This is a genomic window from Enterococcus sp. E5-162, assembly GCF_035725965.1.
GTDB classification, from domain to species: domain Bacteria; phylum Bacillota; class Bacilli; order Lactobacillales; family Enterococcaceae; genus Enterococcus_B; species Enterococcus_B lactis.
On record NZ_JAPRFV010000001.1, the window covers coordinates 230,685 to 288,355 of the forward strand.

A 57,671-nucleotide genomic window follows, 5' to 3' on the forward strand; every position below is an offset into this window, starting at 1 on the left:
GTATGAGTAATATTTGGATTTAATACAGCTAATATATTCAATGCCTGTACAACGTCCGGGCAATTGTGACAAGTCAAGCTAACATAACTGTCAAAATGCAGCTTTTGTTTGATTTGTTTGATTTTGAGACTCAAAGACTCACTGATTTTTGGTGCCCGTCCACTAATTTGTAACAGTGCTAGTAAAAAAGAAGCAAATTCATGACCGAGGGGGATACCAGCAAAAATAATTCCACTTTCTTTGCCAAGAGGGCTGATAGAAAAACTAGGTGTCCGCATCAACTCTTTTTTTCCCAAGAGATTTTAGGAGACATTTCTGATATTTCCTTCGTAAATTCTGCTAATTTTTGACTATTTTCACTAGTATCCAAACTAACAGAAAAAACAATAGGAGATTCAATCAGTGCTAAATATTGTTCGAGGTTTTGTTTAGTTTCTTTATCTAACATGTCGACCACCTAAATTTTTCCAACAAGATCAAAACTTGGTTTCAATGTTTCGCCACTTTCTTTCCATTTTGCCGGACAAACTTCACCTGGGTGGGTACGTACATATTGAGCAGCCCGTATCTTATCAATCAGTGCACTAGCATCACGGCCAATTCCATCTGCATTGATTTCCATAGCTTGAACGATGCCGTCTGGATCAATAATAAATGTTCCTCGTTGAGCTAATCCTTGTTCTTCATCCAACACATCAAAAATACGAGAAATCCGATGCGAAGGATCGCCAATCATCGTGTATTCGATTTTACCGATAGCATCTGATGTATCATGCCATGCTTTGTGAGTAAAATGGGTATCTGTAGAGCAAGAAAAGACTTCAACACCCAAAGATTTCAAGGTGCTGTATTGTTCTTGTAAGTCTTCTAGTTCAGTGGGGCAAACAAAAGTGAAATCTGCTGGGTAGAAACATAGGATGCTCCAATTCCCCATAAGGTCTTTCTCGCTAATTTCTAAAAATTCTCCTTGATGATAAGCTTGAGCGTTAAATTCTTCGATTTTTTCCCAATCAATGACATAGTAAAACCTCCAATAATAATTATTTATTTATAATGATTGTAATTTAGTTGGAGTTAGAAAGTCAATGAATATTTTGTTATTTAATAAAGATTACTCAAAAACGCTGGTTAATTATAAAATGGAAGAGGCATAAGAAAATACAACTACTTGAAATACTCAGGATAACGTTGAGTGACAGTTTCTTGTTCTTTCAGCATCATGTGCAAGTGCAATCCCGTTTGAAAACGAGCTTCTTCTGGTTTTTTATCGACTAATGCTCTGAATAAATCTTCATGTTGTTCCATGATCGTTTCCCATGGAAGCCCTTGTATAGTCACTCTTAACCAACGAAAACGTTCTAAATGGGTATTGTGGTCATCTAACCAGTTCCAAACTTCTTTTCTGCCGGCAATTTCGAAACAAGCTTCATGAAATAAATTATCTGCACGAAAAAACGCACGTTCATCCTTTATTTGGGCTGCTTTTTCTTGTTCTTTTAAAATCGTTTCTAACACTATTCGTGTTTGATGGTCCAATTTGGAACAGCATTCAATCATGATTTGCTGTTCTAATTGTTCTCGAACAAATCGAGCATTTTCTGCAGAATAGAGATTGATTCTTGAAACATACGTACCACTTTGAGGAACTGTGTACACGAGTTCTTGCTGACGTAGTTGAATCAATGCTTCGCGAATGGGGGTCCGGCCGATAGAAAGATGTTCCTCCAGCGCTTTTTCAGATATTTTTCTTCCAGGTTCTAGGTCCGCATAGATGATTTGTTTACGAATCGCTTGGTAAGCTTGAGATTGCAAGCTACTTTTCATTTTTATACCTCCAAAATCATTTCTATGAACGTAGTATAACAGAAGAGATCTGAAAAACAATCTGATATGTCACTTTAACTCGTAGATTTGTACAAATAGTAAAATTTTGATTGACATAGCGGTTTTTATTGCATAAAATTCATTTGAAGACAAAAACTGATATGTTAGTTTAGGAGGGGAAAAATGATTGATTTAAACAACTGGGAGAACTTTATTCCTGAATTATCTCAAAAAGAAGTAGAAATACCTCATTTTGACCGTGCATCATTAAGAGAAACTGGACAAAGAAATCCTGTCTGGATCCATTTTGGTGGCGGAAATCTTTATCGAGGATTTCATGCAGAAATCGCTCAATGTTTAGCGGATCAAGGCGAATTGCCCACTGGTGTCATTGTTTGTGAAACATTCGATGAAGAAATAATTGAAAAGGCTTACCGAGTTTTTGATGATTTGATTCTTGAAGTGGTCATGCCAAGCAGTGGAAAATTTATCAAACGTGTATTAGCTGCGACAGCTGACAGTCTGTATTGTCATCCAGATTGTTCGGAACACTTTGCTAAGATGATTGGTCACTTTGAAAATCCGAGTTTACAATTAGTTACTTTTGCTATTACTGAAAAAGGTTATCGATTGAAAGATACAAGTAATAAATATATAGGACCGATTGCAGTTGATATAAAAAATGGTCCGAAAAAGCCATCACATACGATGAATATTCTTGCTGCACTACTTTATAGACGGTTTTTATCGGGAGCTTGGCCGATTGCACTTGTCTCTACAGATAATTTTTCACAAAACGGCAGTCAATTACGTACTTCGTTGCTAACGATTGCAAAAGAATGGCAAAAGGAAGGTTATGTACCAGAAACATTTATCCAATACTTATCGAATGAAGAAATCGTTGCGTTTCCATGGACAATGATTGATCGTATCACTCCGAATCCTTCCATATCAGTTAGCAGAATGTTGGCAGAAGAAGGTTTTTTAAATATATCGATCTTGCAAACCGCAAAGGGAACCAATATTGCGCCATTCGTCAATACAGAAGATATCCATTATTTAATCATGGAAGATCATTTTCCAAACGGACGTCCGAGATTCGAAAAAGCTGGAGTGTTCTTGACTGATCGTGCAACGGTAGATAAAGCAGATACGATGAAAGTGACGACTTGTCTTAATCCTTTGCATACGGCTTTAGCTATTATGGGTTGTTTACTGGGTTATAGGAGTATAGCTGAAGAGATGAAAGATCCAGATTTGTCACTGTTAGTTTCTGAAATCGGGTACAATGAAGGTCTTCCAGTCGTAGAATCGCCTGGAATCATTGATCCAAAGACCTTTCTTGAAGAAGTAGTCACTGTGCGATTTTCTAATCCAAATATTCCTGACATGCCTCAGCGAATCGCCACGGATACCTCTCAAAAGGTGGCGATTCGTTACGGTGAGACGATTAAAAAATATATGGAAATAGAAAATAAGGACCCGCAGACTCTTGTGTTCATCCCATTGATTCTCGCTGCTTGGCTTCGATACCTTATTGGCCTTGATGATCAAGGAAAACCATTCACACCGAGTCCAGATCCTTTGCTGGTGGAACTTCAGCACAGGCTTTCTGATATTCAATTGGGTACGCAAGATACCTCACATATCCAAGAGAAAATTGTTCCTATTTTGTCAAATAAAGAAATTTTTGGTGTAGATCTTTATCAAGCTGAGATTGGCAGAAAAATAGAAGGAATGTTCATCAAAATGTTGGCAGGACCCAATGCCGTACGAAAAACATTACAGAATTACTTACAAGAACATGGAGGAACTTTATAATGGAAATGACTTTTAGATGGTACGGTTCACAAGAGGAAAAGATTGCTTTAGATGAAATCAGACAAATACCTGCAGTCAAAGGTATTGTAGGCACATTGATGGACATACCAGTAGGAGAAGTGTGGCCTAGGGAACGGATCAAAGAATTAAAAGAAGAAATTGAGTCTCGTGGATTGACACTAAAGGTTATCGAAAGCGTCAATGTGCATGATGCCATTAAAATTGGTTTACCATCCCGTGAGCAGTATATCGAAAACTATAAGCAGACGATTCGAAACTTGGCAGAATATGGAATAGAAGTCATCTGCTATAATTTTATGCCTGTATTTGATTGGGTCAAATCTGATCTTGATTACCGCTTAGAAGATGGCTCATCTACGTTAGCTTTTATATCCGCTGATATTCCAGCTGATCCAAAAGAAATCGTCGAACGCATCGAACAGTCCAGCAATGAATTCGAGTTGCCGGGGTGGGAACCTGAACGCTTAGCTCATATCAAATCTTTGCTTGAAGCGTATGCATCAATAGACGAAGAAAAACTTCGAGAAAATTTTGCTTATTTTCTTCAATCAATCATCCCGACATGTGAAGAGGTAGGGGTCAAAATGGCTGTACACCCAGATGACCCGCCGTACTCGATTTTTGGATTACCTCGAATCGTAAAGAATCGAGAAGACCTAGATTGGTTGTGCCGAGTAGTAGACAGTCCTTCTAACGGAATCACTCTTTGTACAGGAAGTATTGCAGAAGATCCAGAAAATGATGTGTATGAAATTTTAGCAGAATTTTGCCAAAGAGACCGGATCCCATTTGCTCACGTTCGAAATATCAAGTTTTTAGATAATCGAGATTTCTATGAGGCACCGCATAAATCAGAATACGGTTCGTTAGACATGTACCGTATACTAAAAACAATGTATGACAACGGATTTGACGGATACATCCGCCCTGATCATGGCAGAATGATTTGGAATGAGACAGGAAGACCAGGATATGGCTTATATGATCGAGCATTAGGTGCGGTATATCTAAATGGATTATGGGAAGCAATTGAAAAAGGAAACGAACGTAAAGAAAACCAGTAAATAATTTATAATTTTATTATGTAAAAGAAAAAGATATTCAAATTTTTGTGACATAAATCCGTATGCTTTTCAACAGTATACGGATTTATGTCACTTCTTTGGTCTAGGAACTAGAGGTTATCTTGATTTTCTTTTTCCGATTGGTTCATAAGAGCCTCTTCTTTTAATTCAAAAATATATTCTGAAATCCTCATAATCACTTTTTTCCAATCTTCTGGTGTGATGATTCCCTTTAAAATATATATTTTTTTGATGTGGGAAGGCAACTGTTTCAAAGGGCAGTCACTGATAACGATGTTACAGTTCTCCATAAAATCGTTTTGTATTTTGATCGATTCATTTGAAAAAATTTGTTCTATCTTAACAATCAAATCTTTACTGATATAAAAATCACGCGTATAGTTCACACCAATCACGATCAGCGGTTGTTTTTTGTAACGATCATATAAATGTACTAGATCTTCGACCATCCATAGCACATTTTCTTTTTCTAAAATATCTGGCAGCATATGTTGATTTTGTTCTCTGAAATCCATGTAAAATCGTTCAATAGCTGTTTGGATTTCTTTCAATACGTTATGCTCTTGATAAAGCATAAAAGTAGGAAGGGGCGTATTTGGTTGATTGAAGTTAAGAAATCCATTATAAAGTTTATTTCGTGCGAACGCCAACGAGTAAAGAATCTTTTCTTTTTCAGGCATAAGCAAATCAAATACAGCACAAAAGGATTCCACCATTTTTCTTGAATAAAGAACATGAGGAACATTTGCTTTTCTTAAAAGTTCGTATTGCTCCAAACTTGTTTTTTCTGATTCGATTTTCGTGATAGAGAGCCGAGCTAAAATATTCACTAGGATGCGTTGTTCGCGACAAATTGGCAGATTGGGACGCAAAATATCGACAGAGGGATCAATAAAAAAGTCAATATATTCATACTCCTCAAACTCTCTTTGTACACCTTTTACAGAAGTAGCCGGAAAATTCTCTTTACATATTTTCAACAGCAAATATAATTTATCCATCATACCGCTATTCAGTCGGTCAAGTACCTCTTTTTTAAAAAAAGTATTCATCATAAAAGCAACTACCTGTGGTTCTTCATCATAAAAATCTGTAGCAGTACTTGAAAAGATATTCCAATAAATATCTAATGCTGCATATTGGATTTGTACTTCTTTTCCAGAAAAGGACTTTCTTCCATTATTAGAAAAGGAGACAGACAAACCATACAATGCTAAAAATGCATTGATTTTTTTCATTTTCGTATACAGATAAGAGGCACTATAGTTCGTTTGCTGACTTAAACTGATAATCGAATTTGTCTGACAACTGAACAAAGAAGTCAAGATCTCATAACTGACCGATTCGTTGCAGTACCTTCCAAATAGACGATAGTAGCAATAAGCCGGATCAATTCCTTCAAAATTCAACTTCAAAAAAGGTTTTTGTTTATCAATATGCAATTCTGTTAGATTTAGACGCTCAAAATCTTGTTCTAATTCTTTGATGTATAATAGAAAATTTGATTCAGACATATGGAAATGATCTGCTAAATATTGTGTAGTAATAAAGAAACGATGTTCAGACAGGAAAAGAAAAATATCTAATTTTGTATTGCTTTTTTTCTTTAAAAGATACGTTTTTATCGCTTCTTGGGTTTGCATGAAGGGCGCTCCTTTTTACTTAAATTGTTAAAACTAGAAAATATTACTGTTTTTTTCATGAATCTAGACAAAAAGACAGTAAACATATAGGTACAATCTCTACTATCTTATTTCTTGCATACAAAAAAATCAAGGAGTGAGAGAGTTATGAGATATCCAACCATCTTAATCTCAACATTTACAGCCTTAAGCTTATCGCTTACTATAAATCAGACAGTGCATACAGAGGAGATAGGAACAGCAAATTGGGCAGAAACCAAATGGGCCAATGTTAATCGAATTACTTTCCAAGATGAATTTTCTTCCTTCAATTCAGGTGTCACAAAATTGAAAAAAGGACAAACAGCGACCATCAAAGCAACAGTTGATTATTCGGGAGACTTAGCACCGATACGACAATCAGCTGTTACATTTGAGAATGTTGACCCTGCTTTATTGATCAGTTACGACGAGAATACTTTGTCTATCCAACACAAGCAAGCAACATTTACTTTCACCGTCACATTAAATCAGGACTTGCTAAAACCAGCACTGTTTACTGTCAAAGTAGCAGATGGCTTACCGAACGATCTTCATTATTTGACGCCGTATAGTCAACGGCAGACAGTTGAGCAAGATTCAGCAACCGACTCAGGAGGAGGAGATCTTGTTGGGGAACCAACGGATAAACCAGAAAATGAAAACAAGCCTGATATACCGCCTACAGAAAATCCAGACGGAGAACAGCAACCGGAAATAGAATCTGGTGAAGAGCCTGATACAGAAATGAAGCCGGAGCCAGACAATGAATCAAAACCTGAAACAACTCCCGAAGAAAAACCAGGCACAGATAATGAAACCGAGAATCCAGAGAAACCAGATGTGACTCCAGAACCAGATACAGACTCTGGAAACGAAACAATACCGGAAACAATACCAGGCACAGATAACGAAACCGAGAATCCAGAGAAACCAGATGTGACTCCAGAACCAGATACAGACTCTAGCAACGAAGCAAGACCAGAAGAAAAACCAGACACGGATAATGAAACCGAGAATCCAGAAACACCAAATAGGGTTCCTGAAGAAAAGCCAGATGTGGTCCCAGAAATGCCAGAAAAAACACCTGAAACAAATATAACAGCAAAAGAGATAAGCACCCAAAAGGATGAAAAGAAAGAGAGTCAAAAAATAGATACAACCATTCAACAAATAAATAAAGAGAAGCAGAATACACACACACAACGATTTGATAGCCCTCACCCAGCTGAGACTTTAAAAAGTAGCAAAGATACAATCCTTGCTAGTCCTGATACGAAAAATAAACAGCTGCCAAAATCCGGAGAAGCACAAAATAAAGTCATACTGTGGAGCGGAATCATTCTATTAAGCATAACAATGATGTTTTCTGTAAAAAGATTTAAACAAAATAGATGACACTGACATTTGAAGAATGTCGGAGAACACATTTTTACAAACGAAAAAGTAATATTAATAAAACGACCCTGAATAACAGATTCTAAATCTGATATTTAGGGTCGTTCTAATTTTTATCTTTCTTCATTTTTAATTTAAAGGAGATCTGTTTCTCTTGGTGAATGATTCGGAATCTTTTTCACTTTCAGCACATCTAAAAAGAAGGTGAAAATCGGGATGCCGACAATCAATCCCCAAACGCCAAAGAATCGTTCACTAACAAGCAAGACCACGAATGTATAAAAAATCGGCAAGTCTGTTTTGCTAGACATTAATTTTGGGTTCAGTACATAAGATTCGATCAGATGCACAACCAAAATCGTCATCAGGATATAAACAACATCTCTGATTCCTCCTTGTGAATAAGCAATGAAAGATAGAGGAATACAAGAAATAATAACGCCTGCTACTGGGATCAGACTTAGAATGAATATCATAATTGCTAAGCTCAGCAGTTGGTGAAAGCCAAATGCGGCCAAGGCAATAGTTGTGAGCAGGGTGTTTAAAAGAGCAATAATAAATTGAGCTTCTAATACTAAACCAAATGTATTGACAAACTTATCGGCGAAATAATATAGATCTTGAAAGAACCAAGAAAACTCACTTTTTAGAAATAACCGTGAGAAAAAAATCGTTTTTTGCTTTTCAATCATAAAAAAGAAACTTAAGATGAACGACATAGCGAACGCCACTGCCAGTTTTCCTATATCTTGTAAATAGCCAAGCGCAATTGACGCGCCATTTTGAAGCTGTTCAAAGAAATCGTTCCGCTCGATATAATTGTGGATGTATTGTAAAACTGGATCTGCATCTTTTGGTTGATGCTCGTAAAAATCAATAACAGATTGGATCATATCGAATGTTTGATGAATAAGCATCGGGATATACTTTGTGAATGCCAGATAGATAAGATAAACGATCAATGTATAAATCATGATGGCTAAAATACCTGTAGGGATTCGGACAAATCGCTGAATGATTTGAACAAGGTGGATCATCAAGTAAGTAAAGATAAATGTGAGTAAAATGGTTGTAATCATACTTCTTACTAAGAAAAGTACAAAAATGACAGATAATAAAACAGTGAGGCGGCGTATTTTTTCATTCGCCAAAAAACGCTGATAAACGGACAATTTGACAACCTCCAAATAACAAAAATAAACACGTTATTCATTATATGATGGAATACGAAAATAAGAAAGGGAAAGAGCAAAAAGAAAAACCGCTAAATGACGTTATCTTATGAGTTGGTTTTCCTCATAAAATCGTTCATCTAGCAGTTTCAGCCCTTTTTCTGGTCTTGATGAAAATTATCTAGCATTTTTCGGGTCAGATGTTGCAGTGTATCCAATTCTTCCTGTTCAAGCGGAAGATAAGACTTGATCTTTTGTGGAATACCTTCTGCTTGTTTTTGCAACGCAACTCCTTGAGAAGTGAGCGTAACATTTACGATTCTTTCGTCATCCGTTTCACGCTGACGCTTGATATAATTTTTTTCTGCTAACTTCTTCAGTAAGGGGGTTAGCGTACCAGAATCCAGACACAAATCATTTCCTAGCTCTTTCACTGTAGTCTTTTTCTTTTCCCATAAAACTAGCATCACAAGATACTGGGTATAGGTAAGATCCAGCGGTTTGAGAAGGGGAGTGTAGTGCCTGATGATCTCCTTAGAGGCGGCATATAAAGGAAAACATACTTGATTAGCTAAATATAGATCTTCCATTTTTCCACCTCCGCTGTTTCACTATAGTGTATCATAGCGGATTTACACAAAAAAGTCTATTCACTAACAGCTTTCAGAGTAACTTCGATATTTCCAGCTGTCGCTTTTGAATAAGGGCACACTTTATGTGCAGCTTCTAATAATTCTTGGGTTTCTTCTAGAGAAAGGCCTTCGATAGATCCTTCAATCTCTACGCCTAAGACAAAGCTCATTTCACTTTCGGAATAAAGAGAAACTTGTGCGCTGACAGTAGAAGCGCCAGAAATATTTTTTTGTTGTTTAATCAACTCCAATGCACTGTTGAAACAGGCACTGAAACCAGCTGCAAACAATTGTTCAGGATTTGTTGCGTTTTCAACACGTTTACCAGGAGCTGCAATATTTAATTCGAATGTGTGATCAGGATTATGGACTTCTCCAGAACGTCCGCCTGTGTTGATCATTTTTGTAGAATACATTTTTTTCATAAGATTACCACCTTTTATTATATTTGATGCAATTAGATTGTACACAATTTAATTATAAAAAGCAAAGAAATTGATTATTCAAGAAAAAAGAGAAAGCACATGGAACAAACTTGCTTCCTCTAATAAGAATATTTACAAAAAAATATCAGTGACAAGAACTAATCCCATCATAAACTTTACATATATTTTTCAAAAAGTTGTTTTCTTTCTTCAAAACTTACTTCACGATGAACCTGATGAAGCATCCATAAATAACCAAAAGGATCCCTGAACATCGAATTGGTCACACCAAAGTCCATCATTTCTGTCATTTCTTGGATCTCTACACAGCCATTTCGTAATGCTTTATTATGTGTGTCCTTAATGTCAGAGACGATGATATTGAACCAGATCGTATTTGGATGTTCAGCAGTAGGGGCAGTCAGACCAAGGGGCGGATTGTCATCCAGCATATGGAACCGCGTGCCATACAAGGAAAAATGACTTCATTATTGCCTCTAGGATACTCTGTTGCCTCAATCAGTTCTATTTCATCAAAGATCGTTTGATAAAGTTTTAGAGCTTTCAAACTATCATTTAATACAAAATCGATTTCTGTTCCTTTATGCATAAAATTCTCCTCTCTTTTTCAATCGAACATTTACTTACTTCTTCTATTATTATACCAGTTAAAGAAAACGCATTCAAAATAATAGGGTTGATTACTTACCAACTCATTCGATTGGATGATAAGTAAATCCGCGTCCCATTACTTCTGCTACGCTGTTGACAATGACAAAGGCGCTTGGATCAATTTCTTCTATCAGAGGTTTCATTCGAGAGAATTCATGATCGGTCACAACGATCAATAACACTTCTTTTGACTTTCGGTTATAGCCGCCTTTTGCCTCCAGCAAGGTAAGCCCGCGTCCAATTTCAGCACTTAAGCGAAGGCGAATGTCTTCCAAAGAATGTTCGCTCATAACCATGACGGATTTCTTCCGATTGATCCCTGTTTCGATATAGGTCATGACGATTGAAGTGATTGCAATAGATAAGATAGCGTAAAGAAATTCTTCTATTCCAAAAACAAACAGATTGAGAGAAACGACGAAAGCATCTGTAAGAAACAGGCCGATCGAAGTGTTCAAGTGGAAATATTTTTTAAAAATGAGGGGAGGGATCGTCGTGCCACCACTGGAAGAGTTATTTTTATATAAGATGGCCACTCCTAAAGCAAAAATCGCACTTCCAAAAATGACAGATAACAACCGATCTGAAGTAATCATCATCTCTGGTACTACCGCGATGATCAAAGGAAAAACTAAGCTTCCAAAAAGCACTTTGAAAAAAGGTTTTTTACCTAAAAACAGAAGAGCTAGCACTAACATAGCGATATTCAATACTAAAATGACTATAGCACGGTCAAAACCGAAAGCAGCTTCCAGTAATATTCCTAGTCCGCTGACACCACCAGCAGCGATATGATGAGGCCCTAAAAACATATTTATAGCGACTCCTAATATAAAGAGGGCAAAAATAATTTTGGCATATGTCCATATAAATTGTCTTGTTTCTTTCATTTATCCACTTCCTTTAGTTGATTAATAGTATTCTTATCTTATTATAACTTATTTTTCACTATAAGTTAACTTCGTTTAAGAAAAAAATTAGGCTTGGCTAATTTAGGAAACTCATCTTATCTGAAATCACTCGATCAAGCAAAAACTCTTAAAAAACTTTTTCGATTAGGAGGATCGAATATAGAGAGCAGAGAAACAGATAAACTAAGATAATTATAGAACTCGAAATAGGTAGAAAATAGATTCAAAAACTTTTAAAAGTTTTTGGATCTATCTGTTGAATTCGCTTAAAAAGTAATAGAAAAGTGCCAAAAAAACTGTTACCGATAACATTTTTGAAAGCGTTGTCTTTTCTATCTCTATCACTTATAGTGAGGACGTAATATTAAATCGCAAGGAGGAAATCAATGGACACAGCTGCAATTTATCATCGACCGGAAAGTGAATATGCATTTCTATATACGAATACAAAATTCCGTATCCGGCTTCGTACTCGGAAGAATGATATCAAAAAAGTATATGTGTTAAGCGGAGATCCGTATACCATAACAACTGAAAAATGGTATCAAAAAGAACGACCAATGAAAAAGTGTTTAAGTACAAATGTTCATGATTATTGGGAAGTTGAATTGACAAGTGAAACAAGACGATTACAATATGCGTTCCATGTTATTGGAGAAGACAGCACGGATTGTTTCTATGGTGATCAAGGTGTTTTTCCTTATCGAAAAAATGTGATTGCTGAACCAAATTTTTATTTTCGAATGCCTTATTTCCATCAAATTGATCGCTTCGTTGTACCAGAATGGGTGAAAGAAACAGTATGGTATCAAATTTTTCCTGAAAGATTTGCAAATGGGGATAAAGCAAATGATCCCGATCATACTTTGGCTTGGGGAAGCAAAGATCCAGATCGTGAAGATTTCTTTGGCGGGGATTTACAAGGTGTGATGGATCATCTGGATTATTTGACAGACCTGGGTATCAACGGAATATACTTTTGTCCCATATTTAAAGCTACATCCAATCACAAGTACGACACGATCGACTATTATGAAGTCGATCCCGCGTTTGGAGATAAAAAACTTTTAAAAAATTTAATTGATGAAGCACATAAAAGAGGGATACGTATCATGTTTGATGCTGTATTCAATCATATGGGAATCCATTCGCCCCAATGGCAAGATGTACTCGAAAACGGAGAAAAATCAATCTATAAAGACTGGTTCCATATCCGCTTTTTCCCAGTAGATTCCTATCAGATGACTGATGTGCCAGAAACTGCTGAAAATATCCCATATGATACTTTTGCATTTACTCCATTCATGCCCAAACTAAATACAGCAAATCCAGAGGTTCAAAAATATTTATTAGATATTGCCACCTATTGGATAAAAGAATTCGATATTGATGGATGGCGACTAGATGTTGCTAATGAAGTGGATCATCATTTTTGGAAAAAATTTAGAGAAGAAGTTACAGCCATCAAACCTGATATCTATATCCTGGGAGAGATCTGGCATTCCTCACAGGCCTGGCTGCAAGGGGATGAATTCCACGCAGTAATGAATTACGCATTTACAGATTCAATTAAAGATTATTTTGCAAAAAAGAAAATTACAGCTTCGCAAATGGTCAGTGGAATGAATCATCAGCAAATGCTTTACAGAGATCAGGTGAACGAAGGGACATTTAACTTATTAGATTCTCATGATACTGCAAGGATCTTAACTCTTTGTAATGAGAACAAGGAATTGATGAAATCTGTGATGACTTTTATGTTTCTTCAAAAAGGATCTCCATGTATCTATTATGGGACAGAAGTAGGGATGACTGGTGGAGAAGACCCGGATTGTCGAAAATGTATGGTCTGGGAAAAAGAAAAACAAGATCTAGAACTGTTTGGTTTTATAAAAGAACTCGTTTCTCTTAGGAAACAGTTGTCTAAGATTCTTTCTGAAGGGGCTACCCAATGGTTAATAGTAAATGATCGTGAAGATAAGCTCTATTTTGTACGTGAACTAGAGGGGCAGATTATCCATATTTACTTCAATCAGTCAGCAGAACCTTGGATAGTAGAACAGGAAAATGAGGTTATTCTTAGTCAAAATTGTCAGTTATTAGAAGATGGGAAAGCAGAGATACAGCAATACGGATTTTTGATTATGTGTTGAAAACTGTTACCGGTAACAGCAAGAAAGCGTTTGCAAATAAAGATTTGTGCCCATTATAATAGTGGTGTAACAGCACGTTGAATACACAGGAGGAAATGAAGATGAAAAAAAGAAGCGCGAAAAAGTTAGGTTTAGGGTTAGTCTCTTTAGGAATCTTAGGCGGATTAGCGGCTTGTGGCAATGGTAATTCTTCAGCAGAAGGGGAAGCGGAAGAAGGGAAAACGTTAACAGTCTCCGTTGATTCTGGATATAAAGATTATATAAACGAAATAAAAGATACATTCGAAAAAGAAAACGATGTGAAGATCAAGCTGGTAGAAAAGGACATGTTCGATCAGTTAGAATCATTAGCGTTAGATGGGCCTGCTGGAAAGGGACCTGACGTTATGATGGCAGCATATGACCGGATCGGTGCGTTAGGACAGCAAGGACATCTGGCGGAAGTAAAACTGGGAAATGAATCAGCTTACGATGAAACAGACAAAGCCCAAGTGACTTATGATGGAAAAATCTATGGAGAACCTGCAGTAATCGAGACCCTTGTTTTGTACTATAACAAAGATTTAGTCGATACAGCACCAGCGACGTTTAAAGATTTGGAAAATCTATCCAAAGACAGTCGTTTTGCTTTTGAGTCAGAAGCAGGAAAAAATACAGGATTTTTAGCTAAATGGACTGACTTTTATTATTCCTATGGTTTGATTGCAGGTTACGGTGGCTATGTATTCGGTGATGATGGTACAGATCCTTCTGATATCGGTTTGAATAATGCAGGTGCTGTAGAAGGAATTTCTTATGCAACAGATTGGTTCCAAAATGTTTGGCCTAAGGGAATGCAAGACATAAAAAGTGCAGGAGACTTCGCCAGCCAGCAATTCATGTCCAACAAAACTGCAGCAATTATTGACGGCCCATGGCAAGCGCAAACATACAAAGAAAACAATATCAATTATGGTGTTGCAAAAATTCCTACTCTAAACAATGGACAGCCTTATCAACCATTTGGCGGAGGAAAAGGATGGGTAGTCAGCAATTATGCTAAAAATAAAGATCTCTCTCAAAAATGGCTCGATTATGTAACGAATCAGGAGAATCAAGAGAAATTCTTTGAAATGGTAAATGAAATCCCTGCAAATCAACAAGCTCGGGAAACAGCCAAGGCTAAAAACGATGAATTAACAACAGCTGTGATCGAACAATATGAAACAGCTCAAGCAATGCCAAACATCCCAGAAATGGGTGAAGTTTGGACAGGTGCAGAAAACTTGATGTTCGATGCAGCATCAGGTTCAAAAACACCAAAAGAATCCGCAGATGAAGCAGTGAAAACAATCAGTGAAGCCATAGAACAAAAATACTGATTAAAATGATAACCGTCCATTTTTATAAAAAAATGGAACAGGTGCTTCAGATAGAGGTGGCAAGAGCGAGATGGAAAATTATCTTGTTCTTGTTGCCATTATCTTAAAAGTAGTTTGCGGTTTAGCAAGTTTAGAGGGGGCATTCAGATGCAGCAAGATAAAACAAGCCAGATCAACGAAAAAAAAATCACGCTTTGTTCACTTATTCCGGGGATGGGGCAGTTTGTAAATGGCCAAACTTTTAAAGGTATCGTTTTTTTCGCAATATTCGTCCTATTCATTGGTCAGATGTTCTTGGGCGGATTTCATGCATTGATAGGATTGGTTACTTTGGGAAGTATACCAATGGAAGATCATTCATTATTTATTTTGATTGAAGGCACTTTGCAATTCATCATTACAATCATTTTCTTGATTTTTTACGCTTTGAATCTTCTAGACGCCTATCGAGTAGCAAGGATGCGTAAAGAAGGGAAAAAAATCAATCGAACGATGAAGGAAGTCATACATAATATAGGTGATGAAGGTTTTCCTTATCTATTGACACTTCCCGCGTATCTTCTCATGATTTTTACCATCATTTTCCCAGTCTTAGTCACATTATTTACTGCATTTACCAATTATGACTTTAATCATATTCCACCAGCCAGTTTGATTGATTGGGTAGGGGCTAAAAACTTTTTTAGCATCTTCTTCTTGAGTTCATATCGCAATACTTTTTTTGCAGTCTTTTCATGGACCGTAATCTGGACGTTATGTGCAACAACTTTACAAATCACCCTTGGTATTCTCACAGCGGTTGTTGCTCACCAAAAATTTATTAAATTTAAACGTATTTTCGGTATCATTTTCTTATTACCGTGGGCGGTCCCAGCGTTTATTACTATCATGAGTTTTTCGAATATATTCAACGATAGCGTAGGTGCCATCAATACTCAAGTTATTCCTTTCATAAACCAGCTTCCATTTGTAGATATCAGTGCAATCTCTTGGAAAACGGACCCGAACTGGACTAAAGTGGCAATCATCTTAGTTCAAGGATGGTTAGGATTTCCCTATATCTATGTAATGGTTACAGGGATTTTACAGTCGATTTCTGAAGATTTGTATGAAGCAGCAAAAATCGATGGAGCAAATGCATGGCAACGTTTCTCAAATATCACACTGCCAGCTGTATTTCTAGTTGCGGCACCAACGTTTATTACCCAATATACTGGGAATTTCAATAATTTTTCTATGATCTACCTATTTAACAATGGAGGGCCCGGAAGCGTGGGTGGAGGAGCTGGTTCTACAGATATCCTGATTTCATGGATTTATAAACTTACGACTGGAACTTCTCCGCAGTATTCTATGGCTTCAGCCATTACGTTGATCATCTCCATCATCGTTATCTGCGTATCTTTGCTAGTGTTCAAAAAGACAAATGCGTTCAATATGGGGGATTAAACAATGAAAAAATTTCATTCGAGTGCACGATTCCAAAAACGGCTTTCTCACTTTTTTACTTACTTTTTTCTTTTACTGTTATCAGTCATTATTATCTATCCACTTTTGATCACAGCAAGTACTGCCTTCAAGTCAGGAAACATTGCGGCTTTCAGTTTGGATTTTTCAAGCGACTGGACTTTAGGGAATTTCACGCGACTGTTCAGTGAAACACTTTACGGGACGTGGTATAAAAATACGTTAATCATCTCTGTCCTAACGATGATCGTACAAGTAACTGTAGTAACTTTAGCTGGCTATACGTATAGCCGTTATCGTTTTATCGGACGCAAATCAAGTTTGATGTTCTTTTTAGTGATTCAGATGGTACCGACTATGGCAGCATTGACTGCCTTTTATGTCATGGCTTTCTTATTAGAGGCACTAGATAAGTATTGGTTCTTGACGATGATTTATATAGGCGGTGGGATTCCAATGAATACTTGGCTGATGAAAGGATACTTTGACACAGTACCAATAGATTTAGATGAATCTGCTAAACTTGATGGGGCAGGGCATTTCAGGATTTTTTTCCAGATTGTATTACCTCTTGTCAAACCAATGCTCGCCGTTCAAGCATTATGGGCATTCATGGGACCTTTTGGCGACTTCATGCTAGCGAAGTTCCTGCTCCGAACACCTGAAAATCAGACTGTTGCTGTCGGCCTGCAAACATTTATTTCTGACGTGACAAATCAAAGGGTCTCCCTCTTTGCTGCTGGAGCAATTTTGATTGCTTTACCGATTTGTCTATTATTCTTCTTTTTACAAAAGAACTTTGTTACCGGCCTGACATCTGGCGGGACAAAAGGATAGGAGCAGAGGATCATGCAAACATTTCCGTTAAATTATTTTTCCACTTTACGTACGCCAACTCAAGTGTTTGCGGGACGCAAACTATTATCATGGCCCAAATTTTTCTTGATATTTGTATTTTTAGTTTCCTTGATGGTCATGCCTGTGACTCTTTTTTATGCCAATCAGATCCAAGGGATTCCATTAGAACAATTTCTATCCGTTCATTCGTTGATCGATGAACAAGGAACCAAAAAATTTTCTGAACTTGAATTATCTGAAACTGGGTTACAATCATCGCAACAAACGATAGCTGTGACCCCTGAAATTTTGGTAGGTGTGTCTTTATCTGAGAAACAACAATCCGATCATGGAACTTTTATTGATTTTGAGAAGGAACAATGGGTGATCCAACAAAAGGATAAATCTGGTATACGCCGCTATACGATGAATTATAGTCCATCTTTCCAACCGGATTCTGTACGTACGCCGGAAGATTTCCAACGATTTTTAGAAAGAGAATTTTATGCCAGTAATCGTCCAACAATCATTTTATCTTATAGTTTAAGTCTTGGTCTTGTCCTATTTATCATGACGAGTCTCATTTTATTCGGTGCTTCCTTTTTCTTGTGGATGACAAGAAAAAGCCAACTCTCATCCATTCATACATTCAAAGAGAGTGCAAATTTGATGCTGAATGTGATGGGGATAGGATCCATGGTAGCAGCAGTTGTAGGGTTTATCCACTTTGACTTTATCTTGATGCTAAGTGTCCAAACAATGATAACTGTCTTGCTGCTTTTATGGGTTTTTGCTAAGACAAAATTCAAAGATAAGCGTGTCGAATGACAAGTTTAAGTGATTTGTGCGACAATGAATGTGAAAAAAATGAAAAATAAAGTAGTTTTTGAAAAATTTCTGAAAAAATTAAACTTCTTAGTTGATTCTTTTCTTTTTTAGTATTAACGTAATAGGGTAGTTTTTTTAAGGAGGAAAATCATGTTAGAGAAAACTTTATACAACCAATTATTTTCACGTTCTTTCTCGCTCCCTGTCGAAGTAAATTATTGGGACGGTACAACGAAACAATACGGAGATACGGACACTCCTCCCCAAATCAAAATCAATATCCATGAAGAAATCCCAATGAAAGAGATTACAAGCAACGCTTCTTTGGCACTAGGAGAAGCCTATATGGATCATCGAATCGAGATCGAGGGAAGTATCCAAGCATTAATCAACGATGCTTATCAGCAAGCAAACAGCTTTTTACGAGGAAAAGATTATCTAAAATGGCTGCCAAAGAAAGAAAAACATACAAAACAAAAAAACAAAGAAGATATCCATGCGCATTATGACTTAGGTAACGACTTTTATAAACTTTGGCTAGACCCAACTTTGACTTATTCTTGTGCCTATTTCAACACACCTGAAGATACGTTGGAACAAGCACAAATCAATAAAGTCCATCATATTTTAGACAAACTCTTTATCAAAGAAGGCGAAACGTTGCTTGATATCGGTTGCGGCTGGGGAACATTGATGTTCACTGCTGCCAAAGAATATAACGTCAAAGCAACTGGGATTACTCTAAGTGAAGAACAATACGATTTGATCACAAAAAAAATCAAAGAAGAACATTTAGAAGATAAATGCCGTGTATTATTAATGGATTACCGTGAACTAAAAGGCGAAACGTTTGATCATATCACAAGTGTAGGTATGTTCGAACATGTAGGTTCTGAAAATCTTGAAGGTTATTTCAAAGTCGTAAAAGATTTATTGAAACCAAAAGGAACAGCTTTGATCCATGGAATCAGTCGACAACAAGGCGGTGCGACAAATGCTTGGATCAATAAATATATTTTCCCTGGCGGTTATGTTCCTGGGGTTACTGAATTAGTTGATAATATTACAAAAAACGATTTGCAATTGATCGATTTAGAAAGTTTGCGTCGTGACTATCAATTGACATTAGAGCATTGGACAAAAAATTTCCATCAAGTCCAAGATCAAGTCACGAAAGAAATGGGTGATTCCTTCTATCGAATGTGGGATCTATATTTACAAGCTTGTGCAGCGTCATTTGAGTCAAGCAATATCGATGTAATTCAATATTTGCTTGTTCAACCTGGAAATAATGATATCCCAATGCATCGTGCATAATTGATATAAAAAGGCAGTTTAAAAGCTATTTAATTATTTAATAAATGGAAGCTAAGTTTTATGATGCTCCCGAAGTGAGATTTTAGTCTAACTTCTAGGGTTGTCTCTAAAGCTTAGCTTCTTTTTTATTTTCATAATAATAACGTTGTTCTTTAATTTTTAAACATGACAGAAATTTTTTTCTTCGTTATACTTGTATAGAATACTATTTTATAATAAAGGAGATAAAATCAATGAAGAAAACTGTTATTTATACTAGTTTATTTGCGGCTTTGTTTTTAGCTGCTTGTCAATCAAACACCAATCAAGGAACATCTGGGAATACATCTTCAAGTAGTGAACAACGCTCTTCTCAGGTATCGGAATCCTCAACAAACGCAAGTACATCTTCGTCTAGCCAAACAAAGAATTCGAGCGAGGCAATGGGCCAGTCAGCTATCAAAGTGTCTGCAGCTCGTGCGATTGAATTGTTTAAAGATAAGTATCCAGATACTGCTATTACTAGTTTGGAACTAGATAGTGATTGGGGATCTTACTTCTACAAGATAGAAGGTGTCGATGATCAAAAAGAATATGAAGCAAGAATTGATGCTCAGAATGAAAAAATGGAAACAGAGAATCCAGAAACGCTAGATCGAGAGGATCAAAATGGTCAAAAGAAAAAAGAAGATGGTCTAGCTGTTGATAAATTAATTACAATTGAGGAAGCAGCAAAGATTGCTGTCGATAAAGTAGGAAGCGGTACAGCAACAGATTGGGATCTGGATAAAGATCTAGGTACTACTTATTGGGAAGTCAAAGTACAAAATGGTAATCAAAGTACATCAGTCAAGATCAATAGTGAAACAGGGGAAGTACTATCAACCGAACAGGATGATTAAGAATTTCGTTGAAAAACAAGAGTTGATTTTTCTTTTAGTCATGATACACTAGATAAAATAACTTGTTTGAAGGAGCGATTTACTTGAGTTTAGAAACGACCTTTGCCAATCATACCTTTGCTAACCCTTTTATGAATGCATCTGGTGTACACTGCATGACTACCCAGGAATTAGACGAGCTGGCTCATTCAGAAGCAGGAGCATTTATCACTAAGAGCTGTACAATCAATGAACGAAAAGGAAATCCCGAACCACGTTATTTTGATGTTCCTTTAGGCAGTATCAATTCTATGGGGCTTCCAAACTTAGGCTTTTCTTATTATCTAGAGTATGCTCTTGCGTATGAAAAAGCGCAGAAAAAACCAAATCAACCATTATTTTTTTCGATCGCCGGGATGAGTGTCCAAGAAAACTTGGAAATGCTTGGGGAAATAGAAAAAAGTGGATTCAAGGGGATTACTGAACTAAATTTATCTTGTCCAAATGTGCCTGGTAAACCACAACTAGCTTACGATTTTGAGGCCACTTATGAAACATTGAAAGAAGTATTCAGCATCTTTTCTAAGCCGTTAGGGATCAAATTGCCTCCTTATTTTGATTTTGCTCATTTTGATCAGATGGCAGATATCTTGAATCAGTTCCCGTTGACATATGTCAATGCTATCAACAGTGTGGGTAACGGGTTGTATATCGATACAGACAAAGAAGCAGTGGTCATCAAACCAAAAGAAGGGTTCGGCGGCATTGGGGGAGAGTATATCAAGCCGACCGCTTTAGCAAATGTCCGCGCTTTTTATACGCGTTTGAAACCAGAAATCCAAATCATTGGTACAGGTGGGATTCGGACAGGACAAGATGCATTTGAACATCTGCTATGTGGCGCAAGCATGTTACAGATTGGTACCGAGCTTCATAAAGAAGGGCCGGAAATTTTTTCTAGAATCATAAAAGAATTAACGCAGATTATGTCAGAAAAAGGATATACGTCAATTGACGAATTTAAAGGCAAATTACGCAACATTTCATAGCAAAAAGACGAAGGTCATGATTGATCTTCGTCTTTTTTTATAAAAAACACTCGTCTGTTCATTCATGTGCAAGCGTACTCATTGTATGTTAGACGAACTTGTGGGAAAATAACAGGGGCAAAAAGGAGGATACTATGAAAGATGCAACAGAATTAGCGAAAGGACTTAAAGAAAAAGAATTTAGTTTTCAAGAATTAGCTGATGATGTACAGAAAAAAATAAAAAAACAAAATCATGAATTGAATGCGTTTGTTGCACTTGAACCATTCGAGAATAGTTCCACTGAACGATTGATTCCCCAGTCAGAAAAAGGACCATTGGCAGGTATTCCATTCCCTTTAAAAATGCTCGGTCAAGAAAAAAAGGGATGGCTAGCTACTTCAGGATCTCGTTTATTTGAAACACATCGAGCTTCTCTTACATCCAATTATGTACAGCAAGCAGAAGCGATAGGGCTAGTTCCTTTTGGACAAACCAATGCGCCAGAGTTTGGTTTCAAAAATATTACAGACCCCGTCATCTATGGCCCAGCAAGAAACCCCTGGAACCTTGAATGTACACCTGGCGGATCAAGTGGAGGCGCTGCTGCTGCAGTTTCAGCGGGAATCGTTCCTTTAGCTGGCGCTAGTGACGGTGGTGGTTCTATTAGAATACCCGCTTCGTTTTGCGGATTGATTGGGCTGAAACCTTCGCGAGGGACGATGCCAGTTGGTCCATATGCTTGGCGAGGATGGCAAGGAGCTGCTATTGATTTCGGTTTGACGGTTTCTATGAGAGACACGGAGGCTTTATTTTATGGGATGAGAAGCATCCATTCCGGTGCGCCATATCAAGTATCGCCAGTTGAGTGGCAAACACATCCAAGAAAAAAACATTTGAAGATAGCTTTTTGTGTTGATTCACCGATCCACTCACAGATTAGTGAAGAGGCAGTACTTGCTGTAAAAAAAGCTGTAGATTTCCTTGAAAAAGAAGGACATGATTTGACGGAGATTCCTTACCCACTAGATGGTCGTAAACTGATTAGGTCTTATTATCAGATGAATGGCGCAGAGACAGCAGCAATGATCCACTCGATTGAAGCAGGCATCCAGCGAACTGTCAGAAAAGAAGAACTTGAGCCGATCTCTTGGACTTTGTTCCAATATGGTCAGAAACTTTCTGCCGCTACTTACATTGATTCTCTGCATGTATGGGATGAAGCAGCAATTGTCATGGAACACTTGCATCAAGAATATGATTTATTCCTTTCACCAACGACTGCATTTACTGCCCCTAAAATCAGCGAAGATTTGCAAAGTGATACGATAAGAGCACAGATGGAACACATCCATGATTGTTCTGAAGTACAAGCTTTAGAAGTTGTTTCTTCTATGTTTGAGGAAAGCTTGAAGATCACACCTTATACACAATTGGCTAATCTGACTGGACAACCAGCAATCAGCTTGCCTACTCATTTGACAAAAGAAAACATGCCTCTCGGGATTCAATTTATGTCCGCCAGAGGAAGAGAAGATTTGCTGCTTCAAATCGGCTATCTATTTGAAGCAAGTCACCAGTTCCATTTACCAAATCCATGGAAATAGCAGAAACAAGGAGAAGAAAAAATGAAGAAAAAAAGATTGTTTGCTCTAATAACTAGCGTCTTTTTTATTTTAAGCGCTTGCGGTACAGCTGCCGCTAACCAAGAAGATCACAGCTGGAGTAATGTGGAAAAAAAGAAAGAATTGGTAGTAGCAACTTCTGGCACACTATTTCCCGCTTCTTATTATAATGATCAAAATGAATTAGTTGGTTATGACGTAGACTTGGCGAAAGAGGTAGCCAAACGTTTAAATGTCAAAATCTCCTTTAAAGAATACAATGTGGATGGACAAATCACTTCTGTTTCAAAAGGAGAATCAGATTTTGCTGCGAACGATTTTGGTATCACAAAAGAAAGAGAAAAAAAATTCTCCCTTTCAGAGCCTTTCAAATATTCATTTGACAGTATGATCGTACGAAAAAAAGATGATTCAGGAATCCACTCACTTGATGATCTTAAAGGAAAAAAAGCAGCTGGCGAACCCAATACTAGCTATATGCGTTTAGCGGAAAAACACGGAGCTAAATTAGTTACTTACGATAACGCCACGAATGATCAATATTTAAGCGATGTAGCAAACGGTCGAACAGACGTTATTCTAAATGATTATTATTTGCAGAAAATGGCCGTATCTGCTTTACCAGATATCCCCGTAAAAATCTTGGAGAACGTTTATTTCAATGAAAACGAAAGTGGTTTTTTATTGAAAGAAGGAAATGATGCTTTGAAAAAGAAAATCGATGGCGTATTAAAAGAGATGAAAGAAGATGGGACGACAAAGAAAATATCTGAAAAATATTTTCAAACTGATGTTTCAGTCAAACCGAAAGAAACGATGACTGAGTCGGTGAGTGATTGATGTACTTTCCTCTCATTGATTTTTCCCTCATGTGGACTTCACTTCCTTTCGTACTGCAAGGCTTGGTATACACATTAGGGATCGGCTTCGTGTCTTTTGTTTTAGGAAACTTGGTAGGGTTGCTTTTGACAGTTCTAGGTCTTTTGGATTGGCTACCTCTGAATGTATTTATTCGTTTTTATTTATCGTTCTTTAGAGGTATTCCCGCACTAGTCTTGCTGTTCTTGTTATATTTCGGGTTACCTTATCAATTAAGTGCCTTAACGGCTTCAGTCATCTGCTTCACGATTACCAGCAGTGCATTTATTGGTGAAATCTATCGAGGATCACTAGCAGGCGTTTCTTCAGGTCAGTGGGACGCTGGTTTAGCTTCTGGTTTTTCTTTCTTTGGGGTATTGAAATATATCGTTTTACCGCAAGCCTTTCGAATCTCGGTACCGGCACTCAGTAACGTAGCTATGGATTTAGTGAAAGGTACCTCATTAGCGGCAACGATCACAGTGCCAGAAATATTTCAAAAAGCAAAGATCATAGGTGGTCGGACATTCGACTATTTTTCTCTCTATATTTTAGTTGCACTGATTTATTGGATCATTTGTATCGGGATCGAAAAAGTGCAACAGTATTTAGAAAAACGTTCCGTCCATCAGTCAATCTGAAAAATAGAAATGGTGCTAACGTGACAAGCATCATTTCTATTTTTGTTTCTTGTGTATTCTGTCTAGTATTTTAAAATCATTTCATGTAAAATGTAAGACGAAAATATGTTCGGAGGTAAAAACATGAAGACCCCGCTAACCATCGAAATAGAATCCTCATTATACCAATATTGCATCGAGCAGGGCGGCTTAGTCGTAGAAGAAGTCACGATGCCTGATGACCAAGGAATTGTAGATACGCTTAGCTGCTTGACAAAATTTGATGGCAGCCGAGAATGGCGATGCTATGAGCTGAAAGTGACAAAAGCAGATTTTCGTTCTACAGCCAAACTGTCATTTGTCGGGCATTATAATTATTTTGTTTTGCCAAGTAAACTATATGAAGAAGTGAAAAAAGAGATCCCTACAGGAATAGGTGTACTAGTATATCGCCCGTACACGATCGAAGAGGAAATGCCTGCATCTGGTACATTTATGATTGCGAAAAAAGCAGCAAAGAAGGAGCTTGCTGTACCGGAAGAAGCTTTGACAAACCGTTTTATGGCTTCTTTATTCAGAGAAGTAAGAAAAGCAAAGCAAATGGAGCGAGGCGTAAAATATTTTCCAACAGATCAATTGTACAAAGAATTGAAAAGACGTTCAGAAAACCAAGATCCCTTTTCTAACGAACGATACTATGAACGATTTTTAGAAGAAATAGCTAGTCAGGCAATCAATGAGTTGCAAGAAGAAGTTGCTGCGCTTCAACATGATTATGAATACTTAAGGCAACAACAGCAGATCCGGCGGTTGCCCACAGAGCCATTGGAGTGAAAAATATGTACTATCCTTATTTAAGAGGAAAACAATTTGACCTATTAGCATTAAAAGAAGCATTGTCGCGAGGATTGCTCTCCAATAAAATCCAACCGGTAATCGAACCAGTACGTGATTCCGCTACGCTTAAAAACGTGATCGAATTATTTCAAAAAAAGCACCATCCAATCGCTGTAATCCAAAATCCCCAAGTAGGACAATTCAAATTATTCGATCAGCATGTGCACAGTTGGACAGTCAAGGAACATAGCTCTGTCGTCTCTGCACAGATTTTAACGCCAGAAAATCTTAACGACGTACTGAATTCACCTCCAACATTTCTTGTATTCGATGGACAACACTATCCAAAAGACGCAGAGGTGTGGAAACAGCTGGCAGGAGTCGATTCGAAATTCTTGATACCAGATGCTAGTCGCTTTCGCATCTGGCTGCCCGAAAATAAAATTGTGATCCGTGACTCTTTTCGAACGAGAAAGCATGTTGAAAGTTATACAGATAAAGCAGACGATTTTTTTAGTGATGACTATCTTTTTTTCCACGAAGACGGATATAGTGGATTTTCTGATTTCACGATCGAAGGCAGCCGTTATTTCGATAAAGGGTTTCCTAGCCGAGCGCTTGCTATCCATCTAACGTATATCGATGCTTACGGTAATATCCGCGTAAAGCATTTTGTCTCTGACAGTAATGATTCCGCTAAAGATCAAGCATTGAAGTTTCTTGAAGCAGGAGATAAAATGAAAAAATGGATCATGCGTCACCATCATCAGCTCTTAATCACATCAGGAATGATTGAATTACTGGCTCTCTACCAGCAACAAAAATTTCCAGGACTCGGAGTATTGAAAAAATGGTCCCTAATGCATCATTTGGAACTTATCAGTCAACTACTGGATCATCCAAAAAATTGGCTTAGAAGTTATTCAAAAGTTCCTGAACTGTATGAAGTGATTCAAAAATTAGAGAATATAAATGAAAAAGAAACAGAAAAGAGGTAACTGGATGTGTATATTCGGCTAGCAAGAAAAGAAGAAGTAGAAGAAGTGGTAAAAATTATTGATGCTGCAGCGGAATTTATTGCTTCGCAAGGCTCTCCCCAATGGCAGAACGGGCAGAAACCAACAAAAGAAACGATTTTGAACGATATTGAAAGAAAAGAAAGTTATGTATTAATAGTCGAAGATCAAATTGTTGGAACAGCTGCATTAGTCTCAGGCGTGGATCCCGTTTACACAAAAATAGATGGTAGTTGGAAAGAATCAACTGGTCCTTATTTATCGATTCATCGTGTTGCTTTAGCAGAAAGTACTCGAGGAAAAAAACTAGCAAAACCGTTCTTAGAACATTTGTTGACGATTGCAGCCAGCAAAGATATTCAAGATGTCCGTATCGATACTTATCCAGCTAATGAACCGATGGAAAAGACCATCTATTCTGCTGGATTCACTTATCAAGGAATGATTGAATTCCCTTTTGAACATGGTGAAAGAAAAGCGTATCAAAAAATAATCAAGTGAGTATAAAAGCATCTTCACAAGGATGAAGACTTAATAATATGAAAAAACAACTAGCTGATTGCTAAGAGATTGGGACAGTAGTGGTGAGCTTCAAGAAATAGTTTTCGAAGAAGCTACTTCTGAAACACCGTTCATCGAGAGGTCGTGACACCATTTTTGTCGCGGCCTCTCAGCTTATCTTATGGCTATTTAGCTAATCTGTTTCTATCAATAATCCTTTTTTTATTTTATCTACTGCTTCTTGGAACGCTCCATCGTTTGATACGACTAAAAGTGTGGGAATAGCTGTCAACCGTTCCAGTTGAGCTAAGTCTTTCGCATAAACTGCCATTCTGGCCAAAATCTGTTCGGGTGAATCTCCACGCTTTTTCAGGCGCGATTGTAATGTTTCTTTAGAAATCGTAATAAAGATCGGACGGACTACCGTGCCAAAATACTCGTATAAATGCCAAAAACCATTTGCCGTCAAAACGGCATAACAATTTCCTTCCTTCAGTTTTTTGGTAATCTCTGCTTTGCTGGAACCATATTTATGTTGAGCATATTGATCCCACTCTGCAAACTCGTCTCGCTTGATCATTTGATTGAATGCATCGTCAGATACAAAATAATAATCCTCTTGATCTTTTTCTCCAGGTCTTGGTGATCGATTCGTGTAAGTAATGATCTTTTGTTCGGGCTGAAAAACAGCTTCTGCGAGTGAAGTTTTCCCAGAACCAGAAGGTCCGATAAACACATAGCAATAATTCATCATCATTTCTCCTTTGATATTTGAGCAACTGAAAAAGCTTTGGAAATATTTCCAAAGCTTTTGAAAGCAACGTCGCTTTTTTTGTTTATTATACCAGTAATCCAGTCACAATAGCACTTAAAAAGCTGACTAAAGTCGCTGTTAGCAAAATTTTCAATCCGTGTTTTGCGACAAGATTTCCTTTTTCTTCATTTAATCCCTTCATCGCGCCAGAAATGATCCCGATAGAAGAGAAGTTGGCAAATGAAACAAGGAAAACAGATATGATCGCTGTTGTGCGTTCAGTAAAATGGAAATGACCGTTAGCTAATTCTGTCATAGCAACAAATTCATTTGTAACCAATTTAGTCGCCATGATACTACCAGCATCCACTGCTTCTTTCCATGGGATTCCACTGATGAAGGCAAGGGGGGCAAAGATATAACCTAAGATCTCTTGGAAAGTAATACCGAATATCCCGTGAAAGATAGCATTGATCATGGCAATCAAGGCAACGAATCCGATAAGCATAGCAGCAACCGTGATTGCCACATGGAAACCATCAAGAATGTATTCTCCCAACATTTGGAAAAAGGTCTGTTCTTTGTTTTCTTCAATAATTAGTTCGTCTTCTTTTTCTTCTAATACATAGGGATTCACAATCGAAGCCAGAATATATCCGCCAAATAAATTCAAAACAAGGGCAGTGATCACATATTTAGAATCGATTAGTGCCATATAAGATCCGACGATTGACATAGACACTGTAGACATAGCCGAGACACTCATGGTGAATAAACGTTTCTCAGATAAGAAAGGTAATTCCTTCTTTATGGAAATAAATACTTCCGATTGCCCTAAAATAGCAGAAGCTACTCCATTGTAGGATTCTAATTTGCCCATTCCGTTGATTTTACTTAACCCAAGACCAACGGCTTTCATAAACAATGGAAGAATTTTGATGTAACGTAAAATCCCGATAATAGCAGAAATAAATACGATTGGCATCAATACGGAAAGAAAGAAAGGTGCACTTCCTTTATTTGCTACACCGGCAAAAACAAAGTCAACACCCTGCCCAGCAAAAGCAAGAAGATGATCAAACATTTTTGACAATACAGAAACAACCGCTGTACCAAAAGTTGTACGTAATAATACGAAACCAAGAACAAGCTGTAAAACGAACATCACAATTAGTGGTTTCAATTTGATTGCTTTTTTGTTGCTGCTGATCAAAAAAGCAAGACCTAATGTGACAAATAAACCAATAATACCTAATAAATAACTCAAATAATCACTCCTATTCCAAATTCCGTTTTATTTTACCTGTTTTGTAAATAAAATACTAATCTTTAGTGAAATTTTCATTACTTTTTTAGAGTAAAACGCATTCATTTCCCATTAGAATACAAAGCAACCAAAATAAATTAAAAAAACAGATAAAAGACGCTAAAAAAACTGATGTTCCATTGTTTTTTCGTATTTCAAATAGAGAGGGAAAGTAAGTGAAAGTATGAGAAATAAAATTTATCCTATTCTTGTTTTTTCTTTCAAACTGAATATCCCTCAAGAAGGGACAAGAAGTGTATCCACTTAGTAATGGCTATAAAAAAACGAAACTATTGTTTAAGCTAATGCTAATAGTTTCGTTTTCAACCTTTATAAGTGAGTTTTTTCTATTGGTAGTATAGATTTTCTGAAGGGTAAACAGGTGCGCAAGTAATATCGATTCCTAGTTTTTTCAATGTTTGTTCATCATTTTTATTGACCATCACAGTGGAGTGGGCTTGTGCTCCCTCAAGTTCAGCTAGTTTATCATAAGCAACTTGAGCGATTGGATTCGTTACTGCACTGATTGATAAAGCGATCAAAACCTCATTGATGCTTAGTGCATCCAAAGAGGAATGAAGTGTCTTTGACTTCAATCCTTGTATTGTTTCAAGAACTAATGGTGATAATAAAGGAATGTCATCTGCAATATGCGCTAAATGTTTTACTGCATTTAAGATGACTGCCGCTGACGCATCCATCAATGAGCTTGTACGTCCAGTAATAATGATTTCATCTGGTAATTCGATGGCAATCACAGCAGAAGGATCTTTTGTAGGACTTTGTGCTTGAATTTTATCTGCATAATCATGGGCAGGAACGACAACGTTTCGGTCTTCAGGGCGTAATCCGACTTCTTCCATAATCAGTTTGATTCGATTAACTGCTTCTTCGTCAATCAATCCTTTTTTGAAGTCACACTCTGTTTGGAAATAGCGGCGGATGATTTCTTGTTTAGAAGCTTCTTGGACAACCGCATCATCCACGATACCAAATCCTACACGATTCACACCCATGTCAGTAGGAGATTGATAAACAGATTCTTTACCAGTAATTTTTTCAATAATACGTTTGATTACAGGGAAGGTTTCAACATCTCGATTATAATTTACAGCTACTTTATTGTAGGCGTCAAAGTGGAAGGAATCGATCATATTGACATCCTTCAAATCGACTGTGGCTGCTTCATAGGCAATGTTCAATGGATGTTTCAACGGAACGTTCCATACTGGAAAAGTTTCGAACTTGGAGTAACCAGCTGCATGTCCTTTTTGGCTTTCATGATACAGTTGGTTCAAACAAGTAGCGAGTTTTCCGCTTCCTGGTCCAGGAGCTGACACTACAACGATTGGTTTAGCTGTTTCAATGTATTCGTTTTTCCCAAACCCATCTTCTGAAACGATTTTTTCTACGTTGACTGGATAGTCTTCGATTTCTGAATGTTTATAGACTTTGATATTTCGTCTTTCTAGTTTATTGATAAAGACTTTCGTGGCAGGCTGGCCGCTATAGCGAGTGATAACGACACTGTTGATCAATAATCCATAACCGCGTAATTCATCAATCAGTCGCAAGATATCCATATCATAAGTAATCCCATAATCACCGCGGATCTTATTACGTTCAATGTCTCCGGCATAGACGCAAATCAGTATTTCAGCCTGATCTTTTAATTTTTGTAGCAATTTGATTTTCGCATCTTCTTCAAATCCTGGAAGTACACGTTTTGCATGTTTGTCATCCACTAGCTTTCCACCAAATTCCAAATATAATTTATCATAGTGGTTCACTCGTTCCAAAATATACGCGGACTGCTCTTCAATATATTTCTCTGAATCAAAACCAATTTTTTTCACTGGGTTCCCTCCTTAAGTACTAAAGCATTTTTTCATTTTTTTTTGGATTCGTCAACTGGAAGAGTAAAATTCCTCAAAAAAACAAAGAAAATGATTTAAACCAACTTGTCTAGATAGTTATTCATTGGTATGATAGTTTTTGATAAGGAAGGTGCTACATGAAAAAAAGACAGAAAAAGAAAAACGCATATAAACACTATATCCGTTCGATTTTTACCGGTTATGAAAAAATGCTTGAAGATCCCGAATTAGAACAATTGACGTTTACTTATTTAAACGAAGAAACGCAACTAACTCGTGATGACCATCAGCGCATTCATTTCACAACAAGAGATCTGCCTAGTAAATAAAAGAATATGATAAAAGTCATTGTATTCGATTCTGTCCTATCAGATGAATCAGATATCAAAGACTAGTTGATCGAAAAAAAGGCTGTGCCAAATTTTGGTGCAGCCTGTTTTATGGAGCATTGCCCGCTCTTTTTTATAACAATTTTTTACAGAAAATGGTACTATTGAAGTATTAATAAGTGAAAATCAGATGAGTAAGAGGAGGCAAGTAGTATGAAAGAGCCAGATACAAACACAAATTACGAGCAAGGCGAACTAGAGGAGACGAGCACGAATCAGGATACAGCAAAAGAATCGTCTTCTTTTTATGATATCAAAGAAAAAGCAAGCATGAATCTTTCCCAATTATTAGAAGATTTACAAGCTTTTGAAAAAGCTGTCCGCGAAGAAGATATTCCTGAGATCTACCGTTTGTACAACGGCAGATTGAACGAAGAATTAAAACGAAGCTCAAATGAAAATCACGAGATTGACCAATTGCTGATGCGTAAGATCCATGATCGTTTTTTGCAAGAATTTCCTTTTATGGAACAAGTAGAAAGCATCTCACCAACGATGAGCTATTACAAAATCGGCACTTATTACCATGATCGCCCTACAATTGGTATCGATGCAAGTTTGCCAGAAATTTTTGTTTTGCCTAAGATCGATGAAGAGTGGGAGAAATATTCCCAACCGGAGACAACGGACTATGACAAAAAAATCAATGAGCTAGACGCAAAGGTGATCACAGCTCAGACAGAGATCGAACGTCTAAACGAACAGATAAAAGAAATCAATCGGCAGATGACTGATTTGGACGATAATAAAGGATTCTTGAATCGTAAGAAAATCGAGGAAGAAATTCAAGAATTAGAGAAGAAGAAGCAAGTGCTATCTAATGAAAAATTAGGCTGGCTTCCTTATATCGAGACACCTGAAACAATCCAACAGCAAAAAGAAGCATTGAAACAAGAAGCAAGAGCGGACCAACTTCGCGCAGCCATCGTAGAAAAAGAGCAACGGCAAATCAGTCGCTATTTCGGTAGCAAAGAGGGGTTTGGTCAAGCAATCCATGAATTCTTGATGAATTATCTTGGTAATGAAAATCCTAATAATCAATCTAATGAAGGAGGTTCCGAGTATGAATGAACACGATGAAGCAGAATGGACAAAAAATGAATCACAGACAGAAGATCATGAAGAAACGAACACTTCATTAGAGGAACAAACCAGTAAGCCACTGGATGACACAGAAGAAGTCCTTATGCCAGAAGAAACAAAAATCCATGAAAAAGAAAAAGTAACTCCGACAAATACGGATACTTCAGAAAACACCCATGCTTATGAAGTATCTGAAAATCCCGGATATTTAGAAGGAAAAGAGCAAGATTATCAAGATATCGTCAGTTTGATTGAAACAGCGGAAGCAGAATTAGCGGATTTACGTATGAGAAAATATTTGATTGAATCAGATTTTCCCGAATTATTAGAATCATATGACCGCTTTATATTGAATGAAGAACCGATCTCAACGATTGGAAAAACAAGTCTGATCGAATATTTCACATATGAATTACTGAAACCGTTGAATGATATTGGTCTGGAACGATCAAATTCAGCTTATGACACATGGAAAACAAGACATTTCTCTATCAATTATACGTTGAATGGACAAAACGAATTAGTCTTTTCCTTTGTATTACCGACCATCGATCAACGATACCAAGTGGAATCGATGAGTCTTCTAAATGTATCACCAGAGACGATGGAAATCGATGTCCAGGATGATCGAGTGCTTTCTTTGATCCGATACTGGTCAGTTGATCGAGTATTCTCAGCAGGACAGATTACGATCTTCAATCACAAATTGAATCAATTATTAGCCCATGCTAGAATGCTTGGTTTTACAGTTAATCAGACACTACTAGACAATACGAAGCCACTTCGTTTGAACCTTCAGAGCGAATTTGAATTGACGAATGAAGTATTGGATGATATTTTTATCGTGGCGATGAAAAATCCCTCCTATGATATGGAAAAGATCAACGAAACTACTTATCAAGTACGATTAGATAAAGGACAGTCTTTAACGATAGCAACAAACGAAAAAGATCAAACGGTCTTGTCGATCTCATCTGGAGATTACCCACGATCCGTCATTGATTTCTTTATCAATTACGAATTCTTGGTTCCGTTAATGGTGAGAAAGTCCTGATTGGATAAGTTGGATTACCAGAGGTCATTCAGATAATTCTGTTCCAAAGGACTTGCGGCAGTTATCCAGAATAATTGTCACAAGTCTTTTCTGTATGTACTGAATGAACGTGAATCATCTGCTGGTGAAGGAGGAGTTACATCAAGAATGACCACAAATAAAATCGCCCAGCTTAGCTTATTGTCTGCTGCTTGTGTAGCAGGTAGGATCGCTTTTCAATTTATTCCGAATTTCCAGCCAATGACTGCTATTTTTTTATTTATAGTACTTTACTTAAGCTTGAAAGATGCGCTAATTGTCATGAGTCTTTCTATCGCAATCAGCAGTTTTTATTTTGGTGTGGGTCCATGGGTCATCGGTCAGTGGCTCAGCTATACCGTCGTTCTGGCGTTGTTTTCAATTTTCTACTCGAGAAGAACAATTCAAAGGAGTCTCTGGTTAAAAGGAACCTGCTTTTTTCTAGCAGGTATAGTTTATGGAATAGGGATGACTGTTTTCGATACGCTGCTCTATCATTTACCTCAACCTTGGGTCTATTACCTTCAAGGGGTGTCGTTTGATCTGATGCACAGTATAGGTAATGTTGTGTTCTTCCTTATTTTTCTGCCAGTCGTCAAACGTTTTTACAATCATTCAGGAGGAAAAAATGAAAAAAATAATTTATAGTCTGCTTGCAATGAGTGTCAGTGTACTCATGTTGACAAGTTGTAGTACAACCAAAACACCATCGACTTCAAACCAAAAGGAGGAAATAAAAACATCGCAAAAAGCAACGATCACGTTACAAGAAAATGGTCAAAACTTTTTGAAAAAAGAAGTGACTTTCAAAAAAGGAGAAACTTTACTGACTATTTTGAAACAAAATTTTGAAGTCGAGGAAAATGATGGCTTCATCACTTCGCTTGAAGGGCATTCTCAGGATGAAAAGAGTCAAACCTATTGGATGTTTACTGTGGATGGGAAAAGTGCTACTACTGGGGCAAAAGAGATCGAATTGAACAATGGACAATCGGTCATTTTCAATTTATCTAAATTATAAGTTTCATAAAAACTGTTAAAGGGCGGATATTGCTACTCTTTAGTCAGTTCACTTGATGAAAGAAGGAAAAGAATATGGAAAATTTTAAAAAAAGCGGAATGTTTTCCGTAATTGCTGCTCTAGGGGCTAATATTCTAGTTGCTATCAGCAAATTTGTCGGCTATGCAATCAGTGGCAGTGCCGCCATGCTGAATGAAAGCATCCATAGTATCGTTGATTGTAGTAATCAGATTTTGCTGCTATTTGGCGATAAACAAGCTAATAAAGGTCAGAGCGACTTGCATCAATTTGGTGAAGGTCGAGCAAAATACTTTTTTAGTACGATCGTCGCAATGATGCTTTTCTTCGGTGGGGGAGCACTAGGGGTGATGGAAGCTTTTGAAAAATTGACGCATCCATCCCATGAAGTTGGTAATCCAATCATTGTCATTGCCATTTTGTTATTTGGTTTGGTAATCGAAGGAAGTTCTTTGCGTGTCGCAATGAAGGAAATCAAAGAATTGAATACTGAAAATCTTTCCACGATGCGCTTTTTGCGCGAAAGTCGACATAGTGAAATACTGATTATATTTACGGAAGACTTGTGTGCTGTAATCGGTTTGGTCTTGGCTTTAGCGGGAACAATCTTGACTTATACAACCGGGATCGCTGCATTTGATGCTATCAGCGGATTAATGATCGGTTTCTTACTGATGGGAGCTGCGATTTTCCTAGCAAAAGAATTTTATAGTCTGATCATTGGTGAAAGTGTGACAGCAAGCGATTTATCAAAAATCAAGTTAGCCTTTGAACGACCTGAGATCAGTCGGCTAATTGATATCAAAACCGTTCATTTAAGTCCAACGGAAATTTTAGTCGCTGCAAAAGCAGATATTGTTGGAAACAAAGAAAATGAAACGTATTCGATCATCAATGATATTGAAAAAAATATGCGCCAGTCTCTTCCTGACAAGAAGATGTATATATACATTGAAACAGATAAATATGACCCAAATTATTCTCACAAATAAAACGTATGTTCATGAATTGAAGCAAAAATGAGAAAAATATAATCTTGTTTTTAAATAAAACGGCTACAATTTAGCGAATTTATGTTACAATGAGTCCGCTGTTTATTTGTTGTAATTAAAGGAGATATTTTAATGAACAAAAAGAAGAGTGCGCCATGGCTTCAAGCTTTGCATGCAGTGATGCCGCTTTGTATAAGCTATATACCAGTGGGATTAGCTTGTGGAGTATTGTTGCAAAAAGTTGGATTTGATCCTCTCTTATCAGGGCTGTTATCGATTCTGGTCTTTTCCGGCGGCGCGCAGTTTTTAGTTGCATCTATGCTTACGACGCAAGCATCATTTGCAACGACATTATTGATGGTTTTCTTTTTAGAATTACGCTATACATTATTAGGAGCAAGTCTTGCCGGTTTTATGAAAAAAGAAAAGCGGACGTTTTTAGCTGTCTTTTCTCAATCACTGAATGATGAAAACTATGCGGTGAACTACTTAAAGTTCTCAACTGACCCCTCTTGGAACAAAAGAAAGGCTTTATATGTCAATTGGTTCTCAATGGCTGCATGGGCCGGTAGCAACATGATCGGTAATTTTTTTGGCTCGGTGATTCGAGTAGATGCTGACCTTGTCCATTTTGCTTTGACTGCTATGTTCATTTTTATGTTTGTCATGCAAATGAAAAACGCACTACTGATCTTTACAGGTTTGTTTTCAGGTGTATTAGGGGTAATCTTCATGGTATTATTCCAAAACACATTCGGCTTGATTGCAGCTACTGTTATTGCTTCATTTGCCGGATTCATGCTGGAGAAGGCATTTAAAAAAGAAAAAGCCAAGAAACTAAGGGATCGCGGCAAAGATGTCAATGAACCGCTCTTCAACTTCCCAGAACAGGAGGCCAACCATCATGACTAAACTATATTTGCTGTTTTTAGTTGCTTGTCTGTTCATCGTTGCGTATATCCCGCGCTTGTTCCCGATGCTTTATTTTACTCATCGAAAAGTGCCATCTTGGTTTAGTGACTGGATGAAGTATGTACCAGTAGCATTGTTTGCGGCGTTAGCTTTCAAAGATGTCTTCATTACTCATGAACATCTGGATATTGCTTGGAATATCAAAATAGCTGCAATGATTCTAGTAGCAGGTGTGGCTTACAAAACACGTTCGATGGCGTTGTCAGTTTTGACAGGACTTGCGTCTGTCTTTTTACTGTCCATGCTTTAAACTGTTTTATTCCCTAAAAAACAGAGATTGCGACATAAGTTGTTCAAACTGATCTATCCAAACTGCATTTGCATCAGCCAATTGTGGATGCAAGTTCATTTGTTCGGATAAAAAGATTAGTGTTGACTTATGATGCAAGCTCTTTTTTGTTTTAAGAATTAAAGAGGGATTTGTCCTTCTATGTTTTTTTGCTATAATAGGGAAGATGTTTATTTTATGAAAGAATAGTTGAGGGAAATTAGATGAATAAAAAATTGATGCAAGGAACATTTTGGCTAACCTTTGCTAATCTTCTATGTAAAGTTTTAGGGGTAGTCTATTTGATTCCCTGGCTAAGTATGATGGGGAACAATCAAGATGGTATGCTTGCTACGACATTATACAATGTTGGCTATCTTCCATATGGATTGTTCCTGATGCTTGGTACAGTCGGATTTCCAAATGCGATTGCAAAAAAAGTAGCTGTAGCAACAAAAGAAGGAGATAACGCTGCTTGTCGGCTGATTTTTCGAAGTACGATCAATATCATGTTCGTCATCGGTATCGCCTCTGCTGCGTTGATGTATTTATTTGCTCCTTTATTAGCCGGAATCAGTCCAATCGCTAACGTTAACAACGGGATATTAGCTATCCGAAGTTTATGCCCATCTTTGGTTGCTATCCCGATTTTGAGTGCAATGAGAGGATACTTCCAAGGGAAAAACGATTTACGACCTTATGGAACTTCTTTGATTATTGAACAAGCTGTACGAGTGATCGTTATCTTGGCTGGTACTTATTACTTGCGCGTATTGACTGACGGAACCATATTAGAAGCTGTATTGATCAGTACAGTTGCTTCTTTCTTCGGGGGGTTAGCTGCGATTATCCATATGTATATCGTCGGACGCAGAAAAGACTTCTTTGAACTTAAAGACTTTTTGATTTCCAGTCGTTACTTCGAAAGAGAAAACCGATCTGCCTCTGTCTCTATCATTCGGGAAACACTACCGTTCATTTTTGTCGGCTCCGTCATTACTATCGTTCAAATGATCGACCAAGTAACGATGAAACCACTGCTTCACTTTTTCCGTCCAGAGATTGCAGATCAGCAACTGGAATTCTTATTCAGTCGTGCTTCTGTTAATCCAAACAAACTGACATTGATCCTGATTTCCATGGTAGGAACAGTTGCTATAAGTAGTTTGCCAATACTAAGCACAATGAAGAAAAAAGATCGTTTACAAATCGAAAAGACAGTAGGAGACAGTTTTTCGATTGCGTTATTGATCCTTCTTCCTTCATTGACCGGGATGTCTTTATTAGCTGGACCATTATACACATTGTTTTTTGGTTATGATCCTGAAAGTGTTGGTTATTTCCAAATGGCTTTGTTAGCTTCTTTGTTTTTCTCTTTATTCACGATCCTATCAACGATGCTTCAATCTCTGAACCACCATCGTTTTGCGATTCGACTAACTGTAGAAGCAATTATCCTGAAAGTCATCTTCCAAGTAATCGGACTAGGTCTAGTTGGCGGATACGGGATGAGCTTATCAAATGGCATGGCATTCGGTATCGTCTTTGTTCGTGGGTATCACTTTATGTGCAAAGAATACCGAATAGCACCTTTAGCAAAAATCAGCAGTTTTTTCTTAAAAACTTTCCGATCTACCTTGATTATGCTTGCGGTATGTTTCATCATTTTCTTTTTGCTGAATCAGCGATTGTCAATGGAATCAAAAAGTTATGCAATGGTTTATTGTGTGGCTTTAGGAAGTATTGGGGGTTTAGTATTTTTATTTTCTCAATTCGGAAAAAATGGGTTCCGAATGTTGAAAAATGTTAAACATCGTAGCGGAAGCAAAGAATAGGCTAACTAGTCGTCTTTTTGCTGTCACTAGAAAAACGGCAACTCGTATGATTACGCTTGTCGTTTTTCTATTTTCCAATTTTAGTTTCATATCTAATCTTACTTATGATATAGTTATGAGGTCTGGAAAAATTCTTTGAAACGAGGAAATTAAACACATGAAACTTGCAGTAGTTACAGATAGTTCGGCGTATCTGCCGGAACGTATCAAGAACCATCCCGACTTATTCGTGATTCCAATCCCTTTGATTATGGATGGGAAAATTTATAACGAAGGAATCGATATCGAAGCGGATGAATATTATGGACTTTTAAAAAACAGTAAAGATTTTCCTACTACTTCACAACCTGTCGTAGGGGAAGTTTTGGCTTTATATGAGGAATTGAAAGAGAAAGGCTATGACACGATTTTAAGTATCCATCTTTCTTCAGGTATTTCTGGTTTCGTCAACACCTTATTTGCGATGAAAGACGATATCAGTGGAGTAACGGTCATTCCTTATGACTCTAAGATCACTAGTATGCCGATGGGACATATGGTAGAAGCTGCCTTAGACTTAAATGATGAAGGTCAGCCCCTTGATGAGATACTTGCGCATGTCGATCGAATTCGAGATAATACTTACGCTTATCTAATTGTAGATGATTTGAACAATTTAGTACGGGGAGGGCGATTGACCAATGGCGCTGCACTGATTGGTAGCCTATTGAAAATCAAACCGATTCTGACATTTTCTGAAGGAAAAATTGTTTTATTCGAAAAAATCCGTTCAAGTAAAAAAGCATTTGCTCGGGCTGAAGAAATCATTGGCAAAAGAAATAACGAAATACAACCGCCAGTCAAACTTTATGTGATACATGCAAACAATTTAGAAGTAGCGATTGCGGAAAAAGAGAAATTGCAGAAAAAATATCCAAATGCAGAAATCGAAGTTGGTCATTTTGGACCAGTCATTGGTACACATTTAGGCGAAAAAGCCATCGGCATCGCCATTTCAGCGCAATAATTCCTTTTATTCAAAAAACATACCAAAAATATTCTAACATCAGCTTGCTCTTTATTCACGTGATAAATGTACGTGTAGAAGAGCAAGATGATGTTTTTATGTGTTTCTAACAAACAGGCTCTTTTTCTTTGCATTTCTCTCTTCAGTCATTTATAATGTCGTATATAGTTTAGTAAATTAGTAAACTACTGATTTACTAATTTACTAAAAATAGAAAGACGAGGAGTTAAAATCATGGAAATACCTACAAATTTAAAACATAAACCAGTGCTCGTTGTAGAAGACTACGATAAAGTTGATGGAAGAAATGCATTGAATACGGACGCAAAAGGTCTTTCTCTAGGTCTCGCTCAATGGAATGACCGTGGAAAAGTCGACATATCAGGCAAAGTATGGCGACATACTGGAGAAAAATGGTCTCGACAATCAGAAGAATTACCAATTACACGTATTTTAGACTTAGCGATCTTAGCTGCACAAGGAAGTTTATACTTCCAAGATGCTTATCGTTATGAAAAATTCTATGATCCAGAAAATCCAGTTGTGGACATCATTGGTTTGCAGGGAAACCGGATGACAGTCGAGGTAGATACCAAAAATCCAAAGATCGATGAAGACATTATTTTGTATTACGATACACTACAAAAAGACGGAGAACTGATTGGGGAACGATTCCGTATTTTAAAACGTCTTTTAGATGAGTTAGGATATTAATAGACAGAGATGATCAAAAGGGGAAGAGAAGTATGGAGAATTTCTCACTAACAGAAAACCGGACCTTTTCACGGCTAGAAAAGCAAATGATCTGGAAGAAACCGAAAAGTCATCGGACAAGTGTAGAAGAGTGGCGGATCGCCTCCGAAATCAAAGAAAATTGGCAAGATCCTGAAATGAAAATCAGTAACGTTCTTTTAGAAGGAGACGCCGGATCGGGTAAGACACAGTTAGCAAAAGCACTATCTGCTGATTTGCAACTTCCCTATACAAAAGTGACATGTTTTGCAGATATGGATAAATCAGATGTGTTCGGCGCCTTATTACCTGTAGTAGATTCCGATAAAGAACAAGACCAAGAATTGCTGGAAGCTATTTACCAAACAGATACACTTGAAGCTGTACTGACACTGATCCAGAACCATTACGGCATTGATTCTTTTTCTGCCAAAGAAAAATTAGCAGAGTTAGTTCAAAGAATCGAAGCCGATTATCCAGATGCAATCCATTATAGTTATTATCCTTCTGAAATCGTTCGAGCGGTCGAAAAAGGATATCTATTAGAGATCCAAGAGCCGACTGTCATCCGTGATGCTTCTGTTCTTGTGGCACTTAACTCAGCGCTCGAACCAAATGGGATGTTGAATTTGCCAACAGGAATCATTCGTCGCCATCCAGATTGTATTATTGTCATTACCACAAATCGAAACTACCAAGGAAATCGACCCTTAAATGAATCCTTAAGAGATCGGATGCAGCATGCGGAAAAAATGGATCTTCCTGCCTTAGAAGTCATGGCAGAACGTGCGATGGCGAAAACCATGATTCAAAATCAAGAACTCCTTATGAAGATGGCAGAGATTATCCGTTTATTGGATGAAACTGCAAAAGCAAATGCCATCAAAGGTGTAGCAGGAATGCGTTCATATTTTTATTGGGCGAATACCTATAAGCAAGGACAAAATTTACTCCAGTCGATTTATCCAAAAGTTTTGTATAAATTATCCACTGATCCAGATGAATTGGCAATCCTTGAGCAAGCTTTGTCTGAGAGTGGATTGTTATTAGAACTTCAAGACATTTTGAGAAAAGAAAAATGGGGCTATCCTCAAATAGAACCTCAATCTGAGCATGCAAAAGGAAGAATTATCAGCGCCGAAGAAGCAAACGAACGAAACATCACTGAAGATGCTGAAGAAACTTTGCGCTTAGATGAAAAGAAACAACTGTCTGATGAAGAACCAAATGTGGAAGAAGAGAGACTAGAGAAAACAACAGAAAAAAACGAGATGCCTCCTCAAATGCAAAAAGAACGCAGGAGCGATATCGAAGGGAAAAATCAGAAGGAACAACAACAAACAGAAGAGGATTCCCAAGAAATGTCTGCTTCTGACATGGAAACACATGATAAGGAAATCAAGAAGCAATTAAATAAAGAAGCGCGGCAAATCATGAAGGAAACGATTCATGAAAAAGAAGGTCTCATCGTTCACCGACCAGCTTTCCAAGGAAAAACGCAAGAAGCACGTGAACTACAAATGCAAGTCATGCCGATAGTAGAATCACTTAGCCGACAAATTTTAGAATTACTGGATAATGAACAAACAGAGACGTACCAAAAGGGAAAATATGAAGGACAGCGGTTTAACGCAAGTAGAGTAGCATATGGTGATTTGAGAAATTTTGACAAAAAGAACCCGCCACATGAGCAACCTTCCTTAGCGGTAGCTGTGCGGATCGATGAATCTGGATCAATGATAAGGGATAATCGGATCGAAGCGGCAAAAAAAGCAGCGATCGCCATTGCCGAATTTGCTAAGAAAGTCGATATCCCCTTGTTGATTTACGGGGATACAGCAGACCGTTCAGCAAGAGAAAAGACTTCTTTGTTTTCTTATAAAGAATTTGAAGACGGGTTTCAATGGTTAAATGAAAAATTAGTCACTATGAAACCAAGACAAAACAATCGTGATGGAGCGGCACTTCGTTTAGCAGCGGAAAAATTAAACAGACAATCCGCCACAACCAAACTGTTGCTTAATATTAGTGACGGTCAGCCAAAGGCGTTGCCAGATTATACTGGCAAAAAAGCAAAAGAGGACATCCAGTCTGTTTTGAAAGAATACGAGCGTCAAGGCATATTATTTGTTTCCGCAGCCATTGGTCAAGACAAAGAAGAGATCAAGTCAATCTACGGTGAAAGCCGTTTTGTAGATATTACTGACCTAAATGAATTTCCCAAGCAAATGATTCAATTGATTGCCCGTTATCTATGATAAAATAAAGCTCAACGAACGCACTTAGCAGATTCGTTGAGCTTTTCGTTTCTAGTTACCGGTAACAAGGATACTTCTAAAATAGAATCGGTTATAATCAAGAGGGACCGTTAAAGGAGTGAAACGATATGATACAAGAACAAAAATGGTGGAAAGAAGCAGTAGGCTATCAAATCTATCCGGCCAGTTTCAAAGATAGCAACGGCGATGGACAAGGAGATATCAATGGGATCCGCGAAAAACTTGGATACTTGAAAGATCTTGGCATCGGATTTATCTGGATCAATCCAATCTATCAATCTCCATTTATCGATAATGGTTATGACGTAAGTGACTATCAAGACATAGAAAAGCGATTCGGCACGATGGAAGATTTTGATTTATTGCTGAAAGAAGCACATGAATTAGGAATCAAAGTTATTATGGATCTTGTCATCAACCACAGTTCGGATCAGCATCAATGGTTTGAAGAATCGAAGAAATCCAAAGAAAGCCCTTATCGAGATTATTACATTTGGGTCGATGGAGTAGATGGCAAAGAACCAAATAATTGGACATCGATTTTCGGCGGCTCTGCTTGGGAATATTCTCACGAAACAGGACAGTATTATCTGCATGTCTTTGCAAAAGAACAACCAGACTTAAATTGGGAAAGTGAGAAATTGAAAGAAGAACTATTCAATATGATTCGATGGTGGCTAGATAAAGGGATAGACGGATTTCGCTTAGATGCTATTTCTCATGTAAAAAAAGATGAATATTCAGTAAAAGCCACAGAGAACCCTTTTTCACCCTTTCAAAATGTCTCGGGAATCGAAGAACATTTGACTGATTTAAAACATGTTTTCGAAGAGTACGATATCATGACAGTCGGAGAAGCAAGCGGCGTCACAGCAGAAGAAGGGCCGGAATGGGTAGGAAAAGACGGTTATTTCGATATGATCTTTGAATTCGATCATATCCATATTTGGCAGCAAGAAAAAGAAGGGCAATTAGACGTCCTTAAGTTAAAACATGCATTAAGTGCTTGGCAAACTTCCCTAGATGGTATCGGATGGAACGCTTTATATATGGAAAACCATGATGTTCCTCGTGCCGTTTCTGTGTTCGGAGATACCCGTCCCGAATTTTGGGCTATGTCTGCAAAAGCAATCGCTATGATGTATTTCTTTTTGCAAGGAACGCCATTTATTTATCAAGGACAAGAAATCGGAATGACGAATATGCCTTTTGAATCGATCGATCAAGTTGATGCAGTGGATTCGAAAAGACTATATGAAAGGCTTCTTGCGGAAGGTAAGACAAGAGAAGAAGCATTAGATATCATTCGTGAAACCACCAGAGACAATAGCAGAACACCCATGCAATGGACTTCAGAAGAATATGCCGGCTTTTCTACACATGAGCCTTGGATGATCACTAATCCTAATACCAAAACGATCAATGTAGAACAACAAGAACATGAACCGGATTCGATCTTGCAATTCTATAAGAACATGATCCGCATTAGACAAATCAATAAAGGCCTGATATACGGTTCTTATAAAGAATATCTTCATGAACATCCACAACTATATGTCTATGAAAGAGATTTAGAAGATGAACAGTATCTTATTATGGTAAACTTGACGGAATCATTTGCTGACTATGAACTCCCAAAAGAAGCAGATCAGTCATGGACATTGCTCTTATCAAATTATTCTAGCGGAAACTTTGAAAAAAAAGGAACACTAGCCCCTTATGAAGCTCGGCTGTATAAAACAAACAATTAAAAAACTTCCTCGTTAAAGTTCAATAGTTGGACTTTCCGAGGAAGTTTTTCTAATTTACCCATCTTAATAATTTGCTCTAGGACCACCGATATATTTAGAACGAGAGCGAAGGGCTGTCACATGGGCTTGTCCCAAGGTTTTCAAACGAGGTCTGACAGGCACTTGGACATGTTTGATATGCATACCGATCGAAGTGTCACCGATATCGATGCCGGCTTGCCCAATTACATGCTCCACTTCGACAGGGTCATTGAACTGCTCAAAAGCAGCAACAGAACAAGCACCTCCAGCGTGTAATGCAGGGATAACAGAGACGATTTCGAATTTTTTTGCTTCTGCCACTGTTCGTTCTACCACCAATGCTCGATTCAAATGTTCGCAACCTTGGACAGCTAAGGCAATTTCTTTAGGATCTAATAGCTCTTTTAACGTACGGATGATCCACTGACCAACTTCCGCACTGGAATTTTTTCCAATATGTCCACCGACGACTTCACTTGTGCTGCACCCTAAAACAAAGAGATCTCCTTTTTTCAAGTGTGCCTCAGCCAATACGTCATTAACTATTTCAGTCAATTGAACTTTCAATTCTTTTTCTGACAACTTCATTCTCTAAAACCTTCTTTTCAATTAATATTGCTTCCGTGCTTGAATACGTTGAAGACTTGCAGTTATAGGAAAGGCAAGACCCATACCGATAAGATTTTGAAAGGTATTCCCTGGGATAGAAGCCACTCCAGCCGGCCAATCATACAAAATCCAACCGGCGATACCATAGCCGACGATCATAACTAAGCTTCCTAAAAAAAGACCAAATAGCCACATACGAGTAGAAGATTTACTGAAAGATCCGGCAACATATCCTTGTAATCCGTGAATCACTAATGAAAAAATAGCCCATTGCGGATATCCTGAAATCAAATCGATTAATAGACCACTGGAAGCACCGACAACTAATCCACCCATTGGACCATAAAGAGAAGAAGCAGTATAAATTCCAGCCTCACATAATGTCACAAAGCCGTTCGTAGCCGGTACAGGGATCAAAATAGTTAATGAAAGTGCAACGGTCAACGCAATCAACATCGCATAGATTGTTAGTTGTTTAGTTTTCATTTATCGTTCCTCCTTTTTGGATACCGCCAGACCAGACGCTTCCTGTATGATCATTCATCAGCACACCATTGGAAATACAATGGGCAACAAATTTTTTACTTTCTGCTACGGCTTTTGAAACGTCTGTTCCTAATACAAGATTCGCTGTTATTGCAGAAGAAAAGGCACAACCGGCACCATTTACTGTCGGGGTATCGACTTTTTTCTGAGAAAACACCTCATGATGGTCAACTGAATAGAGAAGATCCACAGCTTGTTCGCCAGCCATCCTTGTGCCGCCTTTTATTACAATTTTCTTTGCTCCTGAAGCAGTGAGCTCTTTAGCGAGATGGATCATTTCTATCAACGAAGAGGGGAGAGCTTGACCAGAAAGTAAAGCAGCTTCTGCCAAATTAGGCGTAATCATCGTAACAAGTGGAAAAAGTTCTTCGATGAGCTGCGAAATATACCATTGATTGATCACAGTTTCAGTTTCTTTGAATGCCAAAACAGGGTCTAAAATGATTGGGATATTTTGTTTTGCTTTTATGAAGTCTCGAACAACCATGATTGCTTCACTTGAATTTAATAACCCAATCTTGATTCCATCTAATGAAGTCATTTGATCAATTGAAGCCAACTGTCGTTCAAGCAATTCTGAAGGAATAGATTCCAAGATAAATCGCCCATTCGTATCTAGTACCCCTATAGATGTCAAGGCGCTTAGCCCGAATAAACCAAAATCTTCAAAAGTTTTTAAGTCTGTTTGGATTCCTCCACCAGCAAATGGATCAGAGCCACCAATCGTCAAGATTCTTTTCATAACATTTCCCTCCATGAATAAGAGTATAACGAAATTTTCAAAAAAGAAAAACAGCCAATTGGCATATTTTTATCTCATCCAATTTTCAAAAAGAAGCGAAAAGGGAATGTGACAAAAATCGTGTCACATTCCCTTTTTCCAAATAAACGGTCTTCAATTAACTGGCCCTCGATATTAGCTCAACAAACGGTAAAATATAAGGAACTATTTTTGTTTGGCTGTTCTTATTACTTGATGCAGGACAGCTTTTTCACAACCGCTTAAAAACGATTAGTTGTTTTGTGTTTTTAATTCTTTCTCGATTTGAAGCCGCTGAACTTTCATTGTAGCTGTTCGCGGGATTGCATCAAAGTCACGGATGATAGGGGCGTTCAAACGTGGAAGTTCATGGACTTGCTCCCACCAGCGATTCCAATCCATTTCTTTATCAGGAGCTAAAGCAATAATCGGCTGTGGAGAATGATTTTTATCTCTTACAATCACTACCTCTGCCAAAAAATCTAACGAATCTAATAAAAAGTCTTCAATAGCTAATGTACTATTGATCGTTTCGATCAGATCCACTTGCCGATCTTTCAAAAATAGGTGGCCATGTTCATCCATAAAACCGTAATCTCCGCTATCCCACCAATCGCCATAAACATTTTCTTGGAACCGTGCATCTTCCTTATAATAAGTCAAAGCCCGTCCTTTAGACAGTAATTGTATATGACCATCTGTATTTTCAGGAAGGACGTTCCCGACTGAATCTGTGATCCGTGCGCTTGTCATGTCTTCCAGTCCAACGCCCATATCTCTTGCATCACTCGTTTTCAAACTGTCGAGTGTATGAGCCTTAAGAATCATTGGTCCACATTCACTTTGGCCATATACTTGAAGAAATACCGCATCTTGTGTTATTGATGTTCGCAAAAATGTTTCCATTGTCTGATTGTTTATGGCATCAAAAGTAGAGTGATAATAACGGATGCCAGAGAAAGCTTTTGGATGTTCTTTAGCAGTAAAACTCCACTGAACAAAGTTATTCGGATGAGTCTCTAATGCGATTGGTCGGTAGGTTTCCAACATATGAATAACTTTTGAACTTTGTGCGTCTGCTAAAGGCATCATAGGAAAACCCATGGACATCAAAGAAGAGATGCCAATATTGAATCTAGAATGTACGGGGGAAATGTGAAAAGCAATTAATTTCTTTTCTGAAATTTTTGCAAAAACAGTTTTTTGCCATTTCGTTCGCCAACCCATAGAATGAGCGGAATGACAAATAAGCTTAGGGATACCAGTTGTACCAGAAGTATGGGTCATATAAGAAATTTCATTTTTAGCTAAAAACGATTGGGGAACAGGAAAAGTAGGTTGCTCCAGTAAATAAACAATAGGAATCTGTTTTGATTTAGTCCCGTTTGAAATTTCTCCCACTCGTTTTTTTGTCTCATCATCAAATAAAACAAAGGGGTCTTCTAAACGGTCGATAAATACTTCCATTGTCGCTGTTGGTAGATGATAAGAAGTCATGACAGGCACTGCACCAAGGTAAGACACAGAAACAGCGAGAAGGTATGTGTCAAAAGCGGAACTCTTATAGATAATGACTTTGTCTCCAGATTTCACACCAAGATGGGCCAATTGATAAGCTCGATCTAATACACTTTCAAAGCATTTTTTGTAAGTTGTTTCAAGTCCTAACTCAGGAAAAGCAGAAAGCGGCTGATCAAAGATAATCGGGATCTCGGAAAAGCCAGCTGCAGCTTCTTGAAAATTCGTAAATAAATTCAAAGGGGAATACATTATGGTCTCCATCATTCACACTCCATTATCTTTTGTTAAGTAATATACAAATTAAAGATAATCGTAACATAAACCTTTGTATAATAACATAGTTCATTGTGAAAAAAGTTCAGATTTCTATGTGACAGAAACCTGAACGAATGTCGCTAATTCGTGATAAGAAAAATCAACCATTTTTTCCCAGATTTCTTGAAAAGAATGGGAAGATAGGTATCGATTACCACATAAATAGTTTACCGCGTCAGCATCATCTAAATATAGTTCAGTATAATAGCGATAGGTTTTTCGGCATAATTCTGGTGATACATTCTTATACACTGTGATTTTGCTCAAAATTTGGCGAATAGTCCGAGGAGAAATTTGTTGATCATGCGAGGAACGAAAAACAAAAGAATTTTCGTCCGTATTTTGTGCTGTTAACTTAAAATAGTTCTCCAGAAACGGCATCGCTTCTTTTGGTATTGGTACTTTACTCAATCTGTTTTCTTTTCTATTCAGATTAAGAATCTGCTTGGTCAAAGATACATCTTTACGTTTAAGTTCTACTACTTCATGGATCTTTAATCCGCAATACAGAAGAATGGCAGTAATCGCAAGGTTCCTCGGTCTATTTTTTTCTTCAAAGCTAGCTTCTCTGCTTGTTCGAAAGCCTTCAATCGGGATAAACAAATGCTCAAAATCTTTGAAAAGTTCAGCATCGATATATCGCGGAGCTGCTTTGGTTGTTTCCGGTAAACTTGTACCCAAAAGAGAGATCTCTTCTTCAATCAGTCCTTTTTGATACAAAAATCGTAAAAAATGATTTAATGAATATTGCTTCCTCGAAATCCCGTAATAGCTATTTTCAAACAATTGCTCCGTTTCTTGGTTCGCTGTAGTTTGGAACGAACGAGTATGTCGATAGATTTTAGCTAAGAAATTCTGATAATCTTGTTTTTCTAGACGGATAATCAGCTGGTCATCCACTTCTTCAGAAAATACTTTTCTCAAATAATCAGTAAACAAATGGAAATCTTTTGCATATTCATAGCGACTACCTAATGATAAAGAAGAACGATTTTCTTCTAAAAACTGTTGAAAGACGGAAGGGAGCAAATGTGTACGTTGTTTTAATTTTTCTTGCAGTTGTTTTCTAGTTTTGCTGTCCAATACAAATCCCTCCAGTTATTGTTCATTTCCTTTATTTTACCGCATTTCTTCAAATGAGGATAGAGACCTTGTCTTGCTTTGATAAAGAGCATCCATGTAACTGTCTTTTAAAAGTCTTTACAAAACCAGAGGTGATTCTCTTAGTTTTTAAGAAGCCCTTAAGTTTCACTTGCAACAATAACTACAATTTCAAATAAAAACAGGTGAATATATGTCAGCTATTCTATTAATTCCAATCTACGAACCCACAGAAAACACTGTATTCTTCATTAATCAATTAGCACAATCTGTAAACGTACCGATTATCATTGTTGATGATGGAAGTGGGAAAACCTATCAAAAACTGTTTCAGCGAATGGAACATCCTAATATCACTAAAATCAGCTACTTTGACAACAAAGGCAAGGGATATGCATTAAAATTCGGCTTTTCAGTTATACTTGATTCCTATCCAGACATTACTGGCATTGTCACAGCAGACAGTGATGGTCAGCATGAAATCGAAGACATCCAAAAAATGCTAGTGGCAGTAGATCGATTAGCTGGTCAGGAATTCCTTTTGGGTGTAAGAGATTTTTCGTATGAAAACACGCCCTTTCGAAGCTATTTCGGGAATCGAATGACGAGCGGTTTTTATTATCTTTCCTCAGGTATCCACTTACAGGATACACAAACAGGACTGAGGGGATTTTCTATCTCTAGTTTATCTGAACTGCTCAAAATCGAAGGAAATCGGTTTGAATATGAAATCAATCAACTGCTAGTTTTACCAAAGATCGGCTATCGAATGACTACGATCCCTATCAAAACAATATATAGCGATGGAAATAAAGGTTCCCATTTTCGAATATTCCAAGATTCCTATCTTGTTTATCGTCCGTTCATTCGTTTCTTTTTTTCTTCGATTTCCTCTTCATTGGTGGATATTGGACTATTCTATTCCATTATATTTTTTATTGGAAATCATACAATGGCTTCTTTGTTGATTGCTACCATACTTTCTAGAGTACTATCAGGAATTTTCAATTATCAAATGAACCGACATTATGTGTTCAGAAAGCAAAGAGCCCATACTGCTTTTTATAAATACAGCTTATTGTTTCTCTTTCAACTAATTTTAAGTTGGCTAGGTGTGTCAATCCTTTCGGTTATTATTCAATCGCTTTTGCTTTGTAAGGCTGTTGTAGATATTTTATTGTTTTTTGCCAGTTTTTCTATTCAAAGGCGCATAGTCTTTCGTTAGGAGGAAATTTATATGAAACTTTTTTTAAGAAAAAAATATATGTGGGCATGTCTATCGAGTGTTTTCTTTTTAGGAAGTTCAAGTTATATATTACTAAAAACATTTGTTTTGCCTCAGGAAATAGCATCAGTAGAAACGATATCCAAAGAGACTTCCAGCTCGACGACAGACACAAAAAGCACGAGTAACTCAAGTTCTTTTGAACCAGTGATCACAGATAATAGCTACCAAGATGAAAATATCAATATCACATTATCTTCAGAACGTGTTGATGAAACCACAGTTTATGTTGCTGATATTACAGTAAGCGATTCTAGCTATTTAAAAACAGCTTTGGCAAACAATACGTATGGACGCAACATCAAAGAAACTACATCTGCGATCGCACAAGAACAACAAGCAATTTTAGCGATAAACGGAGATTATTATGGTTTTAGAGATAAAGGATATGTACTTAGAAATGGCACACTATATCGTGATACACCTAGTGATGATGAAACGAAAGAAGACTTAGTAATTGATAAAAATGGTGATTTCTCAATAATAAAAGAATCAGAAACATCTGCTGAGAAGCTAGTAGAAGAAGACGTACAACAAGTTTTATCTTTTGGTCCTGCTTTAGTTGAAAATGGAGAAGTCACTGTTTCTGAAGATGAGGAAGTGTCGCAGTCGATGAAAAGTAATCCACGAACCGCAATTGCTCAAGTTGGAACAAACCATTATCTCGTTGTTGTTTCAGAAGGTCGAACAGATGATAGTCAAGGGTTGAGTCTCAGCGAACTAGCAACTGTATTGAAAAATCACGGAGCAAAAACCGCATATAATTTGGATGGTGGAGGATCAACAACACTTTATTTCAATGGAAAAGTCATTAATCAAACAGTCGGCGGAAGCGGAAACTCTGAACGATCTGTCAGTGATATCGTTTTTATAGGTTAAGAAAAGGGGTATAGTTATGAATAAGAAAAAAGCATTTTATAGTTATTTTATTAGTTCAGTCCTTCTTTTCATCTTTCAATGGATTTATCATCATTTTAGCCACGGGGTCACTTCACAAGCCTTGAGATGGGTCTGGGTTATTCCAATGGTAGGAGGGGCATTCCTTTTTATTTTCAAAAAAATATTAAATACTTTTCAAAATCGCTTGGCTTTCAATTTATTCAATACTGGTTTGACTAGCTATATCGTCGGGATGATTCTTAAAGGAATATTAGAAATAGCTGGGACTTCCTCACCTTACATAGGAATTTATCCTATGATAGGAATGATTATACTGGGAATCAGTCTCTTTATCTATATAAGTAGCTTACTTATTCACGGATTGGATAAATGAGACAATCGTAATAAATGGAAATATAAGGATTTTTTTCAAAAAATTTCCTATAGGAATAAATGCACAAATGACTATTTTAGTGATATATATTTTGCTATTAGCATAGATATTCCGAAATTTCAATTAAAACGTTTTAATCTAATTCCAATCTAAATATTTGTAGAAATCAATCGTCTCCTATAGAATAAATTTATAAGTAAAAATATACCAATCATAAATCTATTTGCTAGGAGGAATTTACATGGAAGACAAAAATTTAACAGTCATCGGTAGCTACAGCACAAGGGATGAAGCATTATCAGTAATCGAACGATTACGTAACGAAGGGTATGATCGAGATGATATCGTTATTTATACTACTGATGAAGCAGCAACTAGACTGGGATTCGACGGATTATCCGGTATAGATGTTGAAACAGATGAGAATCGGATGGATGGCGAAGAAGATCGTTCTTTATGGGAAAGAATAAAAGACACTTTTTCTTTTGATACCTATGATTCTGAGACGGCTACGCCAGAAAATGATCCTTTATATCAGTATAGAGGAGATATTTCTGCTGGAAAATTTGTCATCACAGTAAAAGGCTATCGTCAGCCAGAAACAACAAAAGACACAATGGATACGCAAGATACAGTTACCTCGGCAAGCACAATGGGAACAGGACTAGGGACTGGGACTGGCACTGATCCAATGGACGTAGATGGCACGACAGGCTTTCAAAATACAACAGATCCATTGAATATGACACCAGGAACTGATCCGATGGACGTACCTGGCGAAGCTGATTCTATGAGTACAAGAGAGACTGAAGACATTGATCGCAAACCAAATCTAGATGATGATACGATTCAACTAAAAGAAGAAAAATTAGATGTAAATACACATGATGTTACCACTGGAGAAGTCGACATCCACAAACATGTGGTCAACGATACTGAAACGGTAGAAGTACCGGTCAAACGTGAAGAAATCGTCATCGAGCGCAAACCAGTAACAGATCCATCTTCACAGGGTACAGACGAAAACTTGGAAGATGACACAATCACTATCCCAATCAAAGAAGAGCAAGTAGATGTTAGCAAACATACAGTTGTTCGTGAAGAAGTGGGAATTCATAAAGAAGAACATGAAGACGTTGAAAAAGTGACAGAAGATGTTAGCCGAGAAGAATTGGATATTGACACAAGCGGTGATGTACACATTGAAGACCGCAATAAAAAATCTTAAGCGTAAGCTAAAGAGGTTGTGACAGAAGAGGTCCGCTTCAAGAAATAAGAAGGAATTTACGAAATTTGTTTCTCAAATTTTTGTGAAATTTCGGCTTATTTCCGAAGAAGCTACTTCTGGAACACCGTTTATTCGGAAAACAGGGCTGTGACAAGATTATTGTCACAGCCCTGTTCCTAGTATGTTTTAGAGTTAAGCATTATTTTTTAGGCTTCAACGGTAATTGGACTTTAAAATCAACTCCTTGTGGAAGATAATTGGATACAGAAATTTGTCCGTGGTGCTGTTCGATTATCTGTTTTGCAATCGCCAATCCAAGTCCGTAACCGCCAGTTTCCTTCGCACGAGATTGATCTTCCCGATAAAATCGATCAAAGATTCTTACTTGATCTTCTTCACTGATAGAAGGGCCAGTATTCTTTACGTGAATCAGCCATTCTTTATGGTTAACAGACGAATCTAAAATAATTTTATCTTTTGGATTCGTATATTTTAAGGCATTATCTAGCAAAATAACCAAAACTTGATGGATCTTTTTTTCGTCAATTGGTACTTCTGATGTTGCCTCGTTATGAAGGATAAACTCCTTTCCGTCTATGGTGGCCATCTCTTGAAATGGTTTAACAAGGTTTTCGATATATTCCTGTGTATTGATCATTTGTTTTGAAAGTAGCTGCTGATCAGAATCATTTCGGGCAATCGTCAGCAGATCTGAAGTCAATCCAGTGAGCCGTCTCGTCTCTGACAATGCTTGAGCAATACTTTCAGATTCCTCAATGATGGTATGATCAGGTTTGGTAAATAGATGTTCCAAACTATTTTGAATAATCGTTAACGGTGTACGTAATTCATGAGAAGCATTTTCGACAAATTCTTTTTGTCTTCTCCAAGAAAGAATGATAGGGCGCATGCTTAGACTAGACAAGTAATAACTAATGCCAATTGAGATAAGCCAGAAAACAACCATACACAAAATCATAATTGTGCGAAAAGTTGCTAATGAATTTTTGATTTGATTTGTATTTTCTAAAATTTGGATATAGGCAACACCAACTTGATTCGTCTCTGCTTTTTTCGTTATCGAGCGGAAGGAGAGGGTAGACGAGTCGTTTTCTTCATTTAATTCAATATTTTGGATGGTATTCAGATTTTTTGTATCCATTTTTAATTCTTTGATCTGATTGAAGCGTCCACCAATAGCTGCCTTATTCAATATCTCACCATTTTCAGACCACAAGATCACTTGAGTGTTAAATCGGTCATTTGATGGTTCCATCAATGGTTGTTCCATGTTTGTTCTGTTTTGTTCCATTTGATTCGGGTTCAAAAAGGGATCACCTTGCTGATACCTTTGTATCTCTAATTGTACTGTCCGAGAATCAAAATCTGTTTTCTCTAATGAAAGATCCGTTTCTCTATACGCAGATTGGTTCAATATCTGTAAAGTAATGAACCCCAGAAGAAAAAAGATCAAAGCAAATGCAGCTACATTCGTTATAAAAAAACGGCTACGTTGCTTACGCGTAATATCTCCATTCATTGCATCACACCCCTTGCAATATATAACCAACATTACGTAAAGTTTTGATTTCTTTATCTAGTCCAGTACTGCGTAGATGTTTCCGTAAATTGCTCATGTAAACTTCAACAACTGTAATCGTCGTATCAGAATCAAATCCCCAGATCCGATCAAATATCTGCTCTTTTGTCAAAATGATTCCTTTATTTTGTAAAAAATAAACGAGTAATTCAAACTCTTTTCCTTGTATGGGCAAAACTTGTTCTTTGTACAATACTTCATTACTTTTTAGATCACAACTGATATCCTTATACTTCAGAATGTTTTCATCAAAGAGACCAAGCGATCGTTTCAATAATGCTTTCACGCGCATGATCAATTCTTCTCGATAGAACGGTTTTGTCAGATAATCATCTGCACCACGTTCAAATCCTTCAATCTTATCTTCCAAACTATCTTTTGCTGTCAAAATCAATACAGGAGTCTGTATTTTTTCTTTCCGTAACTTTGCTAGGACTTCATAACCATTCATTTCCGGCATCATCAAATCCAAGATTGCAAGGTCATAAACACCGCTTTCCAACTCAAACAGTCCTTCACTACCGTTATAAACTTGTGTTATCTCGCCAATTGTTGTGAGTATTTCTTTTATATTATTGGATAATACCTTATCGTCTTCTATTACTAACAGTTTAATCATTTTCCCACCTCATTCATTTGGTCACTTTAGTTTATCATGGAAAGCATAAATAAGACTTAAATAAATTTTTTATGACTCATGTTAAGGTTTTATCGAAAGATGTCTTAGACAATTTATTGATAAGAAAAAAACAACATAAGTGACAAAATGTCACTTTGAAGTTACACTATTCAACGAGTGACATTTTGTCACTATCAATCTATCATAGGGAGGAAAAACAAATGTTTCTAGCTATCAAAGAAATTCGCTATTCTAAATTACGATATGGCTTGATCGTCGGTATTATGTTCTTGATTGCGTATGTCGTATTCATGTTGTCAGGACTAGCGAATGGACTTTCAGAAGAGTTTAAAAAAGCAATCGATGATTGGGACGCACAAGAGATTGTTTTGTCGGAGGATGCAAATCAAGTATTTGCAGCTTCACAATTAACAAGAGGAGATCTGAAATACATTGAAGGAGGAGAGAAAGCACCAATCGGATTGTACAGCGGAGCAATCAAAGGAAAAAATAAAGAAAATGTTACAGTTTTCGGCACAACGAAAGAAGCATTTTTATTACCAAAACTCACGAAAGGGCATGAATTTAAAACAAAGAATGAAATCATCATCTCTCAAAATCTGGCTGATTCAGGCTATAAAATTGGAGATACGATCAAAATTGGCAGTTACGACGATCCTTTGACGATTGTCGGTATCTTTCCTGAAACTTATTACACAGTTTCTCCCGTCATCTATGCATCCCTAGATACGTGGACTGCTTTGAAGTATGGAAAACAGCCGTTTGCTTCTGAAGAAGAACAGCCGATCAATGGGATCGTAATAAAGGATTCAGCTAAAATTTCGAAAGAAAAAACATCGAAGGATCTACAGTTATTAACTATTGGGACATTCATTGAAAGTATTCCTGGCTATTCTGCCCAAAATATGACCTTAAATGCGATGATATACTTTTTGTTCTTAGTGGTTGCTGCCGTGGTCGGTATTTTCATGTACGTGATGACACTTCAGAAGACTGCTATTTTTGGAGTAATGAAAGCACAAGGGATTAAAAATTTCTTCATCGCTAAATCTTTAGTAGCACAGTCCTTTATTGTTGGGGTGGTAGGCGTTCTGCTTGCTCTTTTGTTTGCTTATTTGGCTAGTCTGATTTTACCAAGCGCGATGCCTTTTGCTGTTTTTTGGTCACAATGGTTGCTATATAGTGGGATTTTGATCATTGTCGCAATGCTAGGCGGATTGTTTTCGATACGTACGATAACCAAAGTAGACCCAATTACAGCAATAGGAGGTTAATAAAAATGAAAAAAATATTAACGATGAAAAAAGTTACCAAAACATTTGGTTCTGGTCATACAAAGGTCTCAGCTTTGAAAGCAATTGATTTTTATGTAAAGGAAGGAGAATTCGTCAGCATCATTGGTCCTTCCGGTTCAGGTAAAAGTACTTTCCTTACCATTTCAGGAGGATTGCAAACACCGACTTCCGGAGAAATAGTGATCAACGGTCACTCTCTAACTGAGCTTCCAGAAAAAAAACGAGCAGATTTACGCTTTAAAGAAATTGGATTTATTCTCCAAAGCTCTAATTTGATTCCTTTTTTAACGGTAAAGGAACAATTTGAACTAGTTGACCAAGTTACTTCAAAAAAAGAAGATTCAACAAAAATCGATTCCTTGCTGCAATCTTTAGATATCCAGTCACTTAAAAATAGTTATCCTAAAGACCTTTCTGGTGGAGAAAGACAGAGAGTGGCAATTGCTCGCGCTTTATATAATGAGCCAAGCTTGATCTTAGCAGACGAACCAACAGCTAGTTTGGATACAGATCATGCATATGAAGTCGTCAAATTACTAGTTAAAGAAGCTCATGAGAAACAAAAAGCGACTATTATGGTTACTCATGATGTCCGTATGATTCAATGGAGTGATCGCGTTTATCGAATGGAAGATGGGTACTTGACAGAAGAAGAGAAAAAGAAGGAATGAATCCTTCATGACAATGAAGGGCTATCCACGCATAATCAGAGATAAAGGAGAGATGTGGATGCCAAAAGAAACTTTTTTCAATTTATCGAACGCAAAGAAACAGAGAATCGATGACCTATTACTGGAGATATTTTGCTCACAGCACATCAGCCAAGTCAAAGTCTCAGAGATTGTTGACAAGATGGGGATGTCGCGCGGTGCTTTTTATAAATATTTTCAAGATTTGGAAGATGCTTATTTGTATACGATCAAAAGCAGTTCTCACATAGTCCATCAAGATATCTTAAAATTCATTAGCGAAAACAAACAACATTTCTTTTTGGGGATCGAAAAATATTTAGAGGGGTGCTGCGACTTAGATCACGAAAGTATCTATTGGCAAAGGTTATACTTGTTAACCCAGCGAAATGATCAGCAGACAACCAAACGTAGAGAACTATCGGCTGATTCTCCAATGAACAAAAAATGGCTGGAATTATTAAGAATCAATCATTTCTCCATTCAATCGTCGGAAGAAGCAG

General features: G+C 37.3%; 53 protein-coding genes and 3 pseudogenes (2 of these 56 cut by a window edge). 37 read left to right on the plus strand and 19 right to left on the minus strand.

What is annotated here, in order from left to right; all coding sequences use genetic code 11:
- From ahpF to OZZ83_RS01135, 3 genes and pseudogenes are all read right to left on the minus strand, one after another.
- Positions 1–448 (minus strand): annotated as a pseudogene (ahpF, locus tag OZZ83_RS01125) (alkyl hydroperoxide reductase subunit F) (it extends 1,081 nt beyond the left edge of the window).
- Between the two features lie 9 nt (positions 449–457).
- Positions 458–1,020: pseudogene (gene ahpC / locus OZZ83_RS01130) on the minus strand (alkyl hydroperoxide reductase subunit C).
- Positions 1,021–1,164: 144 nt separating this feature from the next.
- Positions 1,165–1,824: a GntR family transcriptional regulator gene (locus tag OZZ83_RS01135; RefSeq protein ID WP_002316279.1), complete on the minus strand. Its 660-nt coding sequence runs from the start codon at positions 1,822–1,824 to the stop codon at positions 1,165–1,167.
- A 183-nt stretch (positions 1,825–2,007) separates the two neighbouring features.
- On the opposite strand from OZZ83_RS01135, the gene OZZ83_RS01140 reads away from it, so the two are divergent.
- Together OZZ83_RS01140 and uxuA are read left to right on the plus strand one after the other, a co-directional pair.
- The gene (locus OZZ83_RS01140; RefSeq protein WP_002345940.1) at positions 2,008–3,645 is read left to right on the plus strand and encodes a mannitol dehydrogenase family protein; all 1,638 of its coding nucleotides are present in this window, start codon (positions 2,008–2,010) and stop codon (positions 3,643–3,645) included.
- Positions 3,645–4,730, plus strand: a complete 1,086-nt coding sequence (gene uxuA, locus OZZ83_RS01145) for a mannonate dehydratase (protein WP_002309202.1) — start codon at positions 3,645–3,647, stop codon at positions 4,728–4,730. The genes OZZ83_RS01140 and uxuA overlap by 1 nt, the downstream gene beginning before the upstream one ends.
- Positions 4,731–4,840: 110 nt before the next feature.
- Here uxuA and OZZ83_RS01150 read toward each other — a convergent pair whose 3' ends face one another.
- Positions 4,841–6,394: a helix-turn-helix domain-containing protein gene (locus OZZ83_RS01150; protein WP_278023299.1), complete on the minus strand. Its 1,554-nt coding sequence runs from the start codon at positions 6,392–6,394 to the stop codon at positions 4,841–4,843.
- 147 nt (positions 6,395–6,541) lie between these two features.
- Between OZZ83_RS01150 and OZZ83_RS01155 the strand changes: the two genes are divergently transcribed.
- The gene (locus tag OZZ83_RS01155; RefSeq protein WP_104841619.1) at positions 6,542–7,810 is read left to right on the plus strand and encodes an LPXTG cell wall anchor domain-containing protein; all 1,269 of its coding nucleotides are present in this window, start codon (positions 6,542–6,544) and stop codon (positions 7,808–7,810) included.
- 134 nt (positions 7,811–7,944) lie between these two features.
- Here OZZ83_RS01155 and OZZ83_RS01160 read toward each other — a convergent pair whose 3' ends face one another.
- The 5 genes and pseudogenes from OZZ83_RS01160 to OZZ83_RS01180 form a co-directional block, all read right to left on the minus strand.
- The gene (locus tag OZZ83_RS01160) at positions 7,945–8,982 is read right to left on the minus strand and encodes an AI-2E family transporter (protein ID WP_002319949.1); all 1,038 of its coding nucleotides are present in this window, start codon (positions 8,980–8,982) and stop codon (positions 7,945–7,947) included.
- 149 nt (positions 8,983–9,131) lie between these two features.
- Positions 9,132–9,572 carry a MarR family winged helix-turn-helix transcriptional regulator gene (locus tag OZZ83_RS01165; protein WP_002290718.1) on the minus strand — a complete coding sequence of 147 codons (441 nt, stop codon included), beginning with the start codon at positions 9,570–9,572 and terminating at the stop codon, positions 9,132–9,134.
- Positions 9,573–9,628: 56 nt separating this feature from the next.
- Positions 9,629–10,039 carry an organic hydroperoxide resistance protein gene (locus tag OZZ83_RS01170; RefSeq protein WP_002290719.1) on the minus strand — a complete coding sequence of 137 codons (411 nt, stop codon included), beginning with the start codon at positions 10,037–10,039 and terminating at the stop codon, positions 9,629–9,631.
- 176 nt (positions 10,040–10,215) lie between these two features.
- A pseudogene (locus OZZ83_RS01175) lies at positions 10,216–10,649 on the minus strand (VOC family protein).
- 103 nt (positions 10,650–10,752) lie between these two features.
- On the minus strand, positions 10,753–11,601 hold the full coding sequence (locus tag OZZ83_RS01180; RefSeq protein WP_002309208.1) for a YitT family protein: 849 nt from the start codon (positions 11,599–11,601) through the stop codon (positions 10,753–10,755).
- A 407-nt stretch (positions 11,602–12,008) separates the two neighbouring features.
- Here OZZ83_RS01180 and OZZ83_RS01185 point away from each other — a divergent pair, with 407 nt between their 5' ends.
- The 14 genes from OZZ83_RS01185 (at position 12,009) to OZZ83_RS01250 (ending at position 26,930) form a co-directional block, all read left to right on the plus strand.
- Positions 12,009–13,775 carry a glycoside hydrolase family 13 protein gene (locus OZZ83_RS01185; protein ID WP_278023298.1) on the plus strand — a complete coding sequence of 589 codons (1,767 nt, stop codon included), beginning with the start codon at positions 12,009–12,011 and terminating at the stop codon, positions 13,773–13,775.
- A 101-nt stretch (positions 13,776–13,876) separates the two neighbouring features.
- Complete coding sequence (locus OZZ83_RS01190) at positions 13,877–15,136, plus strand: extracellular solute-binding protein (protein WP_002306680.1); 1,260 nt, start codon at positions 13,877–13,879, stop codon at positions 15,134–15,136.
- A gap of 147 nt (positions 15,137–15,283) precedes the next feature.
- A complete protein-coding gene (locus OZZ83_RS01195; protein WP_002290728.1) occupies positions 15,284–16,585 on the plus strand; it encodes a carbohydrate ABC transporter permease in 1,302 nt (433 codons plus the stop codon).
- A gap of 3 nt (positions 16,586–16,588) precedes the next feature.
- A complete protein-coding gene (locus OZZ83_RS01200) occupies positions 16,589–17,440 on the plus strand; it encodes a sugar ABC transporter permease (RefSeq protein WP_002290731.1) in 852 nt (283 codons plus the stop codon).
- Between the two features lie 12 nt (positions 17,441–17,452).
- On the plus strand, positions 17,453–18,268 hold the full coding sequence (locus tag OZZ83_RS01205; protein ID WP_002309215.1) for a maltodextrose utilization protein MalA: 816 nt from the start codon (positions 17,453–17,455) through the stop codon (positions 18,266–18,268).
- A gap of 150 nt (positions 18,269–18,418) precedes the next feature.
- Positions 18,419–19,585: an SAM-dependent methyltransferase gene (locus OZZ83_RS01210; RefSeq protein ID WP_002290735.1), complete on the plus strand. Its 1,167-nt coding sequence runs from the start codon at positions 18,419–18,421 to the stop codon at positions 19,583–19,585.
- Positions 19,586–19,818: 233 nt separating this feature from the next.
- Entirely contained in the window at positions 19,819–20,466 is a 648-nt protein-coding gene (locus OZZ83_RS01215) for a PepSY domain-containing protein (RefSeq protein WP_002335055.1), read from the plus strand.
- Positions 20,467–20,549: 83 nt separating this feature from the next.
- On the plus strand, positions 20,550–21,494 hold the full coding sequence (locus OZZ83_RS01220) for a dihydroorotate oxidase (RefSeq protein ID WP_002306688.1): 945 nt from the start codon (positions 20,550–20,552) through the stop codon (positions 21,492–21,494).
- 134 nt (positions 21,495–21,628) lie between these two features.
- Positions 21,629–23,080, plus strand: coding sequence for an amidase (locus tag OZZ83_RS01225; protein WP_278023297.1), 1,452 nt, complete (start codon positions 21,629–21,631; stop codon positions 23,078–23,080).
- Positions 23,081–23,101: 21 nt separating this feature from the next.
- Positions 23,102–23,938, plus strand: a complete 837-nt coding sequence (locus tag OZZ83_RS01230; protein WP_002306692.1) for a transporter substrate-binding domain-containing protein — start codon at positions 23,102–23,104, stop codon at positions 23,936–23,938.
- Positions 23,938–24,597: an amino acid ABC transporter permease gene (locus tag OZZ83_RS01235; protein ID WP_002306693.1), complete on the plus strand. Its 660-nt coding sequence runs from the start codon at positions 23,938–23,940 to the stop codon at positions 24,595–24,597. Before OZZ83_RS01230 ends, OZZ83_RS01235 begins: the two co-directional genes overlap by 1 nt.
- A 123-nt stretch (positions 24,598–24,720) precedes the next feature.
- Positions 24,721–25,410 carry a hypothetical protein gene (locus tag OZZ83_RS01240; protein WP_325065999.1) on the plus strand — a complete coding sequence of 230 codons (690 nt, stop codon included), beginning with the start codon at positions 24,721–24,723 and terminating at the stop codon, positions 25,408–25,410.
- A 5-nt stretch (positions 25,411–25,415) separates the two neighbouring features.
- A complete protein-coding gene (locus OZZ83_RS01245; RefSeq protein ID WP_278023296.1) occupies positions 25,416–26,411 on the plus strand; it encodes a sce7725 family protein in 996 nt (331 codons plus the stop codon).
- Between the two features lie 6 nt (positions 26,412–26,417).
- On the plus strand, positions 26,418–26,930 hold the full coding sequence (locus OZZ83_RS01250; protein ID WP_002345112.1) for a GNAT family N-acetyltransferase: 513 nt from the start codon (positions 26,418–26,420) through the stop codon (positions 26,928–26,930).
- A 193-nt stretch (positions 26,931–27,123) separates the two neighbouring features.
- Here the strand turns inward: OZZ83_RS01250 and OZZ83_RS01255 are convergent, their stop codons facing one another.
- The 3 genes from OZZ83_RS01255 to OZZ83_RS01265 all read right to left on the minus strand — a co-directional run bounded on the left by OZZ83_RS01255 (position 27,124) and on the right by OZZ83_RS01265 (position 30,846).
- Positions 27,124–27,681, minus strand: a complete 558-nt coding sequence (locus OZZ83_RS01255) for a guanylate kinase (protein WP_025478124.1) — start codon at positions 27,679–27,681, stop codon at positions 27,124–27,126.
- 88 nt (positions 27,682–27,769) lie between these two features.
- Positions 27,770–28,951 (minus strand): NupC/NupG family nucleoside CNT transporter, encoded by a 1,182-nt coding sequence (locus OZZ83_RS01260; protein ID WP_002306700.1) that lies wholly within the window; start codon positions 28,949–28,951, stop codon positions 27,770–27,772.
- A gap of 386 nt (positions 28,952–29,337) precedes the next feature.
- On the minus strand, positions 29,338–30,846 hold the full coding sequence (locus tag OZZ83_RS01265) for a DUF1846 domain-containing protein (protein ID WP_252706636.1): 1,509 nt from the start codon (positions 30,844–30,846) through the stop codon (positions 29,338–29,340).
- A 158-nt stretch (positions 30,847–31,004) separates the two neighbouring features.
- Between OZZ83_RS01265 and OZZ83_RS01270 the strand changes: the two genes are divergently transcribed.
- The 13 genes from OZZ83_RS01270 (at position 31,005) to OZZ83_RS01330 (ending at position 44,285) form a co-directional block, all read left to right on the plus strand.
- The gene (locus OZZ83_RS01270) at positions 31,005–31,196 is read left to right on the plus strand and encodes a hypothetical protein (RefSeq protein WP_002290760.1); all 192 of its coding nucleotides are present in this window, start codon (positions 31,005–31,007) and stop codon (positions 31,194–31,196) included.
- A gap of 213 nt (positions 31,197–31,409) precedes the next feature.
- Positions 31,410–32,327: a coiled-coil domain-containing protein gene (locus OZZ83_RS01275; protein ID WP_002306703.1), complete on the plus strand. Its 918-nt coding sequence runs from the start codon at positions 31,410–31,412 to the stop codon at positions 32,325–32,327.
- Positions 32,320–33,393, plus strand: coding sequence for a hypothetical protein (locus OZZ83_RS01280; RefSeq protein ID WP_002319942.1), 1,074 nt, complete (start codon positions 32,320–32,322; stop codon positions 33,391–33,393). Before OZZ83_RS01275 ends, OZZ83_RS01280 begins: the two co-directional genes overlap by 8 nt.
- Positions 33,394–33,540: 147 nt before the next feature.
- Complete coding sequence (locus tag OZZ83_RS01285; protein WP_002309234.1) at positions 33,541–34,059, plus strand: membrane protein; 519 nt, start codon at positions 33,541–33,543, stop codon at positions 34,057–34,059.
- On the plus strand, positions 34,040–34,432 hold the full coding sequence (locus OZZ83_RS01290) for a DUF4430 domain-containing protein (RefSeq protein ID WP_325066001.1): 393 nt from the start codon (positions 34,040–34,042) through the stop codon (positions 34,430–34,432). The genes OZZ83_RS01285 and OZZ83_RS01290 overlap by 20 nt, the downstream gene beginning before the upstream one ends.
- A 74-nt stretch (positions 34,433–34,506) precedes the next feature.
- Positions 34,507–35,442 (plus strand): cation diffusion facilitator family transporter, encoded by a 936-nt coding sequence (locus OZZ83_RS01295; protein WP_002306710.1) that lies wholly within the window; start codon positions 34,507–34,509, stop codon positions 35,440–35,442.
- A gap of 132 nt (positions 35,443–35,574) precedes the next feature.
- Positions 35,575–36,354, plus strand: a complete 780-nt coding sequence (locus OZZ83_RS01300) for an AzlC family ABC transporter permease (RefSeq protein ID WP_002306712.1) — start codon at positions 35,575–35,577, stop codon at positions 36,352–36,354.
- On the plus strand, positions 36,347–36,664 hold the full coding sequence (locus tag OZZ83_RS01305; RefSeq protein WP_002290769.1) for an AzlD domain-containing protein: 318 nt from the start codon (positions 36,347–36,349) through the stop codon (positions 36,662–36,664). The genes OZZ83_RS01300 and OZZ83_RS01305 overlap by 8 nt, the downstream gene beginning before the upstream one ends.
- A gap of 242 nt (positions 36,665–36,906) precedes the next feature.
- Positions 36,907–38,517, plus strand: coding sequence for a polysaccharide biosynthesis protein (locus OZZ83_RS01310; RefSeq protein ID WP_252711105.1), 1,611 nt, complete (start codon positions 36,907–36,909; stop codon positions 38,515–38,517).
- A gap of 157 nt (positions 38,518–38,674) precedes the next feature.
- Positions 38,675–39,523 (plus strand): DegV family protein, encoded by an 849-nt coding sequence (locus OZZ83_RS01315; protein ID WP_002290771.1) that lies wholly within the window; start codon positions 38,675–38,677, stop codon positions 39,521–39,523.
- Between the two features lie 234 nt (positions 39,524–39,757).
- A complete protein-coding gene (locus OZZ83_RS01320) occupies positions 39,758–40,237 on the plus strand; it encodes a DUF6530 family protein (protein ID WP_002290778.1) in 480 nt (159 codons plus the stop codon).
- 32 nt (positions 40,238–40,269) lie between these two features.
- The gene (locus tag OZZ83_RS01325; RefSeq protein WP_252706632.1) at positions 40,270–42,513 is read left to right on the plus strand and encodes an AAA family ATPase; all 2,244 of its coding nucleotides are present in this window, start codon (positions 40,270–40,272) and stop codon (positions 42,511–42,513) included.
- Between the two features lie 128 nt (positions 42,514–42,641).
- On the plus strand, positions 42,642–44,285 hold the full coding sequence (locus OZZ83_RS01330; RefSeq protein ID WP_002306719.1) for a glycoside hydrolase family 13 protein: 1,644 nt from the start codon (positions 42,642–42,644) through the stop codon (positions 44,283–44,285).
- Positions 44,286–44,348: 63 nt separating this feature from the next.
- Here OZZ83_RS01330 and OZZ83_RS01335 read toward each other — a convergent pair whose 3' ends face one another.
- The 5 genes from OZZ83_RS01335 to OZZ83_RS01355 form a co-directional block, all read right to left on the minus strand.
- Positions 44,349–44,894, minus strand: coding sequence for a TIGR01440 family protein (locus tag OZZ83_RS01335; RefSeq protein ID WP_002309240.1), 546 nt, complete (start codon positions 44,892–44,894; stop codon positions 44,349–44,351).
- 21 nt (positions 44,895–44,915) lie between these two features.
- Positions 44,916–45,401, minus strand: a complete 486-nt coding sequence (locus OZZ83_RS01340; RefSeq protein ID WP_002313748.1) for an ECF transporter S component — start codon at positions 45,399–45,401, stop codon at positions 44,916–44,918.
- Positions 45,391–46,203, minus strand: coding sequence for a hydroxymethylpyrimidine/phosphomethylpyrimidine kinase (locus OZZ83_RS01345; RefSeq protein WP_002306723.1), 813 nt, complete (start codon positions 46,201–46,203; stop codon positions 45,391–45,393). The genes OZZ83_RS01340 and OZZ83_RS01345 overlap by 11 nt, the downstream gene beginning before the upstream one ends.
- Before the next feature lie 270 nt (positions 46,204–46,473).
- On the minus strand, positions 46,474–48,006 hold the full coding sequence (locus tag OZZ83_RS01350) for an AMP-binding protein (protein ID WP_002309245.1): 1,533 nt from the start codon (positions 48,004–48,006) through the stop codon (positions 46,474–46,476).
- Positions 48,007–48,108: 102 nt separating this feature from the next.
- Positions 48,109–49,140: a tyrosine-type recombinase/integrase gene (locus tag OZZ83_RS01355; protein WP_002309246.1), complete on the minus strand. Its 1,032-nt coding sequence runs from the start codon at positions 49,138–49,140 to the stop codon at positions 48,109–48,111.
- A gap of 211 nt (positions 49,141–49,351) precedes the next feature.
- Between OZZ83_RS01355 and OZZ83_RS01360 the strand changes: the two genes are divergently transcribed.
- The 4 genes from OZZ83_RS01360 to OZZ83_RS01375 all read left to right on the plus strand — a co-directional run bounded on the left by OZZ83_RS01360 (position 49,352) and on the right by OZZ83_RS01375 (position 52,944).
- Complete coding sequence (locus OZZ83_RS01360; RefSeq protein WP_002313750.1) at positions 49,352–50,383, plus strand: bifunctional glycosyltransferase family 2/GtrA family protein; 1,032 nt, start codon at positions 49,352–49,354, stop codon at positions 50,381–50,383.
- A 12-nt stretch (positions 50,384–50,395) separates the two neighbouring features.
- The gene (locus OZZ83_RS01365) at positions 50,396–51,322 is read left to right on the plus strand and encodes a phosphodiester glycosidase family protein (RefSeq protein ID WP_002309248.1); all 927 of its coding nucleotides are present in this window, start codon (positions 50,396–50,398) and stop codon (positions 51,320–51,322) included.
- 16 nt (positions 51,323–51,338) lie between these two features.
- The gene (locus OZZ83_RS01370; RefSeq protein WP_002309249.1) at positions 51,339–51,716 is read left to right on the plus strand and encodes a hypothetical protein; all 378 of its coding nucleotides are present in this window, start codon (positions 51,339–51,341) and stop codon (positions 51,714–51,716) included.
- A 241-nt stretch (positions 51,717–51,957) separates the two neighbouring features.
- Positions 51,958–52,944, plus strand: a complete 987-nt coding sequence (locus OZZ83_RS01375) for a DUF2382 domain-containing protein (RefSeq protein WP_002313752.1) — start codon at positions 51,958–51,960, stop codon at positions 52,942–52,944.
- Positions 52,945–53,143: 199 nt separating this feature from the next.
- On the opposite strand, the gene OZZ83_RS01380 is transcribed toward OZZ83_RS01375, so the two are convergent.
- Positions 53,144–54,484 (minus strand): sensor histidine kinase, encoded by a 1,341-nt coding sequence (locus OZZ83_RS01380; RefSeq protein ID WP_002345105.1) that lies wholly within the window; start codon positions 54,482–54,484, stop codon positions 53,144–53,146.
- A 4-nt stretch (positions 54,485–54,488) separates the two neighbouring features.
- Positions 54,489–55,163: a response regulator transcription factor gene (locus OZZ83_RS01385; protein WP_002309252.1), complete on the minus strand. Its 675-nt coding sequence runs from the start codon at positions 55,161–55,163 to the stop codon at positions 54,489–54,491.
- Positions 55,164–55,384: 221 nt separating this feature from the next.
- On the opposite strand from OZZ83_RS01385, the gene OZZ83_RS01390 reads away from it, so the two are divergent.
- The 3 genes in view from OZZ83_RS01390 to OZZ83_RS01400 are tightly spaced (at most 7 nt apart) and all read left to right on the plus strand, a layout consistent with a single transcriptional unit that may run on beyond the window.
- Positions 55,385–56,458, plus strand: a complete 1,074-nt coding sequence (locus tag OZZ83_RS01390) for an ABC transporter permease (RefSeq protein ID WP_002313755.1) — start codon at positions 55,385–55,387, stop codon at positions 56,456–56,458.
- A gap of 5 nt (positions 56,459–56,463) precedes the next feature.
- On the plus strand, positions 56,464–57,150 hold the full coding sequence (locus tag OZZ83_RS01395; RefSeq protein WP_002286060.1) for an ABC transporter ATP-binding protein: 687 nt from the start codon (positions 56,464–56,466) through the stop codon (positions 57,148–57,150).
- Positions 57,151–57,157: 7 nt separating this feature from the next.
- Positions 57,158–57,671 carry the 5' portion of a TetR/AcrR family transcriptional regulator gene (locus OZZ83_RS01400; RefSeq protein ID WP_002309256.1) on the plus strand. Its footprint extends 134 nt past the window's final position, so the window shows 514 of its 648 coding nt (coding positions 1–514); its start codon is at positions 57,158–57,160; its stop codon lies beyond the right edge, outside the window.

Excerpts from the sequence above, each read along its gene's own strand:
- OZZ83_RS01370 (WP_002309249.1), top strand. The coding sequence starts at position 51,339 with ATGAATAAGAAAAAAGCATTTTATAGTTATTTTATTAGTTCAGTCCTT.
- OZZ83_RS01285 (WP_002309234.1), top strand. The coding sequence starts at position 33,541 with ATGACCACAAATAAAATCGCCCAGCTTAGCTTATTGTCTGCTGCTTGT.
- OZZ83_RS01190 (WP_002306680.1), top strand. The coding sequence starts at position 13,877 with ATGAAAAAAAGAAGCGCGAAAAAGTTAGGTTTAGGGTTAGTCTCTTTA.
- OZZ83_RS01335 (WP_002309240.1), bottom strand. The coding sequence starts at position 44,894 with ATGAAGTTGTCAGAAAAAGAATTGAAAGTTCAATTGACTGAAATAGTT.
- OZZ83_RS01365 (WP_002309248.1), top strand. The coding sequence starts at position 50,396 with ATGAAACTTTTTTTAAGAAAAAAATATATGTGGGCATGTCTATCGAGT.
- OZZ83_RS01170 (WP_002290719.1), bottom strand. The coding sequence starts at position 10,039 with ATGAAAAAAATGTATTCTACAAAAATGATCAACACAGGCGGACGTTCT.
- OZZ83_RS01270 (WP_002290760.1), top strand. The coding sequence starts at position 31,005 with ATGAAAAAAAGACAGAAAAAGAAAAACGCATATAAACACTATATCCGT.
- OZZ83_RS01240 (WP_325065999.1), top strand. The coding sequence starts at position 24,721 with ATGAAGACCCCGCTAACCATCGAAATAGAATCCTCATTATACCAATAT.
- OZZ83_RS01390 (WP_002313755.1), top strand. The coding sequence starts at position 55,385 with ATGTTTCTAGCTATCAAAGAAATTCGCTATTCTAAATTACGATATGGC.
- OZZ83_RS01245 (WP_278023296.1), top strand. The coding sequence starts at position 25,416 with ATGTACTATCCTTATTTAAGAGGAAAACAATTTGACCTATTAGCATTA.
- OZZ83_RS01295 (WP_002306710.1), top strand. The coding sequence starts at position 34,507 with ATGGAAAATTTTAAAAAAAGCGGAATGTTTTCCGTAATTGCTGCTCTA.
- OZZ83_RS01305 (WP_002290769.1), top strand. The coding sequence starts at position 36,347 with ATGACTAAACTATATTTGCTGTTTTTAGTTGCTTGTCTGTTCATCGTT.
- OZZ83_RS01215 (WP_002335055.1), top strand. The coding sequence starts at position 19,819 with ATGAAGAAAACTGTTATTTATACTAGTTTATTTGCGGCTTTGTTTTTA.
- OZZ83_RS01345 (WP_002306723.1), bottom strand. The coding sequence starts at position 46,203 with ATGAAAAGAATCTTGACGATTGGTGGCTCTGATCCATTTGCTGGTGGA.
- OZZ83_RS01325 (WP_252706632.1), top strand. The coding sequence starts at position 40,270 with ATGGAGAATTTCTCACTAACAGAAAACCGGACCTTTTCACGGCTAGAA.
- OZZ83_RS01280 (WP_002319942.1), top strand. The coding sequence starts at position 32,320 with ATGAATGAACACGATGAAGCAGAATGGACAAAAAATGAATCACAGACA.
- OZZ83_RS01360 (WP_002313750.1), top strand. The coding sequence starts at position 49,352 with ATGTCAGCTATTCTATTAATTCCAATCTACGAACCCACAGAAAACACT.
- OZZ83_RS01205 (WP_002309215.1), top strand. The coding sequence starts at position 17,453 with ATGCAAACATTTCCGTTAAATTATTTTTCCACTTTACGTACGCCAACT.
- OZZ83_RS01185 (WP_278023298.1), top strand. The coding sequence starts at position 12,009 with ATGGACACAGCTGCAATTTATCATCGACCGGAAAGTGAATATGCATTT.
- OZZ83_RS01140 (WP_002345940.1), top strand. The coding sequence starts at position 2,008 with ATGATTGATTTAAACAACTGGGAGAACTTTATTCCTGAATTATCTCAA.
- OZZ83_RS01300 (WP_002306712.1), top strand. The coding sequence starts at position 35,575 with ATGAACAAAAAGAAGAGTGCGCCATGGCTTCAAGCTTTGCATGCAGTG.
- OZZ83_RS01310 (WP_252711105.1), top strand. The coding sequence starts at position 36,907 with ATGAATAAAAAATTGATGCAAGGAACATTTTGGCTAACCTTTGCTAAT.
- OZZ83_RS01210 (WP_002290735.1), top strand. The coding sequence starts at position 18,419 with ATGTTAGAGAAAACTTTATACAACCAATTATTTTCACGTTCTTTCTCG.
- OZZ83_RS01330 (WP_002306719.1), top strand. The coding sequence starts at position 42,642 with ATGATACAAGAACAAAAATGGTGGAAAGAAGCAGTAGGCTATCAAATC.
- OZZ83_RS01385 (WP_002309252.1), bottom strand. The coding sequence starts at position 55,163 with ATGATTAAACTGTTAGTAATAGAAGACGATAAGGTATTATCCAATAAT.
- OZZ83_RS01255 (WP_025478124.1), bottom strand. The coding sequence starts at position 27,681 with ATGAATTATTGCTATGTGTTTATCGGACCTTCTGGTTCTGGGAAAACT.
- OZZ83_RS01195 (WP_002290728.1), top strand. The coding sequence starts at position 15,284 with ATGCAGCAAGATAAAACAAGCCAGATCAACGAAAAAAAAATCACGCTT.
- OZZ83_RS01340 (WP_002313748.1), bottom strand. The coding sequence starts at position 45,401 with ATGAAAACTAAACAACTAACAATCTATGCGATGTTGATTGCGTTGACC.
- OZZ83_RS01375 (WP_002313752.1), top strand. The coding sequence starts at position 51,958 with ATGGAAGACAAAAATTTAACAGTCATCGGTAGCTACAGCACAAGGGAT.
- OZZ83_RS01225 (WP_278023297.1), top strand. The coding sequence starts at position 21,629 with ATGAAAGATGCAACAGAATTAGCGAAAGGACTTAAAGAAAAAGAATTT.
- OZZ83_RS01290 (WP_325066001.1), top strand. The coding sequence starts at position 34,040 with ATGAAAAAAATAATTTATAGTCTGCTTGCAATGAGTGTCAGTGTACTC.
- OZZ83_RS01315 (WP_002290771.1), top strand. The coding sequence starts at position 38,675 with ATGAAACTTGCAGTAGTTACAGATAGTTCGGCGTATCTGCCGGAACGT.
- OZZ83_RS01320 (WP_002290778.1), top strand. The coding sequence starts at position 39,758 with ATGGAAATACCTACAAATTTAAAACATAAACCAGTGCTCGTTGTAGAA.
- OZZ83_RS01200 (WP_002290731.1), top strand. The coding sequence starts at position 16,589 with ATGAAAAAATTTCATTCGAGTGCACGATTCCAAAAACGGCTTTCTCAC.
- OZZ83_RS01180 (WP_002309208.1), bottom strand. The coding sequence starts at position 11,601 with ATGAAAGAAACAAGACAATTTATATGGACATATGCCAAAATTATTTTT.
- OZZ83_RS01155 (WP_104841619.1), top strand. The coding sequence starts at position 6,542 with ATGAGATATCCAACCATCTTAATCTCAACATTTACAGCCTTAAGCTTA.
- OZZ83_RS01275 (WP_002306703.1), top strand. The coding sequence starts at position 31,410 with ATGAAAGAGCCAGATACAAACACAAATTACGAGCAAGGCGAACTAGAG.
- OZZ83_RS01150 (WP_278023299.1), bottom strand. The coding sequence starts at position 6,394 with ATGCAAACCCAAGAAGCGATAAAAACGTATCTTTTAAAGAAAAAAAGC.
- OZZ83_RS01235 (WP_002306693.1), top strand. The coding sequence starts at position 23,938 with ATGTACTTTCCTCTCATTGATTTTTCCCTCATGTGGACTTCACTTCCT.
- OZZ83_RS01395 (WP_002286060.1), top strand. The coding sequence starts at position 56,464 with ATGAAAAAAATATTAACGATGAAAAAAGTTACCAAAACATTTGGTTCT.
- uxuA (WP_002309202.1), top strand. The coding sequence starts at position 3,645 with ATGGAAATGACTTTTAGATGGTACGGTTCACAAGAGGAAAAGATTGCT.
- OZZ83_RS01165 (WP_002290718.1), bottom strand. The coding sequence starts at position 9,572 with ATGGAAGATCTATATTTAGCTAATCAAGTATGTTTTCCTTTATATGCC.
- OZZ83_RS01380 (WP_002345105.1), bottom strand. The coding sequence starts at position 54,484 with ATGAATGGAGATATTACGCGTAAGCAACGTAGCCGTTTTTTTATAACG.
- OZZ83_RS01135 (WP_002316279.1), bottom strand. The coding sequence starts at position 1,824 with ATGAAAAGTAGCTTGCAATCTCAAGCTTACCAAGCGATTCGTAAACAA.
- OZZ83_RS01230 (WP_002306692.1), top strand. The coding sequence starts at position 23,102 with ATGAAGAAAAAAAGATTGTTTGCTCTAATAACTAGCGTCTTTTTTATT.
- OZZ83_RS01350 (WP_002309245.1), bottom strand. The coding sequence starts at position 48,006 with ATGATGGAGACCATAATGTATTCCCCTTTGAATTTATTTACGAATTTT.